The sequence below is a fragment of the Paenisporosarcina sp. P4_B8 genome (assembly GCF_056402175.1).
The window spans coordinates 1-46,306 of record NZ_JBFUHX010000022.1 but is presented as its reverse complement, the minus strand read 5'-3'; the positions used below and the strand labels follow the sequence as shown (position 1 = coordinate 46,306).

Genomic DNA, 46,306 nt, shown 5'->3' with positions numbered 1-46,306 from the left:
ATATCAGCCTGACTTATAAAAGTCAACACAATACTAAAAGTTTTCTAATCTTATTTCAGAAACTCAATCTCCTAGCTGAATATTAATCAAAAGCATATACTCTGAACTCCTTGAGAGTTAATAACATGTAGCGACCATGATCAATGTGATGCGTAAATAATTAAGCTAGAAAAAACAATAATGAATGTAGACTCACTAACCTGCCTCGTAGTTCAATAAGAAAAGACCTGACTTAGTAGCTTACCGATTAGTCGTTAGTTTAATAAGAAGGAAGTAGGAAGTAGGAAGTAGGAATTCACACGGGAGGTGATATTGAACTAACATGTCTCGTTGAAGTATTCCTACTTATATTAGATACTGCCCTTTCATGGGAGATCAAAAACGAAAAACAGATTGCTTTACACTTTTTCTCGCCTATCGCAATTGTAACTTTATTATTATAGAAGAAACATGATACAATTTAATAGTCTAAAAATTAAAAATATTAATTTATAGACGATTTTTTGCCGAGGAGGATGATAGTATGACAAACAAAAGAAATGTCAGCATGAAAATTTATATGGGGATTACGTCTAGCTAATTAGTTGTTTAGCGTTTCCCTACATTTTGAAAGGGGAAAATCATTTGAATCAAACATTATTAATCATTGATGCTCAACAAGAATTAATCGATGGGAATCAGAAAGAAAGTGCGGTTTTTAATAAAGCGCAACTTATTAGGAATATCAATAAAGTGATTGAAAAAGCAAGCGAAGCAGACATCCCAGTTGTGTTTGTAAGAGATCTCGATGTTTCTGAGGGGAAAGGTGAAGGCTTTCAAGTTCACAATGAGATCAATGTACCCGCGGATGCAAAAATTTTCGATAAGTCAGCGACGAATTCCTTTCACGGGACCGGTCTTCTGAATCATTTAAGAACTCAACAGATTGAACATGTTGTTATTATGGGCTGTAAAACACAACACTGCATAGATAGTGCAGTCAGAACAGCTACTATCAGTGGCTTGGATATTACATTAGTCGGTGATGGGCATTCAACAAATGATAATGATGTTTTAAGTGCAGAACAAATTATTAAACATCATAATCGTACTCTTCACGGTCATTATAATGTCGAACACTTTTCTGTTGTCAGAAATTCAGATGAAGACTTGTTTAGCCCAACTCATGACTCTTATAGGTAATATTAATCCAAAAAAGCGGCACTTAAAAACGTGCCGCTTTTGCTATTGTACGTCAATGGCAGGCATGCTAGTTTAATAAGCAATTGTAACGAAAGAAAATACCTCTTCAAATCTGGAGAGTAAGCAAGAATGAAATGAATCACACCCATGGTTAAGAAAAAATCCCTTATGGGTGATTTATCGACATCCACGTACCGAATATCAGATAAAATGCTTATGAAACTGTAAACACGATGAGTAAGTAATATAATCTAGGTTTCATTATTAATTGCCCCTAGCAAAAGATGTTTATTGTATTTGAACCTTAAGAACGTCCCATCATACACTTGTCTAGATGTTCAAGAACCATCGGCCAAGCATCTTTATGTCCGTTTCTTGACTCATCATCTATAAAGCCTGCGTGCGTAAGACGAATTTGTGTTCCATCTCCATTTGGCTCTAGCTTTATTGTGACAACAGTTTCCGCGCCCTTTGTTCCTCCATCCCCAGTAACCCAAGTAATTTCGACAAGCCGGTCTTGCTCAATCCTTAAAAACCTTCCGTAGTGAGGATGACGTTGACCGTCAAATGCAGTCTCAAAGAAAAAAGACGTGTTGATTTCTCCCTGCATGATGACGCTTCCTGGCACAGCGAACCAACGATCGATCTGTGTAGTCCACGCTTGGAACAGTACATCGGGCGGTGCATCCATTATGCGGTCAACCATTAAATTGAACGGCCTTGTTGAAAGGTCAGGTGTAGTAATAGACTTCATTATTAAGTCCTCCATCTCTATTTTGAATTGAACGAAAAGCAACGCTGCTTACCTACTTAATCCATTTCTCCATAATCTTCACTTTTCTATTCGTTGCATCCAGCTCCACGTTTCTGCCAATAGGCAACGTCAGCATAGGATGCGTGTGGCAACAATCAAAATCTGCAAGAATCGGAATGTCCCTGTTCCCCATCACTTCGAGCAAAATATCGTATGGAGTTCTTCCAGTACCTTGATCATCAAATAATTCATGTTTCCCTAATAGAATGCCGGAAACTTTTTCAAATACACCATTCAGCTTGAGCAGAGTGAAGTTCTTTTCGACAACGGATGCCGTTTTCATCGTGTCCTCTAACAGGAGAATATCCCCTTGCTGGATGTCCGGCATATATGGACTTCCCCAAATGCCATACATCGCGTTTAAATTACCACCTACTAATCGGCCTTGCGCCACGCCTTCATTCACACATACCCATTCATTATCCCTCTGTACTTTATCTCCTGTTTTAACCTCCCAGTTTATAGGTTCATCCGTCCAGATTGGCGGTGTAGGGATGACATATGGAAGACTTTGTTCTTCTATTAACATCTCTTTGAAATAATCATATGTATGGTCAAGAAATGGTTCGAATTCTCCGAAAGAAGGCACCAGAGCAGGTCCATAGAATGTTGGAATTCCTGTTTGAGCATAGACACCGAGCAAGATGGCGGTAGCATCAGAATACCCTATCATGATTTTCGGGTTTTTCTTAAAAGCATCATAATCAAGGTACGGTAGTAGCGCATTGGAATTGGTACCGCCTATTGTAGACATTATCATCTTAATTTCCGGGTTTCGAATAAGTTCGTTTAATTCGTCTGCTCGCTCCTGGTTGGTCCCCGATCGGTAATAATCATGCTTTCTTGTAAGATTTCCTTCAATAATCTCAAAACCTTTAGATTCTAAAAAGCTCTTTGCCCGTTGAAAGCGTTTCGGTGAAGAATATGTGATGGGTGACGAAGGCGAATAAATACCGATTTTATCCCCTTTTTGCAATCTATTTAATAGTGTCATCTGTCTTTCTCCTTTTCTATCACCTTGTGTACTTAGTAGGTTTTCATTAATACGAAATATCACTTATATTTTTCTCTTATCTTCCGTGCCTAACACATCTGTATTTGGAGGTTCATATTTCCTCAGGTGAGCCATCGCAACAATCTTACCCTTATGATGAAATTCATGAGTATTTACATGCAACAGTAATTTACTACTTGTTGATTCTGTTTACCCATTCATATTAGTTATGGAAGTTATTCCACATTAAATGTTCAAATACCTCCTTCCTCATTGGAGATAAATGGTATTAATAAGAATGTGAGCTCTTTTGTCCTTGTTCTGTGATTAGCATTGCTTTTAGCAGTGCTTTTTTCTCGCTCTATTCACGCCTTGAAAGATTTATTATTAAGCTATTTGGTGGCTAACGAGGCCGGTTAGTTCAAGAAGAATGGAAAATATTATAAGAATAAATAGGGAAAAATAGTATAATTAAAAAGCCTAAAGATTCATGGATATAATTTTTAGGCAATAGTTGTTAGAGGAGGCGTTCATTATGACAAACAAAAGAATTTTTATTATTAATGACTACAAGGGGATAACGACTAATTAACAAAGTTGTTTAGCGTTTTCCCAGATTTTGAAAGGGGAAAATTATGAGTACAGAAAATGTGAAAATCGTAGAATTAAATGCAGAAAACTGGTACAGCTGTTGTGAATTAGAGATATCAACAGAACAAAAAGAATACATTGAGCCCAATGCTATATCAATAGCTCAGTCAAAGTTTGAGCCTTCATTAAAGCCATATGCTATTTATGCTGAAGAAAAAGTAGTTGGCTTTTTGATGTACAATTCTGTTCAAGAAGAACTTGATGGTTATTGGGTATATAGAATAATGGTGGATAAGGAATTCCAAGGCAAGGGGATAGGTAAAGCTGCAACTAAGTTAATGATTTCAGAGATGGCTAAATTACCGAATGCCCAAAAAATTGTTGTAGGTTATCATCCTGAAAATTTGGGAGCACATAATTTATACTCGAGTTTGGGATTTATTGATAATGGTGATAGGTTCGGTAAGGAAATGGCAGTTATAAAAAATATAACCGAGAGATAGGTCGATAGAATGTTTCAATAAGAAAGGATCACTCTTTGGTCCTTTCTTATTGTGCTAACGGGGGCTTTACTTCAATTAGGAGTGAAGCCTTTTTCTTACTTAACTAACAGGGTCGGTTAGTTCAACAAGTGCTTGATTTTTTAAAAGATTCTTACGATAAAGTTAAGTTGGAATTTGATACAAAGGGGAGTTTAATATGGACAAATACAAAATAATTTTATTTGATTTAGACGGAACGCTTTCAGACCCTAAAGTAGGTATAACAAAGTCTGTTCAATATGCATTGCAGAAAATGCACATTATTGAGTCTGATATTGATAAACTTGAATGCTTCATTGGTCCACCACTTCAAGATTCTTTTGCTGAATACTACAATTTTGATGAGGAAAATACGCAAAAAGCAATTGATTTTTATAGAGAAAGGTTTAGAGAGATGGGGATGTTTGAAAATGAGTTATATTCAAATATATCGTTACTATTGAAATCATTGAAAGACCTAAATTTCACTTTAGTTGTTGCAACATCAAAGCCTACTGTATTTTCTAAACAAATACTAATTCATTTTAATATTGACCAATATTTTGACCTTGTTGTCGGAAGTAATCTAGATGGAACAAGAACAGCAAAAACAGAGATTATTCAGTACATACTCGATATGTACAATGGGCATAAGCTAGATGACTTTATTATGATTGGTGACAAGAAGCACGATATCATTGGGGCAAATAATAACGGTATTGACTCTATTGGAGTAACTTATGGATATGGTTCATATGAAGAACTAAGTCATTCTAACCCTACTTATATTGTCAAAAGTGTTGAAGAGTTAAAAGACATTTTGATTGGAAGTCAAATCAAATAAGTGATATTCAGCCTGTTATATAGGCATTTTAAAAGAGCCCAATTCAATGCGAATTTGGGCTCTTATTGTATGTTTTAATATAGATTGTGTACCAGATAACTGAACGGGTTAAACAACTCTGCCTTTTTTGTATTAAGTCCATTTACTTTTTGATAACGTCTTGGGAAATAACATTGAGTTAGATTCCAGCATTTATGATTGCATATAGAACAATCCACCATTTACTACGTCGATGTTAATTCGCGTTTGGTACTGCTCATCCATTGCTTTTTTCTCCATCTCGTAACACTCCGGTTTGTTATCCATCGCTTCATAAAAATGCTCCAGCACTTGCCGATCCTTTTGCCATCTACTTTTGGCTTCATCCGCCCATGTGTGGTCGTCATGCTGGATTAGGCTTTCGATTGCAGCATCCAATCGCTCTAATCCTCGTATTGGCTTAATAATATACATTAAATCAAAGGCATTTTTCGGCATAGTGGAATCCAAATCCAGTTCACTTATCTCTTCCTGAAAACTATGTTTCATTTCCCCTGTCATCAAATTAATACCTAAAGAGTACAGCATTTCCTTCGTCTGATCGCTGTAATACGATACTTTATAGTTCACGCCTAACCATGGAGTTAATATGGGTTGGGAACCAGGATTACCGGATACCCGTTCATACATGTGGACAAATGAACCCAGATCATTGGTTGCTTGAAATATCTGATTGAGCCATGGAGAACCAAAGTGCACAACTTCCCCTTTGACGTCTTCCTCCAATTTGTTTTGATCAGTAATTAACGTTATTTGAGCCGGACTCGGAACAATGTTTGTATTTTCGATGTATTGCCAATAATATGGGCGGTTCATGATTTTTTTGTCCATATCGATGGTTAATTGAACAGTGATGTAGTGGTCATGTTCTTTGACGATCTGGCAATTGTTTTCTTTAAAAAACCTCACTAAATATTCGTGGATTTGTTGTGGATACATATGATTCCTCCTCTAGATGTCTCAAATCAAATGGATTGTTTATATGTGGATAAAATACTGTCTAGCTCACCCACTGCCTTCTCAAATACATCGATTTTGACATGGAGCAACTCTAAGATATCTTTCTCAATGGTTTGTTCAATTGCCAAGTTGTAAATATGAACATCATGTTCCTGACCTAACCGGTGAACACGTCCGATACGCTGTTCCAATTTCATCGGATTCCAAGGTAAATCGTAGTTGATGACATGGTGGCAGAACTGCAGGTTAATCCCTTCTCCACCAGATTCAGTCGCAATCAGCACCTGTGCGTGGTCTTTAAACAATTGCTTCATCCAGTCTCGTTTACTCGCCTTGAACTTCCCGTTAAAGATAACACTTGTGATTCCTTTAGAATGTAAATACCATTGTAAATACGCTTGACTGGCTCGGTATTCGGTAAATAAGATGACTTTATCATTTGCCTCGGTAATGATGTCATAAGCTTTTTCAGCTTTTGCATTGACTTCGAGCGTCACCAACTTTTGAATGATTTCTTCTATATAAAGAACCGCCTTTGAATCAGTGCATTTTTGACGCATCTCGTTTAAGGTCAAATACGTAGCTTCCTTACTGCTGCACATTTCCTTTTGCAGTGTAATCATCGTGAATGCACTCGAAAATTCAGGCGATATATTCTTCAATTCCAAAATCATTTCGTAGACTTCTTTTTCTTGTGGGGTAAACTGAATCGGAATGGTTTGAACACGTCGGTTGGTCCATTCAATTCCTGTGTCCTGTCTTCGGTTTCTGACCATCACTTGATTCACTAATTCTTTTAAGAAATCATCATTTTCCCAGCTATGTTTGCTTGCGGAAAACGCTGCTTGAAACGTCTCATAATCACCGAGATGTCCAGGTTTCAACAAGGAGATTAAATGAAATAATTCAAATAGATTGTTTTGAATAGGCGTGGCCGTCAGTAACAAACAAAACTTCTTCTTTAAATCTTGAACAAACTCATAGTTTTTTGTTTTATGATTCTTCAATTTGTGTGCTTCATCAATGATGATTAAGTCATAATCCTGCTCATAGATATGTTCTTTATGTGGGCTCCTTTTGGCCATATCCATGCTCATGACGACAACACTGTAATGATCTAATCCATAGTTCTTTCGATAAGCAATGGCTGGAATATAAAATTTGTGGTTCAACTCTTGCACCCATTGATTGATTAAAGAAGCTGGAGCCAATATTAACGCCTTTTTCACAAGTCCCCTGATGAGATACTCTTTCATAATCAAACCGGCTTCAATGGTTTTGCCAAGCCCTACTTCATCTGCGAGAATCGCTTTTCCATTCATGCGTTCTATAACGGTTTCTGCGACTTCGAGTTGATGTTTCAATGGTGTCAGGTTAGGTAAATATTTAGGAGATTGAAGACCTGTAAATTCGGTAATCAAGTTCGACTTTACTACGTCATAACTCATCTTATATAGCGTCCAGTTATCCCAAGCTTCACGATTTTCCAATCGATTAATGAAGCCTTCTTTCCACTTAGACGACCTTTCAATAATCATAGATATCACCTCATACAACATTTTCTTTCTAATAAGATGTCCAAAAAAGAAATAGCTATGATTTTTATTTGAAAATAAATATAAAAGCCTCAATCAAATCGTGATTTCACATTAAGCGCAACATCAAAATCAAACTCATTTAATATATTCAACGATTAAAATCATAGATTTGCTGTACTTGAGAGACAATAAGAAAAGGGACATCCAGTAATCGGATATCCCTTTTTTGTCATGTAATTATGATTTAGAAAAGATTAATTTACATCTTTTTTAATGTTCGTTTTAAGAATTCTTTTGTACGTTCTTGTGTTGGGTTATTGAAAATTTGCTCTGGACTTCCCACTTCACAAATAACACCTTTGTCCATAAATACGACACGGTCTGAAACTTCCTTCGCAAATTCCATCTCATGCGTGACGATTAGCATGGTAAGACCTGTTTCGGCAAGTTCCTTCATGACTTTAAGAACTTCTCCTACCATCTCAGGATCTAGTGCTGATGTTGGTTCATCAAACAGCATGACGTCTGGTTCCATTGAAAGTGCACGTGCAATTGCTACACGCTGTTTTTGACCGCCTGACAAGTGGCTTGGTTTCGCGTTGATATATCGATCCATCCCAACGACTTTCAGGTATTTCATCGCAATTTTTTCCGCTTCTTCCTTTGAGCGTTTCAAAATTTTCACTTGTCCAATGACGCAATTGTTGAGGACATTATGATTGTTGAATAAGTTGAATTGCTGGAAGACCATTCCGAGTTTTGTTCGGTAAGCATGGATATCATGCTTGTTATCCAAAATGTTTTCATTATTATAAATGATTTGTCCGCCACTCGGTTTTTCCAATAGGTTAATGCAGCGCAGAAGAGTGGACTTTCCAGATCCCGAAGAACCAATGACACAGACCACTTCCCCTTTATTTACCGAGAAGTCAATGTCGCGCAATACTTCATGGGATCCAAAAGATTTGCTTAGATGCTGTATATCAATAACTACTTCCATGTGAACTTCTCCTTTCTTATCGGTTACCGTTTTTTGTTGTACCAAGTACATTTTCCGGCATTCCAATCATGCTGTAATTTTTAGGTCCATCCAGTTTCCGTTCCACATATCGAAGGATTAATGTGACGGTGAACGTCATGATGAAATACAGGACACAGGCAACAAAGAACGATTCAAAATATCTGAAGTTATTTCCTGCCACTGATTTCGTTTGGAAAAACAACTCGGTAACGCCAATGACGTTAAGTACAGCCGTATCTTTAATATTGATGACAAATTGATTGCCTGTTGCCGGCAAAATGTTACGAATGACTTGCGGCAGGACGACATGGATCATCGTCTGGAAATGATTCATGCCGATTGCCTGAGATGCTTCGAATTGGCCTTTATCGACGGACACTATTCCCCCACGGACAATCTCTGCCATGTACGCTCCTGTATTGATCGATACGATGAAGATGGCCGCAGACAATACGTCCATGCTGATGCCAAATGCCAAGGCCGATCCATAAAAGATAACCATGGCTTGCACGATCATTGGCGTGCCGCGGAAAAACTCAACATATACAGATAAAATTGTATTAATAATTTTTAATAGCCATTTTTTAGCCCCTCGTTCAGGCATTGGAATCGTTTTGATGACACCAATCAGCAATCCAATGATTGCCCCAAGAATTGTCCCGATAATGGAAATCAAGAGTGTCATACCTGCTCCACGAATGAACATCGGCCAGTTATTAGATAAAATCGTCATAATCCACTCAGTACTCATCTTTGTCCTCCTTGGACAACTTAAAACCGGCTGCTATTGCAGCCGGTATCACGTTGTTACTTATTGTGCTGCCGGTTGATTTTTAATTGCGTTATCCATGATTTCCTGACGTTCTTCATCTGAAATCTCTGCGAGTGCTTCATTGATTTTCTCTGTCAAGTCACTGCCTTTTTGCAATCCGACTGCAGTTGTCGTGTCTTCTACAGAAGTCTCGAAACCATCTGTAAATTCAACCATAGCGAAGTTGTCGTTAGCTGCGGAAGCACTGAATCCTTCTGGGCGTTCCGATACATATCCATCAATCATTCCTGATTCAAGTGCTACACGCATCGCCGGGAAGTTATCCATAGCAGTCTGCTTTTTCACACCTTTGATTTGATCGATCACGGAGTAGTGGAATGTATTTAATTGTGCCGTTACTTTTGCTCCTTTGAAATCATGGATTGAAGCGGCGTCCTCATATTTCCCGCCCTTTTTAACAACCATGACCAACTCTGAAGTATAGTAGTTGTCCGAAAAATCGATTGACTCTTTGCGTTCAGCTGTTGGTGACATGCCAGCAATGATGGCATCGATCTTGCCAGAAACCAATGCTGGAACAAGACCGTCCCATTCCGTTTTGACAATGACTAATTCTTTACCTAGCTTGTCAGCGATTCGTTTTGCAATTTCAACGTCATAGCCACCTGCATATTCAGCATTTCCGTCAATTCTCACTCCGCCATTTGCATCATCCATTTGAGTCCAGTTGAATGGCGCATATCCTGCTTCCATACCTACTATGAATGGATCTTTCTTTTCTGATGAACCTGTTTTCTCTGAACTGCTTGTCCCACAAGCTGTTAAAAGCAAAATGGTAGAAAGGAATATCGTTAAAAATATGGCTGATTTTTTTCTCATGTCTAGTTCTCCCCTTTTGTTTGTTATATGTTTTACTTCGTCTTTATAGACTAAAAAGGCCAACTCCACAAAAAAAAGACCTGAGATGAACTCAGGTCGCAATATGCGTAGTTGCCCTAAATCCTCTACTTTTCCCAAATGAGATAGCACACTCAATAAACCGGGATGTTTATTGAGACAGTCCTGCAGTTCTTAACTACAGACCCAGCAAGTAATACCGAGAAATATTACTCACTTCGGCGACATTTCCTTCTCCCTAGAATCAAAGCTTTCTCAAACTCCTCTAAGGACTGTTAAATATCGCGCCTCTACCTCACCATATAAGTGAGGTTGTATTCAATTGTGTTAATCAGTCTTTCAACAACATCAACAGTCTACAACAACAGAAATTATCTGTCAACCAATCTAAAAATCTAGTATTTAACCTATTAGCATATGTTGAGTCACCATTTCTTCTATCAAAAGCTAAATGATATATATATTTCCATTATGCTATCGTTATCACCAAAGACAGCACAGACTTTGGGAAACCCAACACAACACAAGTATGCCTATCACATCCGGATGAGGCAATAACCTGCGATCCGTAATGGAAGAGACAATGAAAAATGATGGATGAAATAGTGGAGATCAACAAAAAAACCGTGGCATGACATCGCCAACGGTTTCATAGATAGGGGTTGCTACAATAGGCAGCCCCATTATTTCATTTGAATTCCTATTTCTGTATTAACTTGATTTAATTACACATTACGAGATTTTTATGGGGAACAGCATTCGACGCAACAACCCGACGTTCATCAACAACATACAAAATTGTAATGTGAGTGTCACGTAATAAGATAATAGCTAACGAACCAGAATAGTATAATAAACAAGCATAAAATAAAGTTTTGAGGAGTAAACGCTCGTAATGAAAAGACTTGAACAAAGTGGTCATGTGAACAAAGTAAGAACGCTATTGAAAGGTGAAGGTTAATGAAGAAAAATCTATTAAAGCGCTTATTCGTATTTGGTGGAGCTATGATACTTCTCCTAGCTGCATGGGTATATTTTATTATGGATTACGGTACACCAGATGAATTCAGTAAAGAAGCGTGGCCAGAAACCAAAGAAACAGCTAAACTAGCGACTATAGAATACTTTAAAAAAGAAAAAAATGTTGATGTTGTGATTAATAATATAAGTCATTCAGGAGAGTATGCGACATCTGAAATTTATTTAGATGGACATGTCGCTGGCGATGAACAACAGAAAATCTGTGCTATTGTAAATTCTGCTAAGGACTATCAAGTTGAAATTTTCAGAAACTAAAATTGGATATCATCCTACAATCTCTAACCTTTTGAAGCCAAATGGAGCAGTTAGCTTTTGCTAACTGTTCTTTGTTTTTCTTCTTGCCTAATTAAAAATGTCTTTGCTTTCTTACGAACGGTGTCCTATTTACGTGATTTGATAATTTAAAATAACTACACTAAATGCATTATGTTGTTTCTTTAACTCGCTTTCCATAAATCTTGAATTTTCATGACTTATTCGATTATTTGTCATCTGAAATTGTGTAGTAAGATTTCCTGACCCATACTAACATGTATTTCTATTTACTCTATTTTGTTATAATTAAGATTCAAAGTTTGGAGGTGCACAATATGGATCAACACATTCCATTAAATGAATCTAGATCTCAACCTCGGGATGAGGTGTTAATTTTACTTATTGACCCAAATATTGATTTTGTCATGGACATGAAAGATTCTTTTGACCGACATTCTATTTCTGTTTTAATTGCAACGACCGCTTCAAAAGGAATTGAATATTTCCATACCGTCAATCCAGATCTCGTGCTTATTGAAGCAAACCTGCCCGATAAAAGTGGATTTGATGTATTGCTGGAAATCAAAGATATTTCACGAGATCGATCTATACCAACCGCGATTATCTCTTCCAATCAATTAAAAGAAAATCGAATACGCGCATATGAACTAGGGGCAATAGATTTTATCAGCAAACCGATTGATTTGGATATTTTCATTCCCTTTATATTAAACCGCGTGGCTTTTAGAAAGTCGATTACGAATAAATTACTCGTTGACGAATTAACTGGTGCATACAACAGGAAACAATTTTATATAACCAAGTCTTCTCTTTATAATCGTTACGAAATATCCAATGAATCTTTTTCAATTGTTCTCATTGACTTCGACTTATTTAAAGATTTCAATAATCTTTATGGCCATCAAAAAGGTAATGAAGTGCTACAATCTTTTGTCCATATTGCCCAACAGACCCTACGAACAAAGATAGATGTATTCCGTTTTGGTAGTGATGAATTTGTCCTATTGATTCGCCATAAACCAGCTCTTGTTGCTGCAAATATCGTAGAAGATATCGCTGAACAAATGCGAGAACTTTGGAATATCACCTTTTCAGCTGGGATATCGGAATGGTTTCCTTCCACTCATATCGAAGGAACTTTGCTGAAGCAGGCTGACCGTGCTTTACAACAAGCCAAAAAAGCAGGCAGAAATTCCATCCATGTGTATGATGAAAATTCGTTTGCCAGTTCCCTCGCTAGCCGCTTAATGATACATATCGTTGATGATGATGCGATGGTTCGGGCATTACTTGAAAGGCAGTTCTCTGCATGGCAATCGGATACTTTTGATATTAGTGTCCACAGCTACAATGACGGCTTTGAGTTTACGGAATCAAATTGGTATACACCACAGGATTATCACGTTGTCATGCTGGATGGTGTAATGCCCAAAATGGACGGATTAGAAGTCCTGCACATTGTGAAGAAAAAAGTACAATCCGAACGTGTGCTAATTGCTATGTTGACTGACAAAAAAAATAACCAAGATATTTTGCACGCCCTCAATTCGGGCGCAGATGACTACATGCTGAAACCTTTTCATCCACAAGAGGTATTGGCCCGTATCCAGCGTCTTGTCAGTAGGTTATTCCTATGAATATCCTACTTACTTTTTTTATCATTCTATTTATTGTTTTGGCTCTTTCCCAGCTGCTACTGCTGTTATTTTTAGCAAGCAAGAAAATGAAAAAAAACAAGCGAGAAATACATGAAGACCATATTTACAAAGAAAGCATGCCTTTGTTTATTCAGTATTTATATAATGATCAAGATGTATATATCCCTCTTCCCCCTGAAGAGTATCGTGTTGCAGAGAAATTGTTCAGTGATAGTATGGCGATTACAACAGATGAAGGATTGCAGCACAAGATTCGCGAGAGCGCTACATACTATTTAAGTTCATACTATAAAAGAGTACTGAATACTGGGGCTTGGCCGGCTCGTGTAAATGCACTATATTATATAGAAAATTTTCGAATGGAATCTTTACAGCCCATTCTTAAACGAAGACTGGAAGAAATCAAAATTCATGACGAAGAAAAGCAGCAATTGATACGTACCTTGGCAGCCATAGGCGATTTGTCCATTTTAGCGTATTTAGAAAAAGATCAATCAGCGACTGAAACAGTTTTTCTATCAGCGTTTACTCGCTTTCCTGACGATGTAATCCCACAGGCAGTTGAGTATGTTTCGCTTCATGGCAGTTCAAAAGCTGTCAGTTCTTTGTTAATGTATTTTGGACTTTCGAAGAAACTGGAATATTTGCAACTCGTTGAGGAAAAACTGTTTCATGAACTTCCGGAAATGCGCATTCAAGCATTGAAAGCCATTTTCAGGATGAGCTACTTATCAGATACCAAGTTTCTGGAACCATTTTTCAAGTCCGAAATTTGGGAAGAGCGGATGTTTGCAGCAAAAATTGTAGGCGCCTTGTCCCTACCACAATTTGAAAGTGAACTTAGTGAGTTTCTTGGAGATCCTGTTTGGTGGGTTCGCTATTCAACAGCAGAAGCTATATTGCAAACATTTGGTGAGAGCAAGCTGCTTGAACTTTCACAAAGCCATCCTGATCCGTATGCCAGAGATATGGCATCTCAGTGTTTAAAGCTAGATAGAGAGGTTCCGTCTTATGTCTGATATTTGGATTAGGTTGTTTCAATTTTTTGCGCTAATGATTATCATTTATATGTCTTTTACGGCATTAAGCTATGTTTTCTTATTTCTACTGTCTTTACGAAAAGTGTTAAGGGAAGGCAGACTGGATAAAAAAGAGACTCTGGAAGATTTGGCTATTAGTGAAAGTACGATACCCGTTTCCATAATTGTTCCTGCTTATAATGAGGAGATTGGGGTCATCAGTACCGTCCGATCATTATTGACTTTGCAATACCCACAATATGAAATCATTGTGGTGGATGATGGCTCCAAAGATCAAACTCTTTCCAAATTGATAGATGAGTACGGATTGGTAGTGGTGGATCATGCAATTCGCAAGCATATCGATACTAAGCCTATCCGTAAAGTGTATAAATCTCCCATATTCCCTAATTTAGTCGTAATCTCCAAAGAAAACGGCGGTAAAGCAGATGCATTAAACAGTGGGATTAATTTAGCCAATTACCCGTTCTTTTGTGCGATTGACGGGGATTCCATATTGGAACAGGATGCGTTATTAAAAGCAATGAAACCTGTCCTTGCGGCAGATGGGAAAATTATTGCTGTTGGTGGATCCATCCGTGTTGCAAATGGCACAACGATAGCCAGAAGCAAAATAGAAGTGATTGAGCTATCCAGTAAACCTTTGGTCATCATGCAAATTGTAGAATATTTCCGTGCGTTTTTGATTGGGCGTTTGGGATTCAGCCGATTCAATCAGCTATTGATTATCTCGGGGGCATTCGGAGTTTTTCGTAAGGACAAGGTGATCCATATTGGCGGCTACCAAGAAGGTACTGTTGGAGAAGATATGGAATTGATCGTCAGGCTCCAGCGAATGATTCGTGAGGAAAAACTGGCAGACCGGATTGAATATATACCGGATCCTGTCTGCTGGACAGAAGCCCCTGAGTCTTTCAATGATTTACGGTCGCAGCGTGTTCGATGGCAAACAGGTTTAGCTGAAACGCTTTATACACATCGAAAAATGTTCTTTAATCCAAGGTTTGGTACCATTGGATTTGTCACATTTCCTTATTTCTTATTTGTGGAATTACTTGGAGCAGTGTTCGAATTCATGGGATATTTACTGATTATTTTTGGGTTGTTATTTGACTTCCTTGACCCTGCAGTAGTTTTCACCCTATTCCTGGTAACGGTCATGTACGGCTCCTTTGTTTCATCGCTTGCTGTCCTAATGGAAGAGATGACTATGCATAAGTATCCGAAAGTCTCTCATTTGGTGAAGCTTTTCTTTTGGTCATTAACCGAGAGTTTCTGGTACCGTCCAATTATGGTTATTTGGCGTATTGAAGGTTTAATTGTCTTTTTCACCAAAAAAGCAGAATGGGGACAAATGCAGCGAAAAGGTATATCTACAGATTAAAAAGAGGTTGTGCATATGCTGCACAACCTCTTTTGTTTATGGTGTTTTGCTGAATGTTTCTTGTAGGATTAGATATGATTGTTTCAACCGCTCGCTTGAATAAGGTAGCTCCCATGCTTCCCATCGATAGCGAGACACTTCATCAACACTAATGCTAGTTGAGGTGCTTGAAGGGAAAGTCTGGATTACTTGACCCTGATTGTCCGTCACTCCAAGGGCGATTCCAATATCATCGATTTGCTGCTTGGCATCCATGCCATCGACGTATACATCACCAAAAACTTCTTTGGAACTAGGATCTTTAATATTCAACAATAGCCACGGTATGCGTAGTTCCATCACACCTGTTGATGGATCGAAATAATAATCTGCTAAGGAGTCATAATCCGGTGAATCAGGATTGGAATTTCCAAAACGCATTTTCCCAGTCTCATATGAAGAAAATGGGAACGACTCTCCTGTATCCGGTCTTGTAATGCCCTTATTAAGCGGCAAGCGGATTTCATTGAACAAACCACTGTTTTTAGTCGGTTTTGTTGCTGAATCCATCATATTTAGTTCAATTCCGTATTGATAGTAGAAAACGTCGTAGTAAGCATCAACTTTCATTCTTGCCTCTTCTGTGGACTGGATAGATAACCAGAAATCAGCAAATGGCTGATTAAAAGTAACATCTTCCAATTCATCTACACGATCATTTCCACTGCCAGGGTTAACGTCAAACAGCAATTGCGGTTTGGTGTTTTTCAGCCAATCCGTCCCAGGTTTGCCGTCAATCCTCACATATAGAAAACGTTCATCACTAGTGGCATAAAGTGCAGTAATCGGCCCTTTTCCAGACTGGTATATCGGGTCTGCATCTGCCCAATCCTCTATATTGCCATCTGTTTTTATGAGCATACGATCAAAATTCAGGAGACCAAAATTCTGTTCATTCGTTTGTGCATTTGACCAAAATGGACGGCGATCTGCGTTGTCTAAATCCATGGTATTCCACGTTCTCTTAAACCATTCATCTTGCCAAGTAAACACAAGACCACCCATCATGCCTTCTTGAATAATATCCTCATAAAGACTAGAAAGGTAGTTACCTTGCTCTTGCTCGGTATGAAAGCCTTGGTTCCATCCAAATGGATTCACATGTGTAAGTCCACGTGATGCAGGAAGTCCAAATTCTGCAATAAGTACAGGCATTTTATGGGACGCTTTTAAATCATGTAAATAACCCGCATAGTTATTTTTCTCTCCCCGGTGGTCAATATACTCAGTGTACCGTTCCTCCAAATTTAAAAAATCCGGATAGTAGGGATAGACGTGATAGGAAGCAAACATTCCTGGCATTGAAAGATTTTCTTTATAATGCATATGGTTTGGATCGACACTTGCCAAATCCTCCTGTTCCAAAGGTTCAGCTGGTTGTTCTAAATTGTCGGTCGAGACCCAGTTAGTAAAGCTCATCGGTCTCGTCCATTTATACGTTTCCGCTTCATACACAGTCAATTGATCCATTTGCTGGGCTATCCATAATTCAAATCCAACGGCATTGGTTGTTTGAATATATTCCCCATTATATTGGTCCATTCCCTTGTATTTCGTTGCCATATTATCCACCATGAATGGGTACCATTCAATCCCAATCATCCACCCAATCACATACGGCGAAATATCGGCTTTATAATTCCCATAAGCATGGCCAGGTTCTTTTGCAACTTTTGCATTTCCATGAATCACATCAGTAATTTTCTGGAATTCTTTTTGGAAACGATCCGTGATTTCCGGTGTAAATGCATCGAGTGTTTCTTCCAATGGTGCTTCATCAATCCATACCCCATGAAATACATAGAGCGGCTTTTCATGAGATTCATTGTATTCCTTCAATGCTTCATAAAAAGCAGGGGGATGAAGCGTGTAAATTCGTATGGTATTGGCATTCATTTCTCCAATTTGTTTAAACCATCTTGCATACTCACCTTTTGTAATAGCAGCTTCCCCAGGGAAAGTTCCCGGTTTCCCCATTCCGATATTGACGCCTTTAACCGTTAATGTCTTCCATTCCCCATTTGTATATACGTCAAAACGATCGCCATTTACTTTGGCTGAGTAATTCAGACCAAGTTCATTTTGAAGAACAGCAGGTTTATGTATCAATTGTTTGTCTTTGCTATCAGCGTCTTTCACATCTTCCAAAAGTACTTTCATCATTGGGACGTATGTTTTCCAAAAGAAGCTTTGTTCAGGGTAAACAAAATCAAAGGTAAACCATTCTTTTATTTTTGTCATTCCACTATATTGATAGATTGTAGGAATATCATTCGTGTCTACGAAATCACCTGCAAAATAGTACGAACTTGTCGCATCCTGTTTCTTTTCAATCACTGCCGGAAAACGGGATGGAATTCCCCATTCGTCAAGCAATGCTTGTCCCTGTTTATTTACAGGGAGTTCGAAATAAGCCAATACATTATTTTCATCCACAGCTTCGGTTATATCAAACCAATACCGGTATGGAGATTCTCCGTCCAAATTAAATTTCTTCTCGCCATTTTGTGTAAACTTCAAGTTAATGGATGCTTCATCGACATCTCCATTTTCAAGTGACAATACACGGACCATTTCTGTATTCTCTTCAATGAACACAAGGCCTTCTCCTGCAAATGACCACTTTTGATTGCCAGCCGCTTCATAGGAGTCAACTAGCCATTGTGGTATTTCCCCGTTGTCATTGGACAATTCTTTAAAGTAGCGGCCTGTCCACCCTTTTTGCTCAAAACCTAGATATTTAGATACTTCCTTCCGCACTAAAGGTTCCGTCGGTGATGAGATTGAATTAAACTCCATGATCAATGGCACATCATTTTGATCAACAGCCTGTTGAATTGACGTCCACTCACCAGAGCTTAAGCCCCCCTCGATTTTATCACTCCGTTTCTCTTGCTCGGATTCATAGATTCCATAAGTGTCTGCGACGTAAATCAAATCAGCAGAACTTAAATCCTCAGGCAATCCACGTACACTTTCACTTTTGCCATCAAAGGTCACTCCAGCATAGTCTTCCTTTTCACTATAGGAATCTCCATTCGTTTTATTAATATGGGTATGGTTAAGCAACCATGTCAGACCTTTATGTTCACGCAAATCCCCGTTCGGAACGGTCTTATCCAGAATAACAATATCCAGATTTTGTGCATGCCGTTCTTCCCATAGCCATATAGCAAGCGGCAATAGCAGGACAAAAAGAAATAAGACAATCCACTTTATAAATCTCATATAACCTCACCAACTCTCAATTTATAGAATCTGCAATTCACTTACCCTTTCATTCCATCTAAAGAAAAAACGAAAAAGAAGCCTCTGCTCACACAGGATCAGGGCTTCCCGGGAAGTTTACTAAGAATTTTAATTTCTTCATTTCTTAACCACATTTACTATTCAAGATTATTCCCTAATAATTAGGAAACTTCTGCGAGTGAGTGAATACCCACTCTTGAACTTGATAAATAGATATCCTCCATATAACAATACTGAAACAAAGAATCACATTAATGACCATCGTTGTATAGATAAACGTGTCCGAAGACTGTTCGGGAAATCACATTAAGCTCCAAACTAATTTCCAATATTCACTAAATATTCTATCATACAAAAGGAACTTAAGAGTACGTTGTTCCAATAAAAATAAATTAACGATGCAGGAACAAAGGTTTCTCGCAAATTCTATTTTTTGATAAAGCTTTAAATAATCGAAATGTGAGATTGGATTTAATAAAACATACAGCTATAGGGATGCCTCGCATAGAAATGACAGAGCGAGGAATACTGTCATGATTCAATGGCCTATTAGAATACCAGATGAATTTTCGGACTACATAGATGAAAATTATTTTGAAAATGTCCAAGATGTTATTTACCCTGACTGAGCGACCGCATACCGACTAAAACAATACTTTTTCTAATTTTTTCATTCAATTGTAGTTAATAAGCTGAATTCGGAAATTTAAGTAAAAATGGAGTGGGTTCTCCCAGGCTATAGAGTTGTAAGTGATGCATTGCTCGCGTGCAGACGGTATAGAAGATGCGGCGCAGGCTTTCGTTTCCGTAGACATGCGTCGATGCATCGTACACAATGACTGCTTCAAATTCAATGCCTTTTGATAAATACGACGGGATGACAACGACCCCTTGTTCGTATTCCGTAGAGCCCGTCGTCATCAATTTCAATTCGGGAACAGTAGATAACCCTTCATAGGCATGACTACTTTCCTCAACAGATTTACAAATGATCGCAATACTCTGGTAGCCGCGCTCTTGCAGCTGTTCTACTTTCCTGATGATGTGTTGATGAAGTTCTTCTGTACTGTCTACTTGTTCTAAGCTAGGACTCTCTCCTTCGCGTTCAAATGGAATAATTTGATCACCGTTTGGTATAAGTTTTCTGGTAAAGTCGACGATTGGCTTTGTCGAACGGTAGCTTCGGGCTAGATAAATGACCGTTGTTTCGTTGGGTCCGTACAAATCCAATAAAGACTGGAAATCATTCGTTTGACGAGCATGCGCAAAAATCGCTTGATTAAAGTCACCAAGCACCGTCATTCGCGCGGCAGGAAATAAGCGTTTGATAAATCCAAACTGAAAAGGCGAATAGTCTTGCGCTTCATCTATCACAACTTGTTTAATGGAACGATTGGTCTGGAATCCAAGGATTAACTCTTTTAAATAGACGTACGGTGTCGCATCTTCATACAACAGGTTGCCTTCATCGAGCGCTTCACATGTTCGTTCACAAATTGCCAGCCATTCTTGAGGCAACTCGTGTGATGAGAAGCTCCGCATGTTTGTAGGGTTTTCAAAAAGCTGTCTGTAAAGCTGTTTGATATCCACAAACTGAAACGCTCGAATTCGTTTTCGCAAAGTGTTGAGTTTTTGACGGACGATCAACTGCGCGAGTGCTTTTGGACTCATGTCGTAATCCGCCATCGCCTCTCTTTCATAGCCATGTTTCTTGGCTAAGTACCGATGCGCTTTATGATAGTCATCATTGCTTAACGAGTCCATTTTTTCTTGGACCCACGGTTTTTGCCACTCTTCTTTCGCCACTTGAGCGATTTGTTCAATCAGCCAGTCCCTTAATTTCTCGATTCGATTGAGGAGCCGAAGTGACGTGTGTTGCTCATAAAATCGCTCTTCCATTTGCTTTGCGCTCACCATGAGTTTTCCGCGAAAGCGAAGATCCTGGAAACACATGCCAGCGTTTTCCAAAGAACTGTGATAGGTATTGATGGCATCGAAATAATCCGTCGATGCTTTCCATTCAATACTGGCCAATCGCGTGCGGTAGGAAGGATCTTTCGTTTTTGTGTAGACATATTCTAATTGATCGAATGGATTCTCCACTTGAAATTGTTGATCGAGTCGTTCATGCAGGTATTGTTGAAAAGTCACTTGGTGCATGTTTACTTCTCCGAGTTCCGGAAGCACATTGGCGACGTAGCTGTTAAACATGGAGTTTGGGGAAAATAAAATGATTTGATCGCTCGTCAGACTATCGCGATAGTGGTATAGCAAATAGGCAATTCGTTGTAGCGCGACCGATGTCTTGCCGCTCCCGGCTGCACCATGCACAATTAACAATTTCCCGTGGTCATGACGAACAATTTGGTTTTGCTCCTGTTGAATGGTGGCGACAATTGAATGCATCTGCTTATCAGTGCCTTTTCCAAGCACTTGTTGCAAAATCTCATCACCAATTGTTAGAGTTGTGTCAAATATCGATTCCAACGTGCCATCACGTATGATATATTGCCACTTATTTTCTAATGTCCCTTCGATGAAGTCTCCTGGAATCGTATATTTCGCAGGACCCGGCTGATAATCGTAATACACGCTCGAGATCGGTGCTCGCCAGTCGTAAATGAGAAAATCATCTCCACTTGCATCTTTAAGTGTGGAGATCCCGATGTAGATTTGTTCAGGCGAGGATGTGCCGTCTTCTAAAAAATCAATTCGACCGAAATAAGGGATTTTTTGCATACGCTGGAGTGTAGCTAAACGTTTTGATGTATGGCGATGCAAGCTTTGACTAACAGCTAACGCTTCTGCTTCTTGACGCAAACCAATAATCGTTTCTAAATAATCATCAAACGAATCTGTATTTACTTTCACTTCTTCCCAAAAGTGCTTCCGAATGTTGATGACTTCTTTTTTTAGTCGTGTCGTATCTCCATCAAGTGTCTGTATTTCGTTTGAGATGACATCCATGACATGGTCCAATCGTTGTTGTTCCTGATGCAGTTCCAGTTTCATCGCAATCGCCCCTTAAAAAGTTTTCTCAAAACGCTTGACTATTGACGATTTAGTAGTGTAAAATTAAAGTAAGGAAAACTATATCAATCGTCAAATATAAGCATATCTATATAAATGTATCATATTTAACAGAACCTGTCACTAGTCGAAACGCTCTTGCGAATTGATTTCTATAAAAAAAACGACCTTGATCTCAAGGTCGTTTTTTTATTTTCATTGAATTGTTGTGAAATTTTTATTGAACATATACCAATAAAGAATCAAGGCTATCTGAGATAAACCCCTACCATCCATTTAATCCACCTTTAAACCTTCAATAATCCTCTAAACCCTCTCGCAGCATAATACGAATCTGCTCCATTGTGATACACAAAGACCGTGTCATAGCGACAATCACAGAACAGTGCGCCGCCGAGTTTGCGGATATTGTCTGGCGTTTGGATCCAACTGGATGTCTTGGTGTCAAATTCGCCAAGCGTCTGGAGGTGTCGGTACCGTTCTTCGGTTAACAATTCAATGCCCATTTCCGCCGCTACGTCTACCACGGAGTTTTCAGGTTTGAATTTTTTGCGTGCTTCGAGGGCTGCGCGGTCGTAGCAGAGACTTCTGCGCTCTTTCGGACTTTCTTTGGCGCAGTCGCAGAAAAGATATTCGACAGCTCCTTCATCGAAACCGATGACATCCGGTTCCCCGCCAGTTCGTTCCATTTCGTTTAGGGACCAAAGCTTTTCCAGACGGCCTTCTAGCTTGGCTTGCACGTCCTGCCAGTTGATTCCTTCATGGCGTTCTGTGTGTTTTTCAAAGCGTTTCTGTAGTGTTTCGAGTAATTTGTTTTGCTCTTCAGTTGATAAGTTTTTGGTTGGGCTCAACGCTCTTCTCTCCTTTATCGAGTTTCTAGTATTTATGTTATAGCGTTTTTACTTTTTTCACAAATTGGTATCTTTTTTTCTGCACTTTAAGATTTTCGAATCGTACTCACGCATTAAAAATCCAGTCTATAGTAAACCGTGTTTCATGTAGGTTTTTGTTCGACCATCTTCCGGTGCCAATCACGTGGATTTGTGATAGACGTTAAAATTTTAGAAGCTACTACTTCACTTTCCGATAAGCCCTTCGCTCTGCATACTCACTACAAGCAACACAGACGTTCAACACATCATTGCGATCATTACGATATTTCAGTAATGGACTGATTTTTCGTTTACAAATTGCACAAGGCTTTTTAAAAAACCCAAACATTTATATCCCTCTTTCGTTTAGTTTTACAAAGTTCGTTAGGTTTTCGATCGGAACCCTGGCACGATAAACCACGTTTCACCAACCTGCTCATTTAATTCGTTATACTCTGCCATAGTACCATTGTGTAACTCAATCAAATTCTCATAATTTTTCCGATAAGCCTCTAAATCCGCGACCATCACTTTATAGTTCCCTGAATCCTGCTGGCATGCTTGATAGCGTTGTTGGTAATCTGAATAAACCGTAACCGGCATTCCATTTTGGAAACTATTTTGCCAACCTGTTCATTTCCTGTGAGCGTAGTTCCAAATCTTGAAAATATGATGTCTCATTCATTTCCTTTTCTTTTAATGCTACTTCTGTTGATTTAAGTTGTGTAGTATAGGAATCCATCATTCTTTTTAACATATGCATACGGTAATGTTCTTGCTTTTCACTAAAGTATTGAAAACCTACAAATACTAGATTAATCACTATGTAAATACCAACAATCGATCCAACCAACTTTGCAATCGAATTCATTTCACACCTCACGACAATTCCCCAAACTTTCCCTCTATTATAATTGTAAAATCTAGATACTTTTGTCGATTCTTGTCTATAACTTCAAAACCCTCAATTTCGTGTCAGTTCCTAGAAAATTATGAGATTCATATAGTAAAATAATTTATAATCATTAACTCTGGAGGTAGCCTTTTGACACAGCATGCACAACAACTTTTATCGTTACTTGAAGATTCCATAGAATTCGCCAAATTGAACAATCATTTTAAGAGATTTAATCCATTTAAGATATTATCGGTGGATCAATTTGAAATACGTCATTCGAATTTCTTGGTGTGGATGTTGAATCCTAAAGGGAATCATAATCTAGGAGATTTCTTTTTAAAGAAACTTCTAGCAAAAGCTTTCGTCCATCCAAATAATCTGGAGGATCCAAACAAACTTGCCCATCTTAATCCATTGAATTTGGTCAATTTTAATTTTCAGGATGTCATCGTCCACAAAGAACTCTTGACGTCAATTAATCAACGGATCGATATTTTGGCTGTGTCTGAAAGCAATAAAACCGTAATTCTTATTGAAAATAAGTTTTGGTCAAAAGAATCTTTTAATCAATTGAAAAATTACTTAGCGTTTGTTAACGAAAAATTCGAGGGCTATACGATTGTTCCTATATATTTAACAATGTTGGAAGACCCTCCATCTCAAGACAAATATTTAATGCTTACTTATAGGAATATATTAAGTACGTTGAAGGATTATGTTGTTTTGAACGAGGCCTTTATGAATGACGAAGTTTACTCATTCATTTCTTACTACATAGAAGTATTGGCAGATCAATTGGAGGAGAACGAAGAACTAAACCAATCTGCCTTGTCCATTTATCAAGACCATAAAGATGCAGTAGACCTGCTATATACTTCCGTCAATAAAAAATCTTCCATGAAAGCAGTGAATCATCAATTGATTGCGACTGTAACAGTGGACGAAGAGGTCTTGAAAAAACTATACATGGAAAACAAGGAAGCCATCGATTATATCGTCAAAGTCGGCAACAGCATTATGTCCGAAGCCTTCAAAGCATTTGCAGCTTCTAAAGGAATGGAAAGTGACAACTTCACCGCTCATCACCGTCTCCCTTCGTTCGTTGAAAAAGAATGGGCAGCAGCACATAACCGTGAAGACTTACGACAAAAATGGTGGCTCGATAGAGGATTGATTGCCTGGTTTGCAAACAGCAACAACCGCCTCATGTTAAAAGTCGAAGTTGGCCCACTCCATCAGGAAAAACGTGTGGAACTTTTACAAGCTTTCCAAAATGAAGGCATACTAATTCGCGACATTTCCTTTGAAGACGGTAAAAAATACACTGGCATTTATACCAGTTTCCTTCCTTTATCTAATTGGGAGTCAAAAGAGACAATCATTCAGGCCATGATGAAGTTGTATGAAAATGCAGAGTACCAGGAACTGAAGGAGCGAATTAAGCGGGCATTGACTACTCTAGATTCCCAAGAATAAATCACAATTGAATTAACTCCATATTAAAAACCGACTGAAGTATTTTCAGTCGGTTACTTCTCCAGGGATATCCATAAAAAAGTATTTCCACCTAACAGTTTGTATCATGAAATCTTAGGTATATTTTTTTTGCATGTAAGTCATTCAATCACCACTTAAATGACGAGGAGCAAAATTATGAATAAAATACTACTTGAAATGAAGTTTAACTGTTTCACCTCTTTGCGGCATTTGCTGAGTTTGAACGAAATCTTATTCAAGAACGTTCAGCCGCCGGAAGAGTGGCGGCTAAAGCACGAGGGCGACTTGGCGGTCGTCCTGAGAAATACGGATATAAAGATATTGAAATGATGAAAGCTCTTATTGATGGAGGCACACCAATCAAGGGTGTGGCAGAAAGATGGGGAGTTTCTCGAACAACGATTTATCGCTACCTGGGGCAACGTGAAGGAATTGGCCGACCTTGGTTACCAAGGAGTTTAAACAAGCATATGAACGCTGGAAGTTAAAAGAGGTTACAGCAGTAAAAGCAATGCAAGAAATTGGGATGAAAAAAACGACTTCTTATAGACTAGTCAGAGAGTACGAAGAATCATTTTAGTTTTACCTATATAATAGAATAAACTCCTTTAGATTTATTAATATTAACGAATACGCATGTGAGACATAAATGGTCAAAGAACTTCACTCAAGAAAATGACCCCAGAACATTCCAGAGTCATATTTTTGGCTTGATCAACACTATTCGTTTCATTATTGCTTAAGGTTATAATGAGTTATAGTACCTAAGACTTGTAGAATAAATTCTATACGTGCTTTGAGATTTTATATACAAATATTTTGCCTCTATACTCTTCATCAAAATCTTCTGGAACGTATGGACAGAAATATATCCTGTCAGGAGCCTTCGATGATACTGTTTTCATTTTAGTATGTAATTCACAGTTTAATTTTTGCTCACCTATTTTTTTTGTCAGCTTTTGCTGTACAGTTAACCTGGATCTTTCTGGACTACAATCAATTGATAAGGCCTCACCAATCTCTCTATAATGTCTAATCCCACGACTTGTAATTATTGGTACTTCCGAATCTATACAGAATAAATGATAAATAATTTCCTCACGTCTACTGGAAAAACCATCATTAAGGCTATCAATAGATTCCAATATATCTTCGTCGAAGATAATATTAGAAAACACTTTATCTAAGTCTTCCATTAATTGTTGTGGCGTTGGTTTGATACTAGAAAAAATCAACATTACATTTTTTAAGGAACTTTCATCATTGATGACTCTTATAGCCTCGCAAGATGCCAAGCTATATTTAATAAGTGATTCTTCTAATTTAAAATTCGTTTCATGGGTCAGGATTTTTTTTAAGTTTGTTTCTTCTTCTTTAATCAGATCTTCTAGTTTTTGCTCTTTAGCAATGAAATCCAATGGATTTTCAAACGAAAACATTTTTTCTAACTTACTATTAATTATTCTTATATCCTCATTTTTTTTCATATTCATGTGAATATAATAGTAAATATCATCTAAAAGATCCTCTTCCATTAAATTCACCTTATATGAAAAGGAAGTCAATAGTTCTAAAATTGAAATGAATTCATCTAAGACATCATCCTGATCCATCACTTTTAAAAAATCGGAATTTTTCATCAACATCTCATTCATGATTACGTCTCAACTTTCTCATTTCAAATAAATCGAATTCTTCTTGATCCATGAACCCCGTAGGCCAGTTAACAATTTCAGCTTTTTCATTTAATGATACCTTTTCAATATTACATTGGTTTTCATTGTTGAAATAGTTAATAATTATATCTGTATTACTAATATTAACCTCTTTTCTTAGGATAGATTTTCTGAACCCATTAATAATGTGGTCACTGTGAGTTTCTATCACTAATTGAACACCGCTAGCAGCTATTGTTGCTAAAAAACTTGCCATATTAGATTGAGCTTTTGGATGCAAATGCAACTCTGGATTTTCAATGACTAATATACTTTCTTTATCAGCTATTAAACACGCTACTATTATAGGAAGAATAAACGAGACACCATATCCAACACTCCCTTGACGCATAGGTCTACCGTGCCCAAATAAAAGTGCATATAAATTATCATCTCCATATTTTTTGGAGGTTACACTATTAGAAGGTAGAATATAATTCAACCAATCGTTAACTTGCATGTCGAATAATTGTGTATTCTTTGCATCCCAATAATTTCTTTCTGAATAAAATGGGATTTTATTTTTTTGTTTCCCTTTTTCAATAATAAAAGCAAGTTGTTCATTAAAATTGCCTAACTCCAGATTATTTACATCGCCAGCTATTTGAGTTTTAGATACACTCCTATCAGCACTTAAGTAAATAACAGGGTTTCCTAATACTTCCTGATTTCCACTAACCTCTATATTAAGTATATTTGAATCATCGGTTGACTTATATACTATGTCAAGAGAACTTTCATTTTGGATGACTACTTTGAAAAAATCTTCGCCTTCACTATTAATAATTTCATCAAATGAATGTAAGTTCAATCCATAATCATTAGATAAAAGATTCATATTACTTTTTCCATTTAAAGACATTTTAGATAATAATAATGCTTGAATAAATGATGATTTACCACCTGAATTTGTTCCTAATAGTAGAGTTGCTTTTTCTAAAAACACTTCATTCATTTGAAAACATTTAAAATTTTCTATTGTCATTTTTGTAATCATTCTGTGTCTCCTAATTTTTCATTAAAGAAATTTTCAAGGAACATAAAAGTTGTATCAATTCTTAATTTGTCACTTGTACCATAGGTAATAGATTCATTTAAATACTCTTGCTTTTTTAACAGTTGAGCAAAATCGTCATTTAATAATCCTATTTTTTTCACTCGTTCTCTGTCGAATTTAGTTAACAATACACTCATTGCAGTAAATAAGGATTTATTAATTAAATTTCTCTCCTGACTCCTATATCTCGTAGATATTTTTCTAAATGCGTAGGTATTAAATAAATCGAACGCATTCTCCATAGAAATTTCAAACTTTAATTTAATATTTTCAAATGGAAGAAAAAGATAATTGTCATTAAGCTTATCTACTAGCTTGTCTAAAAATGCATTCATATTACCTGAATACTCTATATCCATATAATCTCTTTTTTCGTATAATAAGTAAAATCCGATGAACCTCAAAACCATTTCCTGATCTAGCATTCTTTTTGGTTTAATATTATTATTGGTAGCAGCTTTAAACACTTCAGAGTCGGCAAGATCTCTTATGAAATCTCTTACTTCTCTTCTCATTACTGAATTTCTTATCTCTTGATTATTTAAACTCCGTCCCCCTGTATTCAATCTTTTAAAGATATCAAACTTCACCTCAGTTGGAGTAGAAGGTTCTATAATATTACAATCGATTTGGAATGTTCGTAAGAGCCTTATAAACTTAGGGTGTAAAGATACTGCATTCTTATTATTATAATATTTCCATTCACATTCTTTACTAAGATATTCGAGATTACTTAACCTGAAGCCGTTTGAAAAAAATTCATTAATTACAGAAAGTCTTTGAACTCCATCGACAACTTGATAAATCCCTTCCTCGTTTCTAGATAAATAAAATACTGGTAACGGTATATTTAATAAAATTGATTCTATTAAGCGTGACTTCCTTGTTCGATCCCATACATAATTCCGTTGGAAATCTGGAGATAAATCTAAAATCGGTTCAAATTCTTCATCGCCATTAATCATTTCATATATCTCTTTGAGTGAAAATCTCCCTTGAATTATTTTAATGTTTTCAGGGTTATAAGGTATTGTTATTTCCGGATTAGTGTTAGCTGTTTCCCTATTATAATCAATACCACTTTCTGTACTTTCTTTGTAATTGTGCATATCCGTATTATAAGACTCAATGAAAAATTGGATAATTTCGTCATTGTAATTTTGTAAGTAATCCTTTTCATCTATTCTAGCCGCACTTTGACAAAGACCCTCTTCAAGTTCTGCCTTGATTGTAATTCCATCTTTGTCCATATAATTATCATTTACATATTTAAAAAATATTTGCTTATTAATTTCATCTATATTAATTTCAATACTAACTTCCTTTAAAAGCTTCATTTAACGATACCGGCATGCAATGTATGATTTGTATACATTATACTTAACCTCTCCTTTGAGTTTATTATGATATAATTAAATTATATATTTATTTCTAATAAAACGAGTTATTTTATTCGTTATACAATACTGTAAAGTCTATATCTATGATTATTCAAGTGTGGACAGATTAATATCCTTTGCGAATTAACTGCTCATCCATATCTCTTTATTCAACGTCATAAGCCGATTTTACCATATTCTTAAAATTATTTTATTAGTTAACCAAATTAACTTATGCAAAAACAATTATCGTAACCAATTTCTGATTAATGATCATCCAAAACATAAAGCCTTATTTTATCAGGACGATTAATAGTAATAACAAAAAAGCGAGATCCTTAGATGATAAGGATTTCTCGCTTTTTTGTTTTTGAATAAATAATGATAGATAAGTTTAACGAAAATTAGAAGAAGTTTCCGAGGCTCACGTAGGTTAAAAAGAAGGCGATTCCATCGATTAGAACGTGCTATTAAGTTATTTACAAATCATCACTTACCGTTAGAAGGAATTGGAAAAATACAGCCTTATTAGGCACGTCGTGATGCTATATATAACAAAGTATCATAAGAAGAACTTGTATCTGCTCTTTATCATATTGTTAAAAAGCGTGGAACGGTAATTGATGCGCTCGAAGAATATAATGAACTTTCTACGAAGGAACAGCTATCGCGCAATAAAAAATTGCTCTAGGTGACGTATTAAGCTCCTTAAGTTGAATAACATCCAAAGAGGGTAGTTCATTAATGAATATAACGAAGCTGATAAGCATAAGTTTTAACGATAAAAATTTAAAAGAGCCGTTCTCGGCTCTTTCAGTTTATATAAACATTTGCTGCATAAATCCTTTTTTTTGTTTTTTAAGATATTGCAGATATAGTTCTTCTTTTTCTAATTTCAAATCAAATTTTGACAAGAAGTCAGCAATTTTTTTTTGCTCCTCCATACTTTTTGGCACTTTAACTTCGATTCGCAACATACTTTCTTTATTTAACTTTGATCTACTAGAACCGTTAATGTATTTTCTAATATCTTTATGCACCAATTGATAATAAAGATACTTACTATCACATTTAGAAGCTTTTAATACATGAGCATGATTATTAACCCAAGATTCTCCAGTAATATATTGAGCTATTGGGCGATTAGCAAATTCTTCAAATTGCCCCCCATCTTCAGCCAATAAAATTAGATCTTCATTAAAAATAAACTGATTTATATAATCAACTATTCCGTTTGCACCGTAGTATGGTATGTTACCTTTCATACCTATTCGTTCTTGAGAGTTAAGAGGCTTTCTAAGATTATCGAGACTAATTGCAATATCACCAATAGTTTTCATTTCCCAATTCGGAAATTCCTTATCCCACTCATCTTTAAATTTTAATTCCTGACTAAAAATCTTCAACATCAAACCTTTTTTCAGCTCTTCCAACTTTTCAATTTTCTCCTGTTGCTTTTCAATTTTTTGATTAAGAAGTTTGAAGAATAATGCAATTTTTTGTTGCTCATCTATTGAAGGAATCATCACCGATCTTTTTTTCCAATCTTCAATCCTAAAAAGCATTTTTTCAATATCTACGCCCACACATGCAAGCGCAAAATAATTCTTAATTTTTGGAAGTGTTGAAAGTAAATTTAGATATTCTGTCAACAGCAAATTCTTTTTTCCATGTAAAATATGATATTCATTGGAAACTATAGCACCGTCAAGATTTTTTGGTACGATTTCACACGCTCCATGAATAATTTGTCGTTTAGAAATCAGAAAATCTCCAACTTCAATTTTATATTGATTCTTTACTTTAACTTCTCTACCCTTAAAAATTCCTCTATCTACTATTCCTTCATTTCGCCTTTTCACAGTAACGAGATTATAGTCTTCCTCATCTTCCATCTTTATTGGACGAGAAACTGAGTTCGTTATTTCTCCTAATTTATACTGTTTATAAGACGAAGAAAATTTTTCGAATCGAATTGCAGGTATATTTACCATTAAACTCATAGGAATTTTAGCTCCTTAAAATAAGAATCCAACTGTTGATCAATAGCTGAGATTTCCTCATCAATTTTTATTAAACTTTTTTGAACACCACCCATATCAATTGGTTCTTCATCTTCAAATGTATCAACATAACGAGAGATATTCATATTAAAGTCATTGCCTTTTATTTCCTCAAGTGTTGCAGAATATGAAAACTTATCAATTACTCTACGTTCAATAAACGTTTCTATGATCTTCTCAATATGTTGATCACTTAATTGATTTTGATTTTTGCCTTTATCGAATTCTTTAGAAGCATCAATAAACAAAACACGATCATCTACTTCTCGAGATTTTTTAAAGACCAAAATACATGTAGCAATCCCCGTGCCAAAAAAGATATTCGCTGGTAATCCAATCACAGTATCTAAGTAATTCTTTTCTTCTATCAAGTATTTACGAATAATACCTTCTGCTGCTCCACGGAATAATACACCGTGCGGAAGTACGACGGCCATTGTTCCATTGTCGTCAAGTTGGTGAATCATATGTTGAACAAATGCAAAATCGGCTTTTGACTTTGGCGCGAGTTTTCCGTATGCACTGAAACGGTCATCATCTAAGAATTTTGAATCTGCACTCCAGTTAGCACTATATGGAGGATTCGCTACGACAGCTTCAAAACGCATGTCTACGTGACGAGGATTTTCTAGTGTATCGTCGTTTTTAATATCAAAGTCTGTGTAACGTAAGTCATGTAGTAACATGTTCATTCGGGCCAAGTTAAACGTAGTAGTTGTGAGCTCTTGTCCATAAAATAAGCGTACATTTGATTCTTTTGCAATTCGTAACATAAGCGATCCTGATCCACATGTAGGGTCATAAACATTTTTCAAATTGGGTTTATTGTGTGTAACTATTTTAGCCAAGATCTTCGAAACTTGTTGTGGCGTGTAAAACTCGCCTGCTTTCTTCCCTGCATTGGCAGCGAATTGAGAGATGAGATACTCGTAAGCATCACCTAATACATCGATATCAACGTCATCATGTAAGAATGGAATTTCGTTTATGCTCACCATGATCTTAGCAATCAGTTTTGAGCGTGACTTTACATCACGTCCCAATTTAGTAGATGTTAAATCCATGTCGTCAAATAAATTTTCGAAATCCTGTTGACTATTTGTTCCTAACGAAGACTGTTCAATGGCTTTAATGGCTTTATGTAGAAGTTCAATGTCGAAGTTCCCTTTTTCGCCTATATGAATTTCTTTTACCATCGAAGAGAAAAGAAATTCAGGTTCAATCACGAAACCGATTTCTTCAAGTAATGTTTCGATTAAACCTTCTTTATATTCTTCGTCTTTCCATGCGTCTTCGTAAGTGATGTTATCTTCTTCTAGTAATTTTTCAATACGTGCTTCTGTCTTTTCAGAAAGGTAGCGATAGAAAATTAACCCTAAGATATAGTTTTTAAAATCGTAGGCTTCCATTTGACCACGTAAATCATTCGCCATGGTCCATAGTTTTTTATGCAATTCTGCTTGTTGCAGACGTTGTTTTTCTGAAGTTGTCATGTATAAAATCTCCTCAATTTACGAGTACTTACGTACGTTCGTGTAAATAAAATCTTTCACGGCTTGCACGCGTTTTCGCTTTTCTTTAAATGGTGCTTTAATCGCATCATTTATTTCTTGGTCAGGGGAAACCCCTTTGAATTCAAATTCACGCAGGAAATATTCTAGTTTTTCTTCTGCCACTTGGACTTGCTGTGACATATGTTGAATTTCTTGTTTGCGTCTATCATTTTCAAAATCATGGAACTTTTGATCAACGGAATCATTGTTCGTGATTGTTGGAGCTACACGTTTCAAGAATTCAAGTAATAAATCTCGTTTTAAACGCATTTCGTCACTTGCCGATGCGTTTACTTCTTTAATCGCTCTTCGAACTGCGGCATCACGTTCTTGTTTATTTTCATAGTTGATATTACGTAATAATTCGAGAATGTAATCAACATCAATGCGATCTGTTTGCATTAATTCAATTTCAAAATCGACGTCATCAATTACTGAAATTTTTATTTTCGGATCTGATAATTGTTCATGAACGTGTAAGTATTTACTCCTAAAATCTTGGTACGTTTGCTCATCCATGCCTAGCTTGTTTTTGTCAAAGTTAAACTCGACAAATGTCTTCAACTTCGTCAGTACTTTAGTTAAGTCACGGAATGCAACGATAAACCCTTTTAAATTAGTTTCTCCTTCTAACTCATCGACATCACCTGGTGTAAGCACAATGTTATATAAGCTACGAAGATGGACTTTAAACTCTTTAACGTAGGTGTCGTAATCCTTCATTAATACAACATCTGTATCTCCAGTTTGAGAGAACAAACGAATAGCCGTATCTGTCTCATCCTTTAAATTTCTATAGCAGACAATATTTCCGTACACTTTAGTAGGTGCTTCCACACGATTTGTACGTGAAAAAGCTTGAATTAAATTATGGTGCTTCAAGTTCCGATCGACATAGAGCGTGTTGAGTGTTTTCGCGTCAAAGCCCGTCAAGAACATATCAACAACGATTAACAAATCTATTTGAGTAGTTTTTACTTTCTTCGAGACGTCCGCAAAATATTGGGAGAACGTATCTGTAGAGAAGTTCGTGCCGAATTCCCCATTATAGTCTGTAATGATGCGCTCTAAAGAATGTCTAGAGTGTTCTTGATTTTCAACGCTTTCTTCATTGGTTCCATATGTGAAAATGGAGGTGATTTTAAGGGATGTGTCTAGTTTTTTGAAAGCATCGTAATATTTAATGGCTGCTGGGATACTTTCAACTGTGAAAATAGCTGTGTATTTTTTATTACTTGTTTTATTCCCATGAATGTCAGTAATGTGTTTAGCGATCTTGGTGATTCGAGAATCTGCCATCCACAGTTCTTGTTGATCTATACCCGGAGCTTTTGTTACATCGTCTACCCCTTCTTTGCCTTTAATCGTACGAATATATTCAACTGAAAAACCTAATACGTTACCATCATTGATGGCATCTTTAATCAGGTATGTATGAAGACAGTCTTTAAATAAGTCCGATGTCGTGCGGCCATCTTGGCTTTTGTTCGCAACAAAGCGAGGGGTACCTGTAAATCCAATATATTGCGCTTTTTTGAAATGCTTTTTAATTAAACGGTTCATTTCACCAAATTGAGAACGATGACATTCATCAATAACGAATACGACTTTTTCATTCTCGTAAAGCTTCATGATAGATTCGTATTTTGAATTCTTTACCGCATTGGCCATCTTTTGAATGGTGGTGATGATTCGTTTTCTAAGTGGGGCTTGAAGTTGTTTCACTAAGACGTCTGTTTTATCTGTTGTATCAACTGAGCCTTTTTCAAACTTGTTAAATTCCTGCATGGTTTGAGCGTCTAAGTCTTTTCGATCGACTAGGAAAATCACTTTTTTAATCTTCTCTTCTTGTGACAGAAGTTCACTTGCCTTAAATGAAGTGAGGGTCTTCCCACTTCCCGTTGTATGCCACACATAGCCATTCTCTTCATTCTCAAGCGTTTGTTTGATGATACGCTCCACAGCATAAATTTGATAAGGACGCATGACCATTAAGTGCTTGTCCGTTTCGTTTATAATCATGTATTTGCTGATAAGGTTTTGAATCATAACGGGTTTCAAAAATGTTTTTGTGAAATCATCTAACTGTGCAATGCGCTTGTTTGAATCATCTGACCAGAAGAACATATGACTTTTCATCGGTTCTCGATCAGAGTTAGCAAAGTACTTGGTATCCACTCCATTTGAAACCACGAAAAGTTGCAGATAGTTAAATAAACCACCGTAAGAGTCTTTGCGGTAGCGCATGATTTGGTTAAAGCCTTCCGCAAAGTGAAGTCCACGTCGTTTCAACTCTATTTGCACAAGTGGTAACCCGTTAATAAGTAGCGTAACATCATAGCGATTTGTATATCTTCCTATTACAGTGGTTTGATGCGTTACTTGAAGATGATTATTCTTGTAATTTTGTGTATCAAATAGAACTAAGTAAAGCGTGCTATCGTCATCGCGTGTAATCGTTTCTTTATCACGTAGGATTTTGGCAGACTCAAAAACGCTTTTCCCTTCTATTTTCAAGAGTAAGCGTTCAAATTCTTTATCTGATAAAGGCGTTCCATCTAGGTTTTCTTTATTTAGGCGGTTGATTTGATTGCGGAAATTTTGCTGTAAATGATCTATGGAAGGGATTGAAACTTTTTCATAGCCAAGTTGAGTGAGCTGACGAATCATTTCATTTTCCAGTTGTTGTTCAGATTGATAAGCCACGTAAATTCCCCCTCACTGGGCTCGAATGTCTTCCATAATTTTACCACAGAGACTTCCCCCCTGTATTAAAAAAGACCTAGGTTACGGACATATTTATTGAAAATGAAAACTTTTCGTTAGGATTGAATATTTCTTTGAAAAAAAGAGGAGCTATTGTCAATCCTATACCAGTAGCTTTCGGTGAGAAAAGCATCTCTCATTAATATTAGTTAAGACAATTCTTTATAGTCTTAAACCTATTTGTTTGTATTACTTAAGACGCAATTTATTAACAGACACCCGTTCGTTATGTTAAATAACATTTTGTCATGCACTGAAACATCTACCCTTATTTCTTAAAAACCATTCTATTGACTTCTTTCTTAACAAATAGAGTTATAATAGAAGAAAAATTCAGATAAGAGCGAGGACCTATTAGGTGAGAAATATAATAAAGGATTTAATTGAAAATGGGTTTGAATCAGCTAATTTAGATTTTAAAGAAAAAATGTATCCTTCAAACGGTACACCCGATTTGTTAAAAGATATATTAGCAATGGCCAATTCAAATCATGAAAGTGGAAAATACATAATTATGGGGGTTAAAGATGATCTTACAAAAGGGCGTATTATTACTGGAATAGTTAAAGAACAAATAGTTGATTCCTCTAATTATCAACAATTCATATTAAATAATATAGAACCTGACTTAGACTTTAATTTACATTATGTAGATTACAAAGATAAGCTAATTGCTTTAATTGAAATTAGTAATTCTATTGATAAGCCTTATATGACGAAGAAACAGTATAAGAATTTAAATCAAGGACTCATCATTATTAGAAAAGGAAGCACTAATTCTATAGCAACTAGAGCTGATCTGGATAGAATGTATCAAAAGAAGTCTGGCATATTCGAAATAAAAATATTAGATAACCATTTAAGGGCCGTTAAGCCTAAAGATGGAACTGCACTATTAGATGTTTCCTTCCGGAACTTAACATCTGATCCTGTAACGATTGTCGCAGGGATTTTATATATTAGGGATAACAATAATAATAAAATGAAAACTAGGCATCCCGTTTATGGGTTAGAATCCGAAATGGGTGCCGATTTTCGATTAGAAATCCCACCTAAAAAAGAATTTACTGGAGATTTACATGTCGGCTTTGGGTCTAATGATTGTTTAATACTTAATCTTGATCAGTTTGGCTACACAGATGAACGCTTCATATTTGAATTGCATTTTAGGGACTCTTATGGCAACGAATATCAAACATCTTTAAATGATGGATTTGTCTTTGCTAAAGGAGAGTTCTTGTGGAAAGTTGCACGTGAAAAAAAATAGCATATATTTTATATACATAAGACAAAGACAGCTTCTGGCAAGTAGAAGCTGTCTTGTTTTTTAAAAAAGTCCAATTCATCTCTAGAATAAACCTTCACTACTTAAAACATTGGTTGGAACAGCATTTGTAAGACCCTAGGATGCTAATGGGTGGGTATATTTTGTAGTTCTTCATGAAGCATAGTAGGAAACACAGTTGACATAACACCCGGATGAGGAAGTGCTCATCTTAATTAACCTTTAGATCAATGGACCAGTTCTATCTTAGCTCCTCTTGACTTTGCTTTCGCTGCAATATTATTTAGTATGCTAATGTATTGGAAGCTGCCTCCTTGGGTTATTGTCTTAACTGGAGCTATTGGTGGAGCACTTATGTCGTTAATTTAAAAGCAAGATTTGATGAATGGAGGTATGTTTCTGTGAATTTAAAGGGTAATCTTTCGATTGCTTTTCTGATAAGCTTCATCTCGCTTATGGGTTTCGGTGTTATGGCCGTCCTCGTTAGCAAACAGACGATTGTTCACTTCGACAGTACCATTATTTCGTTTGTTCAAAGTTTTGAAGCTACCATGTTGACGTCGATCAAGAAATTTTTCACGGTAATTGGTGGAGCGAAACTAATTGTGGTGATTTCCCTTCTAGTCTTGTTTCTCCTTTACAAAGTTCTAAAACACCGATCAGAATTAATTTTATTTATTGCGGTTATTGCAGGAGCTAACGTTCTCTTTGCCTCATTAAAACTGTTGTTTCATAGGGAACGCCCAGATTTACATCGATTAATCGAGGCAAGCAATTATAGTTTTCCTAGTGGTCATGCAACAAATGCCTTTGCGTTGTACGGTATTATCACCTTCCTTCTTTGGCGACACATTCCCAGCCGACTGGTCCGAATTATCTTAAGTGTTTTTATGATTCTCACAATTGGATTGAGTCGGATTTATTTAGGTGTACATTATCCTAGCGATGTTATAGCTGGTTATTTTATTAGTGCCTGTTGGCTTACCTTCGCTATTTGGTTTTATCAACGATACAAAGAAAAGCAATATGAACGGAAACAAACTAGTGAACGGTAAAAAATACCCTTTTCGATGAAGTGGCCACTGAAAAAGTCCATTTTTCAAACGATATGCTATACGCAAAAAAACGAGCCTTAGAATCACTTCTAAGGCTCGTTTCCTGTCTAAATATATATTTAAGTACCTCTATTATTCTTTCATAGAGGAAGTTTAGATAACTGCTGGGCGGTGATTTGGTATGTTGAGCCGTTTTAAATTTAATATTTCTGAAAATTACATAAAGCATACTATTCTTTAACACTAGCTTAATATAAGTCGGCTAATATCTTAAGGAATAAAGAAATTAAAAAGAGGGAGATTCAAATGATGAAATCTAATTTCAAAAAGAAATCTATTCCTTTGGTAGCAACAGCACTTCTTGCAACCACAGCATTCGCGACACAAGCTATTAATTATGCTGGCAAAGATCAAAAAGCAGAAGCAAGTGCACTTTCTAAAGAAGAAGTAAAAAAGAATGGACCTACATGGCTTGCTGGTGATCACCATATCCATAGTGAATGGAGTGTTGGTTGGGACAATTCTCAAAATCCTCCTGCTCCAATTAGAGGTGGAGATGCCATTTACCCAACCGTAAAAAATGCTGAAAATGCTAAAAAATATGGACTTGATTGGATGGTTACAACGGATCATGGCGGTCCTAACCATTCAAAAGTAAATTTAGAGCAAGCATATCCTGAGTTGGAAAAATCACGTGAAGCTGTTCCTGATGTTCTTCAGTTTTATGGAATGGAGTTTGACACGCCAGCGGCCGATCATAGTTCATTAATTATTCCAAAGAGTGACAATGAATCAAAGACACTTTTTGACATAGAAAGTAATTTTAATACACGTGAGCCTTTTCCAAATGACGGAAGTAGAAATACTGAATCTAAGATGATTGAAGCCCTTAACTATATGAAACAAATGGACGAGCCTCCAATTCATATTGCACATCATCCTTCACGTTCAGCAACAGGCGATGCTAAGTGGGGACTAGATACACCGCAGGAATTCCGTAATTGGAACGATACTGCACCTAATATATCCATTGGTATGGAAGGTGCTCCTGGTCACCAGGCAGCTGCTATAAATCCAGATGGCTCCCTTGATCCAAAAGGAGCCCGTGGCTCATATGGAAACGTAAACGCTCCCACAATGGGCGGATTTGATCAAATGGCTGCTAAAGTTGGCGGTTTATGGGACTCCATGCTAGGTGAAGGAAGACACTGGTGGATTACATCTACGTCTGACTCGCATGTCAATTGGCGTGATGGAGGAAGTGATTTCTGGCCAGGTGAATATTCCAAAACTTACATCAAAGCAGAGAAGGACTACAGTGATATCATGGATGGTCTTCGTAATGGTAATGTGTTTGTCACAACTGGTGACCTTATCTCAGAACTTGATGTTAAAGTACAGGCTGTTGGGAAATCCCCAATGCATGCAAAAGCAAAAGGAAATACAGCTTCTATCGGTGAAACTCTTACCATACCTGGCAAGAAGTCTAGCGATGTAACAGTAACGGTTCGCCTTCGAGATACAAACGCTGAGAATGCTAATGGTGATAAACCAAAGGTAAAACGTGTTGACCTTATTGTCGGAGAGATTACTGGAACGGTTGAAGATCGCTCAACTGCTACAAATCCAACTACAAAAGTCGCTAAGCGTTTCACTGAGAATGACTGGAAACAAGACGGTGAATACATCACGGTTTCATATACTTTAAAAGATGTAGATAAAGATATGTATATCCGTTTACGAGGAACAAACACAGATCAATTAGAACCAGTAGCAGATCCTAAGGGTGAAGATCCATGGACGGATCTTTGGTTCTACTCTAATCCAACATTTATTAAGTCAAATAAATAGATTAATAGAGACGGAAACTTGACGAGGAGTGTAAATACTTCTCGTCTTTCCAATATTTTATAAGTATATCAGGGAATGAAACACTTGAAATGGATGTGGATACAATGAAAAAACAATGGTTCCCTATTTTGCTTCTTTTACTTTCCTTTAGTTTTATATTCACTTCACCAGCTTTTGCACACACAAATAACAGTGAAGGTTTTTCAACCATTGATGTAAAAGAGAACACACTTAATTATGAGCTTAAGATTGATCTTACAGAATTAGGGCATGCGATGAATCAAGAAATGGATCAAAAGCAATTAATAAACTCAGATATTGTACAAAAATATATCAATTCCCATATCAACCTTTATGCAGATAGTGTTCTGATTGAAGGTAGTCTGGAAAAAACAGACTTAGAGATGATAGAAGACCGACAGTTTGCCGTTATTAATCTAGATTACAGACTGGATCATAAACCAGAAAAACTAGTGATTGAGTATAATATGTTCCTTGACGATTCCGACCCTAGCCATGCTAACTTTGTAACTGTTAATATGGACGGTAAACAACAAGAAAAAATTCTTACTTACGAATCAAGAGAATTAGAGATTGGAGAAGTAAGCTTTCTTCAAAACTCTACACAGTTTTTACTACTTGGGCTAAAACATATTTTTACAGGTTATGATCATATTTTATTCGTCATAAGTTTACTTTTTGGGGTAAAAACAATCCGCCAAATAGGTTTTTTAGTTACAGCTTTTACGATTGCGCATAGTATCACTTTATTTCTTGCAACATTCAAGATTATTCAACTACCAAGTCAACTGGTGGAGTCCGCAATTGCTTTAAGCATTGTTTATGTGGCACTCATAAATATATTTAGCAAAGATTCAAAGCAACCACCATGGATTGCCTTTGGATTCGGGTTGATTCATGGATTCGGATTTGCAGGGATTTTATCAGAAATGCAGCTAGAAGGCGGGCATATGGCCACGTCTCTAATATTTTTCAATATCGGAATTGAAATAGGACAATTCTTTATTGTATTGTTGGCATTTCCAATTATTTTGTACATTAAGAAATTAGATATAAAATATACACCGGTTAAATGGATTATTCCTGCATCTTCAATAGGAATTTTGGCTTTTGGGCTAACATGGTTTGTTCAAAGAGCATTTTAAAAAAGTGGATTACTATAGAAAGAAAACAGCAGCTTTCTTCACTTAAGAAGAAAACTGCTTTTTCGTTTTTAATATCCTCTAATATTAAATTTAGCGTAACCTTGTTCATGTTGGACCAAAAGGTTGTTGATATCATTCACTCTTCATTTTAAGAAACAATTACATAATAAAAGGCTTTTACTGATCCATATATTGAATTAACTTCTTGATTCCGTCTTTTCTAACCAATGCCTCACCAATTTTTAAAGGCTTCAGTTGAAATRTTTGCACACACATAGGTTTGACGATGTGGCTTTATTATTATTTGTGTACTAAATTCGCTGACTACCCCGCAGCTTTTGCAAACTATAGATGCCCCAAATCGACCCAGTAAGAATGGTTAAGACATTCCGGTAATGTCATAACCTATTTAAACGGTAACGAGATATCACTATACGTTCTCAAAAGGCAACAGTTGTTGTATTATGTTTCATATTAATACATCCATAAAAATGAGCCACTTGTGTTTTGAGCCACTTCTACCATGAGGAGGGCACTGAAAAAGCCTATTTAAAGAGAAAAAGAAGCTAATCACCTTTTATGTATAGGTGATTAGCTTCTTCCCAGTTCACTAACAAGTAATTTTAACAATAAAAAGGTGCTAGTACCACCCATAATTCGGATGATATCTAGCACCTTTTTTACTCTTCATGATAATCTTCATTTACAACTGTAAATTGATCAATGGTTTCACCGTCAGATGTAACAGCGGTGAAGCTGATTTGATCTTTGTTCGCTTTGGCTTGTAAGGAAATTGCGATATTTTCCATGTTGACGAAGTCAAATTTCTCATCTGCCACGGCATCATAGTGCTTTTTACCAGTTGTACCGGCGACCACATAAACCGTTCCGTTCGGATCTTCTTTTCCGTCTTTCAGCTTTTTCGTTCTGCCATAGGAATGATCATGGCCAGAGAACACGATGTCAATCCCTAATTCATCGACGACCGGTGGCAGTTTTTGTTTCATGAGTTCATTCCCGCCAAACGGATTTGTGTAATAAGGAGGTTTGTGTGTCACAAGGATTTTCCAAGGTTTATCGGAATTTGTAACATCCTGTTTCAGCCACTCTAACTGCTTGTTCAGAGTCTCAATATCATCGGTGTATCCTAGTACGCTAATGTGCATGTTATTGTAATCAACTGAATATGTCCCGCCTTTGTCTGCCTCAGGCCCATTTTCAGGGGAGTTTAAGATGGCTTTTGCTAGCTGACCATTCGCATCTCCCATGTATTCATGATTTCCTAGCGCCGCAACAAGATCGGTAGAACGAATGTTGCTGTATTGGCTTAAGACATTTAATGTATCATCCCATTGTTTAAATTTGGAGGATTCGTCAATCAGATCGCCTACATGGATCATGAACGATAAGTCTTTTTTATCAAGATCCCCAAGAATTTTCGTAAAGTCACTTAAATCTGCTGGCGATTGCGTGTCACCTAAAACGGCAAATTCAAAGCTTTGCTTCCTCATTAAAGTGGTGAACTCTTGCAGCTCTGACCAGTTCTCTCCATCTCCCACTCGATAAACGTATGTTGTCCCTTGTTGTAATTTCTTTAATGTGACTTCATTTACTCGGATGATTCCATTTTTCGTAGGATCTTGCTCCCCAGAGAACACCTGGTTAGTGGATGATCCGGCGATGGTTTCTAGCGACTGTTTACCTTTCTTGTCAAAATCCTTTTTACGTGCAAATTGAATAACGGGTTTTTCTTTCGCTAACGGACTCGACATCCATGTGAAACCTTTTCCTTTATTAGGATCACTTGTTGGAGTGGAAAGGATATTTTTTATTTCTGTCACTGCCGCAAGAGGCGGATAGGTCTGCGTGTTTACTTTAAACGAATACTTTCCATCCTTTACAGCATATAAAGAGATGTTCTTCACTTCATTTGTGATAGTATCCACACGGAGAACACCTTTTTCATCTGTTTTTCCTACTAGAACAGGCTCCGTGTTGCCATTGATGATGGCGAAAATTTCTGCGTCAGGGATTAACTCTTTGTTCATATCTTTCACTGTCATAACAACAGGCTTCCCGATTAATATAGGCTCTGCGATAATATCGAAGGCACCTTTCACTTCGACGCTTGCTGGTGCCATTGAATACGTTGAAACGAAGTTTTCTTCTTTTGGCACCGTGTATCTTAAGCTAGCTTCTACCATTTCATAGGTTAATTTGCTGCCTTCTTTTGTCGATGCAGGAATTCGAATCTGAATAGTTGCAGCTTCTACGGTTGCCGCTGTTTCGCCACTATTCATTAGATTCAATGTAAGTATTCCAGTTTCAGTATCATAGCTTGAGGTACTTGTGTTGAACCCATTAGAAAAACTAACATTTTCCACTGGGAAGTTCTTATCTAATTGCATTTTAATGGTGGAGCCTGAGATTTCAGATGGGTTGTCAGCCTTCACTACTAGGTCAAACACATCACCTAGCAAGGCTTGCTCCTGTTTTTTGACCAATTCCATCTTTGCCGCGCCAGTGTTCACGGTAAAATAGACCGTTTTAACGGCTTGGTTTCCGAATTTATCAGGGACCATAAGGGTTATTTGATGGGTTCCATCCGCCCATTGTAATCCACTTAATGAGACCGACCCATCCATATCAAATGAAAAATGACCTTCTGATTTGGAGTAGTCTTTGCCATCTACTAAAAATCTGATTTTTTCCCAGTCAATTCCCGTTTTAAAAGGATCATCTTCATATTCATTCACGTTTGCTTTCAAATTGACCGCATTTGTCTTGAATTCTTTGCCGTCTACGTTAATTGATTGGATAACTGGAGGATTTAAGTCATCCACTTTATCTCCATATACGGCTCTAATATTATCAATATAGATGGTGCCTTTTCTCAGGGGTACGGTGATTCCTGATTTCGTAACCATTAATCTTACCGCTTGTGTTCCTGATATTTTGAACGGACCTGTAAAGGAGGCTGGTATGTCGGCCTCGATGTATTTCCAGCCTGTCCAATTGATCCCTGGTTTTTCTTGATTAAGATTAATGGTTTGCGTTTTGCCGTTTCCGTCGACAATGTTCATTCTCAGCCAATAACCTTGTGCATCCGGAGTTGCGTAAATCCACATTCCAATGCTGGAGGGATTATCTGGAATTGCGATATTTGAGCCAGGTCCTGCATAGGCTCCAAGGGTGGTTCCAATTTGTGCACTTGTTAGATCAAAATCCAATTTCAATGACTGATTGCCGAATCTTACTGGTGCTGGATAGGAAGCCAAACCAAGTGTCGCTTTTTCACCGCGCCCCACAACAGATGGTTTCCAGCCCTCAAGCCCACCTTCAAAATCAAATAAGACTTCAGGAAGCTTTCCAACCGAAACATTGATTTGTGCTGTAAGGTTTGTCTCCTTCAAGCGAGCCGTAATTGTCCCTGAAACCGTTTTGTCTCCAGTACGGAGGACACCAGATTCATCAATGGTTCCCATTCCTTCAGGGATGTCAAACTCCATATCTTGAGAGTTCCAGTGTACATTTCTCTTTTGGAATTTTGTCATTAAGTTTAAATTGATTTGACTATTTTTAGCTGCTGTTAGCTCTGTTGAAGTAAAGGACATCTCATCAGGCTGAGCAATTTCAACTATACTTTTTCCAACCAGATTTCCCTGATATTTCAGGACGATTTCCAACTGTCCTGTTTTTCCATTTGATAAAAACTTTCCATTCTCATCGATCGTACCAAAGGTTGAATCAGACAATTCCCATGTTAAACCGGAGGCTGGCAGAGATGCTGAAGCCATGGATTTGTCTCTTCCCTTGGCCGTGAATGGAATCGTGGCACTTGGGGTAAAGGATTGGTCATATGGTTCAATATGAGCCGAATCAAAAAGGTGGTCGGATGGCTCTTTCGAGACAATCAGCCAAGAGTTTGCTACGCTTCTTTCTGAACGGTCAGAAGGTTGATTGTCTACCTCAAGATTATCGCCGCCCAGTTCGCGAGTTGTGAAGGTAGAAGACCCACCTCCATCAAGGTTTAACGCATTTACTGCCCCTAAATCGATCATTAATTGTGCTAAATCAGGCATGGAGATTCCATCTGAATATACCTCTTGTCTTCCGTCGACCACGGCAAAAAATACATCGCCGTCTGCTTTAATCCCAACCGCTGTTCGAGGCTCTCTATCTGCTCCCGTTTGTGGAGTTTGATAGACTTGACCATTTTTCACGAGAATGGCATTCCCACCCAGCGCTTCTTGTAATTGATCTTTCATTCCATCATATAGAGTTGAGTCCCCAATGACGGCTTCACCAGATTTTTTGATTCCGAAGAATTTTTGTGATGCTGAATACTGAGCCTTTAATGCTTGTCCATCTTTGTAAACAACGCCAATTGGTTCACCAGTAGCCATATTATAAAAATCAGCATTCACAGCTGCCACTACTTTACGGTTGTCGCCATTTGCTGCATTGGCTTGCTGTCTAACGGGCTGAAGACCAAATGCTGCTCCGTCATTCGGTGTACCTGCTTCAATGGATACTCTCGAATTTTGTATATCAACATCTACTACAAAACTCTCAATCTTTTTTCCATCTTTTCCTTCAAAGCTGTAGTGTTTTTCCATTACACCCGGAGCGAGACTAGCTTGATATTCATTGATGGGTGTTTGAATGACGGGTGAGTTTAAATCGAAGCTGCCTAAAGCTAATGTAAGACTTGGGGAAATAATACTGCTTGCCAATGCAAATGACAGGGTAATCGGTAAGATCCTTTTTTTCCAATTTTTCCTCATATAGCACCTCCAAAATTAATGGTTAATTAAATTTGCTGTAAATCCCTTGATACAGTACTTTCTACCACTTAATGAGGAAGAAAATGTCGAGCATTAGGTGTAGATAGGAACATGTTTATTCAGGAAAACCTTCCAATTTGTACTAAAAGAATTTTAAATAGCCCATGTCGATACTGGGTTAACATTAATATCATTTTTCTTTTTAAGATTATGAGAATAATTAATGAACACCTCACAATTAAGCCTATTCACTAGTTACCTATCCCACTTATTATTTAAATAATAAGAAAATTTAAATTTTAAAAAAAATTAACCTTTTCTTTTGTCGTGCTTTTTCAATTAAAATGTCTGTATTGTTTGAAGAAAACTATTTATTCGTTTTTAATGAATCCAGATTGGAAGCTTCAGCAACTTCATTTGCAATCTCTATAATGTTGAGTTCTTACAAAGCTTTTTGTGCCAAATATGTGCT

General features: G+C 37.0%; 31 protein-coding genes, 3 pseudogenes and 1 riboswitch. Of the genes and pseudogenes, 14 read left to right on the top strand and 20 right to left on the bottom strand.

The annotated features are described in order from the left end of the window. Positions 1-624 precede the first annotated feature (624 nt). Positions 625-1,182, top strand: a complete 558-nt coding sequence (locus AC1DSK_RS15805; protein WP_477548321.1) for a cysteine hydrolase family protein — start codon at positions 625-627, stop codon at positions 1,180-1,182. Positions 1,183-1,486: 304 nt separating this feature from the next. Here the strand turns inward: AC1DSK_RS15805 and AC1DSK_RS15800 are convergent, their stop codons facing one another. The 3 genes and pseudogenes from AC1DSK_RS15800 to AC1DSK_RS15790 all read right to left on the bottom strand — a co-directional run. Beyond that, positions 1,487-1,936 carry an SRPBCC family protein gene (locus AC1DSK_RS15800; protein ID WP_477548320.1) on the bottom strand — a complete coding sequence of 150 codons (450 nt, stop codon included), beginning with the start codon at positions 1,934-1,936 and terminating at the stop codon, positions 1,487-1,489. Between the two features lie 52 nt (positions 1,937-1,988). Then, positions 1,989-2,990 (bottom strand): S66 family peptidase, encoded by a 1,002-nt coding sequence (locus AC1DSK_RS15795; RefSeq protein WP_477548319.1) that lies wholly within the window; start codon positions 2,988-2,990, stop codon positions 1,989-1,991. 63 nt (positions 2,991-3,053) lie between these two features. After that, a pseudogene (locus tag AC1DSK_RS15790) lies at positions 3,054-3,182 on the bottom strand (DinB family protein); the annotation flags it as partial. Between the two features lie 443 nt (positions 3,183-3,625). On the opposite strand from AC1DSK_RS15790, the gene AC1DSK_RS15785 reads away from it, so the two are divergent. Beyond that, the gene (locus AC1DSK_RS15785; protein WP_477548318.1) at positions 3,626-4,084 is read left to right on the top strand and encodes a GNAT family N-acetyltransferase; all 459 of its coding nucleotides are present in this window, start codon (positions 3,626-3,628) and stop codon (positions 4,082-4,084) included. 196 nt (positions 4,085-4,280) lie between these two features. Then, entirely contained in the window at positions 4,281-4,946 is a 666-nt protein-coding gene (locus tag AC1DSK_RS15780) for an HAD family hydrolase (RefSeq protein ID WP_477548317.1), read from the top strand. 192 nt (positions 4,947-5,138) lie between these two features. Here AC1DSK_RS15780 and AC1DSK_RS15775 read toward each other — a convergent pair whose 3' ends face one another. From AC1DSK_RS15775 to AC1DSK_RS15755, 5 genes are all read right to left on the bottom strand, one after another. Next, complete coding sequence (locus AC1DSK_RS15775) at positions 5,139-5,924, bottom strand: YqhG family protein (protein ID WP_477548316.1); 786 nt, start codon at positions 5,922-5,924, stop codon at positions 5,139-5,141. A gap of 26 nt (positions 5,925-5,950) precedes the next feature. Next, complete coding sequence (locus AC1DSK_RS15770) at positions 5,951-7,483, bottom strand: DEAD/DEAH box helicase (protein ID WP_477548315.1); 1,533 nt, start codon at positions 7,481-7,483, stop codon at positions 5,951-5,953. Between the two features lie 259 nt (positions 7,484-7,742). After that, a complete protein-coding gene (locus AC1DSK_RS15765) occupies positions 7,743-8,483 on the bottom strand; it encodes an amino acid ABC transporter ATP-binding protein (RefSeq protein WP_477548314.1) in 741 nt (246 codons plus the stop codon). A gap of 16 nt (positions 8,484-8,499) precedes the next feature. Beyond that, on the bottom strand, positions 8,500-9,255 hold the full coding sequence (locus AC1DSK_RS15760; RefSeq protein WP_342542422.1) for an amino acid ABC transporter permease: 756 nt from the start codon (positions 9,253-9,255) through the stop codon (positions 8,500-8,502). A gap of 60 nt (positions 9,256-9,315) precedes the next feature. After that, complete coding sequence (locus tag AC1DSK_RS15755; protein WP_477548313.1) at positions 9,316-10,155, bottom strand: transporter substrate-binding domain-containing protein; 840 nt, start codon at positions 10,153-10,155, stop codon at positions 9,316-9,318. Between the two features lie 136 nt (positions 10,156-10,291). Beyond that, a riboswitch (Lysine riboswitch) is annotated at positions 10,292-10,474 on the bottom strand. 659 nt (positions 10,475-11,133) lie between these two features. Here AC1DSK_RS15755 and AC1DSK_RS15750 point away from each other — a divergent pair. The 4 genes from AC1DSK_RS15750 (at position 11,134) to AC1DSK_RS15735 (ending at position 15,572) form a co-directional block, all read left to right on the top strand. After that, positions 11,134-11,469 carry a phosphoglycolate phosphatase gene (locus tag AC1DSK_RS15750; protein ID WP_477548312.1) on the top strand — a complete coding sequence of 112 codons (336 nt, stop codon included), beginning with the start codon at positions 11,134-11,136 and terminating at the stop codon, positions 11,467-11,469. Between the two features lie 335 nt (positions 11,470-11,804). Further along, positions 11,805-13,127: a GGDEF domain-containing response regulator gene (locus tag AC1DSK_RS15745; RefSeq protein WP_477548311.1), complete on the top strand. Its 1,323-nt coding sequence runs from the start codon at positions 11,805-11,807 to the stop codon at positions 13,125-13,127. Further along, a complete protein-coding gene (locus tag AC1DSK_RS15740; protein WP_477548310.1) occupies positions 13,124-14,167 on the top strand; it encodes a HEAT repeat domain-containing protein in 1,044 nt (347 codons plus the stop codon). The genes AC1DSK_RS15745 and AC1DSK_RS15740 overlap by 4 nt, the downstream gene beginning before the upstream one ends. Next, positions 14,160-15,572: a glycosyltransferase family 2 protein gene (locus AC1DSK_RS15735; protein ID WP_477548309.1), complete on the top strand. Its 1,413-nt coding sequence runs from the start codon at positions 14,160-14,162 to the stop codon at positions 15,570-15,572. Before AC1DSK_RS15740 ends, AC1DSK_RS15735 begins: the two co-directional genes overlap by 8 nt. Positions 15,573-15,608: 36 nt before the next feature. Here the strand turns inward: AC1DSK_RS15735 and AC1DSK_RS15730 are convergent, their stop codons facing one another. The 5 genes from AC1DSK_RS15730 to AC1DSK_RS15710 form a co-directional block, all read right to left on the bottom strand. Continuing rightward, positions 15,609-18,839 (bottom strand): hypothetical protein, encoded by a 3,231-nt coding sequence (locus AC1DSK_RS15730; protein WP_477548308.1) that lies wholly within the window; start codon positions 18,837-18,839, stop codon positions 15,609-15,611. A gap of 705 nt (positions 18,840-19,544) precedes the next feature. Next, a complete protein-coding gene (gene helD, locus AC1DSK_RS15725; RefSeq protein ID WP_477548307.1) occupies positions 19,545-21,872 on the bottom strand; it encodes an RNA polymerase recycling motor HelD in 2,328 nt (775 codons plus the stop codon). A gap of 305 nt (positions 21,873-22,177) precedes the next feature. After that, complete coding sequence (locus tag AC1DSK_RS15720) at positions 22,178-22,741, bottom strand: DUF4256 domain-containing protein (protein ID WP_477548306.1); 564 nt, start codon at positions 22,739-22,741, stop codon at positions 22,178-22,180. Between the two features lie 405 nt (positions 22,742-23,146). Beyond that, positions 23,147-23,365: a hypothetical protein gene (locus AC1DSK_RS15715; protein WP_477548305.1), complete on the bottom strand. Its 219-nt coding sequence runs from the start codon at positions 23,363-23,365 to the stop codon at positions 23,147-23,149. Between the two features lie 13 nt (positions 23,366-23,378). Then, complete coding sequence (locus AC1DSK_RS15710) at positions 23,379-23,633, bottom strand: hypothetical protein (RefSeq protein WP_477548304.1); 255 nt, start codon at positions 23,631-23,633, stop codon at positions 23,379-23,381. Between the two features lie 174 nt (positions 23,634-23,807). Between AC1DSK_RS15710 and AC1DSK_RS15705 the strand changes: the two genes are divergently transcribed. Together AC1DSK_RS15705 and AC1DSK_RS15700 are read left to right on the top strand one after the other, a co-directional pair. Continuing rightward, positions 23,808-25,136, top strand: coding sequence for a PDDEXK-like family protein (locus AC1DSK_RS15705; RefSeq protein ID WP_477548303.1), 1,329 nt, complete (start codon positions 23,808-23,810; stop codon positions 25,134-25,136). Positions 25,137-25,345: 209 nt separating this feature from the next. After that, a pseudogene (locus AC1DSK_RS15700) lies at positions 25,346-25,573 on the top strand (helix-turn-helix domain-containing protein); the annotation flags it as partial. Positions 25,574-25,942: 369 nt separating this feature from the next. Here AC1DSK_RS15700 and AC1DSK_RS15695 read toward each other — a convergent pair. From AC1DSK_RS15695 to AC1DSK_RS15670, 6 genes are all read right to left on the bottom strand, one after another. Beyond that, positions 25,943-26,812 carry a hypothetical protein gene (locus AC1DSK_RS15695; RefSeq protein ID WP_477548302.1) on the bottom strand — a complete coding sequence of 290 codons (870 nt, stop codon included), beginning with the start codon at positions 26,810-26,812 and terminating at the stop codon, positions 25,943-25,945. Further along, complete coding sequence (locus tag AC1DSK_RS15690; RefSeq protein WP_477548301.1) at positions 26,805-27,869, bottom strand: AAA family ATPase; 1,065 nt, start codon at positions 27,867-27,869, stop codon at positions 26,805-26,807. The genes AC1DSK_RS15695 and AC1DSK_RS15690 overlap by 8 nt, the downstream gene beginning before the upstream one ends. Then, positions 27,866-29,266, bottom strand: coding sequence for a GmrSD restriction endonuclease domain-containing protein (locus AC1DSK_RS15685; protein ID WP_477548300.1), 1,401 nt, complete (start codon positions 29,264-29,266; stop codon positions 27,866-27,868). Before AC1DSK_RS15685 ends, AC1DSK_RS15690 begins: the two co-directional genes overlap by 4 nt. A gap of 860 nt (positions 29,267-30,126) precedes the next feature. Beyond that, entirely contained in the window at positions 30,127-31,311 is a 1,185-nt protein-coding gene (locus AC1DSK_RS15680; protein WP_477548299.1) for a restriction endonuclease subunit S, read from the bottom strand. Beyond that, a complete protein-coding gene (locus tag AC1DSK_RS15675) occupies positions 31,308-32,864 on the bottom strand; it encodes a type I restriction-modification system subunit M (RefSeq protein ID WP_477548298.1) in 1,557 nt (518 codons plus the stop codon). The genes AC1DSK_RS15680 and AC1DSK_RS15675 overlap by 4 nt, the downstream gene beginning before the upstream one ends. 18 nt (positions 32,865-32,882) lie before the next feature. Continuing rightward, positions 32,883-35,630, bottom strand: coding sequence for a type I restriction endonuclease subunit R (locus tag AC1DSK_RS15670; RefSeq protein ID WP_477548297.1), 2,748 nt, complete (start codon positions 35,628-35,630; stop codon positions 32,883-32,885). A gap of 418 nt (positions 35,631-36,048) precedes the next feature. Between AC1DSK_RS15670 and AC1DSK_RS15665 the strand changes: the two genes are divergently transcribed. From AC1DSK_RS15665 to AC1DSK_RS15645, 5 genes and pseudogenes are all read left to right on the top strand, one after another. Continuing rightward, entirely contained in the window at positions 36,049-36,957 is a 909-nt protein-coding gene (locus AC1DSK_RS15665; protein WP_477548296.1) for an AlbA family DNA-binding domain-containing protein, read from the top strand. 249 nt (positions 36,958-37,206) lie between these two features. Beyond that, a pseudogene (locus AC1DSK_RS15660) lies at positions 37,207-37,344 on the top strand (chromate transporter); the annotation flags it as partial. 32 nt (positions 37,345-37,376) lie between these two features. Further along, positions 37,377-38,030 (top strand): phosphatase PAP2 family protein, encoded by a 654-nt coding sequence (locus AC1DSK_RS15655; protein WP_477548295.1) that lies wholly within the window; start codon positions 37,377-37,379, stop codon positions 38,028-38,030. A gap of 306 nt (positions 38,031-38,336) precedes the next feature. Then, entirely contained in the window at positions 38,337-39,881 is a 1,545-nt protein-coding gene (locus tag AC1DSK_RS15650; protein WP_477598362.1) for a CehA/McbA family metallohydrolase domain-containing protein, read from the top strand. A gap of 104 nt (positions 39,882-39,985) precedes the next feature. Next, positions 39,986-41,047 (top strand): HupE/UreJ family protein, encoded by a 1,062-nt coding sequence (locus AC1DSK_RS15645; RefSeq protein ID WP_477548293.1) that lies wholly within the window; start codon positions 39,986-39,988, stop codon positions 41,045-41,047. Positions 41,048-41,727: 680 nt separating this feature from the next. Here AC1DSK_RS15645 and AC1DSK_RS15640 read toward each other — a convergent pair. Continuing rightward, the gene (locus tag AC1DSK_RS15640; RefSeq protein WP_477548292.1) at positions 41,728-45,834 is read right to left on the bottom strand and encodes a phosphodiester glycosidase family protein; all 4,107 of its coding nucleotides are present in this window, start codon (positions 45,832-45,834) and stop codon (positions 41,728-41,730) included. Between the last annotated feature and the right edge of the window lie 472 nt (positions 45,835-46,306).

Coding starts and splice junctions, on each gene's coding strand:
- AC1DSK_RS15735 (WP_477548309.1), top strand. CDS start 14,160: ATGTCTGATATTTGGATTAGGTTGTTTCAATTTTTTGCGCTAATGATT.
- AC1DSK_RS15775 (WP_477548316.1), bottom strand. CDS start 5,924: ATGTATCCACAACAAATCCACGAATATTTAGTGAGGTTTTTTAAAGAA.
- AC1DSK_RS15730 (WP_477548308.1), bottom strand. CDS start 18,839: ATGAGATTTATAAAGTGGATTGTCTTATTTCTTTTTGTCCTGCTATTG.
- AC1DSK_RS15740 (WP_477548310.1), top strand. CDS start 13,124: ATGAATATCCTACTTACTTTTTTTATCATTCTATTTATTGTTTTGGCT.
- AC1DSK_RS15780 (WP_477548317.1), top strand. CDS start 4,281: ATGGACAAATACAAAATAATTTTATTTGATTTAGACGGAACGCTTTCA.
- AC1DSK_RS15765 (WP_477548314.1), bottom strand. CDS start 8,483: ATGGAAGTAGTTATTGATATACAGCATCTAAGCAAATCTTTTGGATCC.
- AC1DSK_RS15770 (WP_477548315.1), bottom strand. CDS start 7,483: ATGATTATTGAAAGGTCGTCTAAGTGGAAAGAAGGCTTCATTAATCGA.
- AC1DSK_RS15760 (WP_342542422.1), bottom strand. CDS start 9,255: ATGAGTACTGAGTGGATTATGACGATTTTATCTAATAACTGGCCGATG.
- AC1DSK_RS15745 (WP_477548311.1), top strand. CDS start 11,805: ATGGATCAACACATTCCATTAAATGAATCTAGATCTCAACCTCGGGAT.
- AC1DSK_RS15715 (WP_477548305.1), bottom strand. CDS start 23,365: ATGCCGGTTACGGTTTATTCAGATTACCAACAACGCTATCAAGCATGC.
- helD (WP_477548307.1), bottom strand. CDS start 21,872: ATGAAACTGGAACTGCATCAGGAACAACAACGATTGGACCATGTCATG.
- AC1DSK_RS15680 (WP_477548299.1), bottom strand. CDS start 31,311: ATGAGTTTAATGGTAAATATACCTGCAATTCGATTCGAAAAATTTTCT.
- AC1DSK_RS15795 (WP_477548319.1), bottom strand. CDS start 2,990: ATGACACTATTAAATAGATTGCAAAAAGGGGATAAAATCGGTATTTAT.
- AC1DSK_RS15710 (WP_477548304.1), bottom strand. CDS start 23,633: ATGAATTCGATTGCAAAGTTGGTTGGATCGATTGTTGGTATTTACATA.
- AC1DSK_RS15755 (WP_477548313.1), bottom strand. CDS start 10,155: ATGAGAAAAAAATCAGCCATATTTTTAACGATATTCCTTTCTACCATT.
- AC1DSK_RS15785 (WP_477548318.1), top strand. CDS start 3,626: ATGAGTACAGAAAATGTGAAAATCGTAGAATTAAATGCAGAAAACTGG.
- AC1DSK_RS15675 (WP_477548298.1), bottom strand. CDS start 32,864: ATGACAACTTCAGAAAAACAACGTCTGCAACAAGCAGAATTGCATAAA.
- AC1DSK_RS15650 (WP_477598362.1), top strand. CDS start 38,337: ATGATGAAATCTAATTTCAAAAAGAAATCTATTCCTTTGGTAGCAACA.
- AC1DSK_RS15645 (WP_477548293.1), top strand. CDS start 39,986: ATGAAAAAACAATGGTTCCCTATTTTGCTTCTTTTACTTTCCTTTAGT.
- AC1DSK_RS15750 (WP_477548312.1), top strand. CDS start 11,134: ATGAAGAAAAATCTATTAAAGCGCTTATTCGTATTTGGTGGAGCTATG.
- AC1DSK_RS15685 (WP_477548300.1), bottom strand. CDS start 29,266: ATGAAGCTTTTAAAGGAAGTTAGTATTGAAATTAATATAGATGAAATT.
- AC1DSK_RS15695 (WP_477548302.1), bottom strand. CDS start 26,812: ATGAATGAGATGTTGATGAAAAATTCCGATTTTTTAAAAGTGATGGAT.
- AC1DSK_RS15800 (WP_477548320.1), bottom strand. CDS start 1,936: ATGAAGTCTATTACTACACCTGACCTTTCAACAAGGCCGTTCAATTTA.
- AC1DSK_RS15640 (WP_477548292.1), bottom strand. CDS start 45,834: ATGAGGAAAAATTGGAAAAAAAGGATCTTACCGATTACCCTGTCATTT.
- AC1DSK_RS15690 (WP_477548301.1), bottom strand. CDS start 27,869: ATGATTACAAAAATGACAATAGAAAATTTTAAATGTTTTCAAATGAAT.